Source organism: Glaciimonas sp. PCH181, from assembly GCF_003056055.1.
Lineage (GTDB): Bacteria > Pseudomonadota > Gammaproteobacteria > Burkholderiales > Burkholderiaceae_D > Glaciimonas.
The window spans coordinates 2,709,969-2,767,639 of the sequence record NZ_PYFP01000001.1 but is presented as its reverse complement, the minus strand read 5'-3'; the positions used below and the strand labels follow the sequence as shown (position 1 = coordinate 2,767,639).

General features: G+C 48.7%; 48 protein-coding genes and 1 pseudogene (1 of these 49 only partly in view). 38 read left to right on the top strand and 11 right to left on the bottom strand.

The genetic code is table 11. The features are described from left to right. Positions 1-195 precede the first annotated feature (195 nt). From accB to C7W93_RS12620, 4 genes are all read right to left on the bottom strand, one after another. Positions 196-648, bottom strand: a complete 453-nt coding sequence (gene accB / locus C7W93_RS12635; protein WP_108440324.1) for an acetyl-CoA carboxylase biotin carboxyl carrier protein — start codon at positions 646-648, stop codon at positions 196-198. Positions 649-761: 113 nt separating this feature from the next. Continuing rightward, positions 762-1,199 carry a type II 3-dehydroquinate dehydratase gene (gene aroQ, locus C7W93_RS12630; protein WP_108440323.1) on the bottom strand — a complete coding sequence of 146 codons (438 nt, stop codon included), beginning with the start codon at positions 1,197-1,199 and terminating at the stop codon, positions 762-764. A 156-nt stretch (positions 1,200-1,355) separates the two neighbouring features. Further along, positions 1,356-1,883, bottom strand: coding sequence for a TlpA disulfide reductase family protein (locus C7W93_RS12625; RefSeq protein ID WP_108440322.1), 528 nt, complete (start codon positions 1,881-1,883; stop codon positions 1,356-1,358). Positions 1,884-1,926: 43 nt separating this feature from the next. Further along, positions 1,927-2,583 carry a hypothetical protein gene (locus C7W93_RS12620; protein ID WP_108440321.1) on the bottom strand — a complete coding sequence of 219 codons (657 nt, stop codon included), beginning with the start codon at positions 2,581-2,583 and terminating at the stop codon, positions 1,927-1,929. 165 nt (positions 2,584-2,748) lie between these two features. Here C7W93_RS12620 and mpl point away from each other — a divergent pair, with 165 nt between their 5' ends. The 7 genes from mpl (at position 2,749) to mtgA (ending at position 10,386) form a co-directional block, all read left to right on the top strand. Beyond that, positions 2,749-4,200, top strand: a complete 1,452-nt coding sequence (gene mpl, locus C7W93_RS12615; RefSeq protein WP_108440320.1) for a UDP-N-acetylmuramate:L-alanyl-gamma-D-glutamyl-meso-diaminopimelate ligase — start codon at positions 2,749-2,751, stop codon at positions 4,198-4,200. An 8-nt stretch (positions 4,201-4,208) separates the two neighbouring features. Beyond that, positions 4,209-4,802, top strand: a complete 594-nt coding sequence (locus tag C7W93_RS12610) for a YqiA/YcfP family alpha/beta fold hydrolase (protein ID WP_108440319.1) — start codon at positions 4,209-4,211, stop codon at positions 4,800-4,802. Continuing rightward, the gene (locus C7W93_RS12605) at positions 4,802-5,368 is read left to right on the top strand and encodes a chorismate lyase (protein ID WP_108440318.1); all 567 of its coding nucleotides are present in this window, start codon (positions 4,802-4,804) and stop codon (positions 5,366-5,368) included. The genes C7W93_RS12610 and C7W93_RS12605 overlap by 1 nt, the downstream gene beginning before the upstream one ends. Positions 5,369-5,556: 188 nt before the next feature. After that, complete coding sequence (locus C7W93_RS12600) at positions 5,557-7,680, top strand: ribonuclease catalytic domain-containing protein (RefSeq protein ID WP_108440317.1); 2,124 nt, start codon at positions 5,557-5,559, stop codon at positions 7,678-7,680. A gap of 61 nt (positions 7,681-7,741) precedes the next feature. After that, the gene (locus C7W93_RS12595) at positions 7,742-8,641 is read left to right on the top strand and encodes an energy transducer TonB (RefSeq protein ID WP_108440651.1); all 900 of its coding nucleotides are present in this window, start codon (positions 7,742-7,744) and stop codon (positions 8,639-8,641) included. 156 nt (positions 8,642-8,797) lie between these two features. Next, positions 8,798-9,673 (top strand): shikimate dehydrogenase, encoded by an 876-nt coding sequence (aroE, locus tag C7W93_RS12590; protein ID WP_108440316.1) that lies wholly within the window; start codon positions 8,798-8,800, stop codon positions 9,671-9,673. 17 nt (positions 9,674-9,690) lie between these two features. Continuing rightward, a complete protein-coding gene (gene mtgA, locus C7W93_RS12585; RefSeq protein WP_108440315.1) occupies positions 9,691-10,386 on the top strand; it encodes a monofunctional biosynthetic peptidoglycan transglycosylase in 696 nt (231 codons plus the stop codon). A gap of 140 nt (positions 10,387-10,526) precedes the next feature. Here the strand turns inward: mtgA and hemL are convergent, their stop codons facing one another. Both hemL and C7W93_RS12575 read right to left on the bottom strand, forming a co-directional pair. Next, positions 10,527-11,813 carry a glutamate-1-semialdehyde 2,1-aminomutase gene (gene hemL, locus C7W93_RS12580; protein ID WP_108440314.1) on the bottom strand — a complete coding sequence of 429 codons (1,287 nt, stop codon included), beginning with the start codon at positions 11,811-11,813 and terminating at the stop codon, positions 10,527-10,529. A gap of 82 nt (positions 11,814-11,895) precedes the next feature. Continuing rightward, a complete protein-coding gene (locus tag C7W93_RS12575; protein WP_108440650.1) occupies positions 11,896-12,810 on the bottom strand; it encodes a hydroxymethylpyrimidine/phosphomethylpyrimidine kinase in 915 nt (304 codons plus the stop codon). A gap of 113 nt (positions 12,811-12,923) precedes the next feature. On the opposite strand from C7W93_RS12575, the gene C7W93_RS12570 reads away from it, so the two are divergent. The 6 genes and pseudogenes from C7W93_RS12570 to C7W93_RS12545 all read left to right on the top strand — a co-directional run bounded on the left by C7W93_RS12570 (position 12,924) and on the right by C7W93_RS12545 (position 23,870). Next, the gene (locus C7W93_RS12570; RefSeq protein ID WP_108440313.1) at positions 12,924-13,076 is read left to right on the top strand and encodes a rubredoxin; all 153 of its coding nucleotides are present in this window, start codon (positions 12,924-12,926) and stop codon (positions 13,074-13,076) included. Positions 13,077-13,308: 232 nt separating this feature from the next. Further along, positions 13,309-13,689 (top strand): annotated as a pseudogene (locus tag C7W93_RS12565) (PleD family two-component system response regulator); the annotation flags it as partial. A 150-nt stretch (positions 13,690-13,839) separates the two neighbouring features. Continuing rightward, positions 13,840-14,205: a PleD family two-component system response regulator gene (locus tag C7W93_RS12560; RefSeq protein ID WP_108440312.1), complete on the top strand. Its 366-nt coding sequence runs from the start codon at positions 13,840-13,842 to the stop codon at positions 14,203-14,205. A 17-nt stretch (positions 14,206-14,222) separates the two neighbouring features. Further along, a complete protein-coding gene (locus tag C7W93_RS12555) occupies positions 14,223-14,858 on the top strand; it encodes a chemotaxis protein CheW (RefSeq protein WP_201747208.1) in 636 nt (211 codons plus the stop codon). An 88-nt stretch (positions 14,859-14,946) separates the two neighbouring features. Further along, positions 14,947-17,436 carry a methyl-accepting chemotaxis protein gene (locus C7W93_RS12550; protein ID WP_225869823.1) on the top strand — a complete coding sequence of 830 codons (2,490 nt, stop codon included), beginning with the start codon at positions 14,947-14,949 and terminating at the stop codon, positions 17,434-17,436. A gap of 269 nt (positions 17,437-17,705) precedes the next feature. Then, positions 17,706-23,870, top strand: a complete 6,165-nt coding sequence (locus C7W93_RS12545) for an Hpt domain-containing protein (protein ID WP_108440311.1) — start codon at positions 17,706-17,708, stop codon at positions 23,868-23,870. An 85-nt stretch (positions 23,871-23,955) separates the two neighbouring features. Here C7W93_RS12545 and C7W93_RS12540 read toward each other — a convergent pair whose 3' ends face one another. Then, positions 23,956-25,449: a deoxyribodipyrimidine photo-lyase gene (locus C7W93_RS12540; protein WP_108440310.1), complete on the bottom strand. Its 1,494-nt coding sequence runs from the start codon at positions 25,447-25,449 to the stop codon at positions 23,956-23,958. A 272-nt stretch (positions 25,450-25,721) separates the two neighbouring features. Here C7W93_RS12540 and C7W93_RS12535 point away from each other — a divergent pair, with 272 nt between their 5' ends. The 6 genes from C7W93_RS12535 to C7W93_RS12510 all read left to right on the top strand — a co-directional run bounded on the left by C7W93_RS12535 (position 25,722) and on the right by C7W93_RS12510 (position 30,523). Further along, positions 25,722-26,420: a YqgE/AlgH family protein gene (locus tag C7W93_RS12535; protein ID WP_108440309.1), complete on the top strand. Its 699-nt coding sequence runs from the start codon at positions 25,722-25,724 to the stop codon at positions 26,418-26,420. A 39-nt stretch (positions 26,421-26,459) separates the two neighbouring features. Next, positions 26,460-26,846 (top strand): Holliday junction resolvase RuvX, encoded by a 387-nt coding sequence (gene ruvX, locus C7W93_RS12530; protein WP_108440308.1) that lies wholly within the window; start codon positions 26,460-26,462, stop codon positions 26,844-26,846. Positions 26,847-26,923: 77 nt separating this feature from the next. Further along, complete coding sequence (gene pyrR, locus C7W93_RS12525; protein ID WP_108440307.1) at positions 26,924-27,445, top strand: bifunctional pyr operon transcriptional regulator/uracil phosphoribosyltransferase PyrR; 522 nt, start codon at positions 26,924-26,926, stop codon at positions 27,443-27,445. After that, positions 27,438-28,397 carry an aspartate carbamoyltransferase catalytic subunit gene (locus C7W93_RS12520; protein WP_108440306.1) on the top strand — a complete coding sequence of 320 codons (960 nt, stop codon included), beginning with the start codon at positions 27,438-27,440 and terminating at the stop codon, positions 28,395-28,397. Before pyrR ends, C7W93_RS12520 begins: the two co-directional genes overlap by 8 nt. Positions 28,398-28,433: 36 nt before the next feature. Further along, positions 28,434-29,735, top strand: a complete 1,302-nt coding sequence (locus C7W93_RS12515; protein WP_108440305.1) for a dihydroorotase — start codon at positions 28,434-28,436, stop codon at positions 29,733-29,735. Further along, positions 29,732-30,523: a 1-acyl-sn-glycerol-3-phosphate acyltransferase gene (locus C7W93_RS12510; protein ID WP_108440304.1), complete on the top strand. Its 792-nt coding sequence runs from the start codon at positions 29,732-29,734 to the stop codon at positions 30,521-30,523. Before C7W93_RS12515 ends, C7W93_RS12510 begins: the two co-directional genes overlap by 4 nt. Positions 30,524-30,558: 35 nt before the next feature. On the opposite strand, the gene C7W93_RS12505 is transcribed toward C7W93_RS12510, so the two are convergent. Continuing rightward, a complete protein-coding gene (locus C7W93_RS12505; RefSeq protein WP_108440303.1) occupies positions 30,559-31,392 on the bottom strand; it encodes a symmetrical bis(5'-nucleosyl)-tetraphosphatase in 834 nt (277 codons plus the stop codon). A gap of 518 nt (positions 31,393-31,910) precedes the next feature. On the opposite strand from C7W93_RS12505, the gene rfbB reads away from it, so the two are divergent. The 19 genes from rfbB (at position 31,911) to C7W93_RS12410 (ending at position 52,039) form a co-directional block, all read left to right on the top strand. Beyond that, on the top strand, positions 31,911-32,993 hold the full coding sequence (rfbB, locus tag C7W93_RS12500; RefSeq protein ID WP_108440302.1) for a dTDP-glucose 4,6-dehydratase: 1,083 nt from the start codon (positions 31,911-31,913) through the stop codon (positions 32,991-32,993). Then, a complete protein-coding gene (gene rfbA, locus C7W93_RS12495) occupies positions 32,990-33,877 on the top strand; it encodes a glucose-1-phosphate thymidylyltransferase RfbA (protein ID WP_108440301.1) in 888 nt (295 codons plus the stop codon). The genes rfbB and rfbA overlap by 4 nt, the downstream gene beginning before the upstream one ends. 2 nt (positions 33,878-33,879) lie before the next feature. Beyond that, positions 33,880-34,425 carry a dTDP-4-dehydrorhamnose 3,5-epimerase gene (gene rfbC, locus C7W93_RS12490; protein WP_108440300.1) on the top strand — a complete coding sequence of 182 codons (546 nt, stop codon included), beginning with the start codon at positions 33,880-33,882 and terminating at the stop codon, positions 34,423-34,425. Next, the gene (gene rfbD / locus C7W93_RS12485; protein WP_108440299.1) at positions 34,422-35,351 is read left to right on the top strand and encodes a dTDP-4-dehydrorhamnose reductase; all 930 of its coding nucleotides are present in this window, start codon (positions 34,422-34,424) and stop codon (positions 35,349-35,351) included. Before rfbC ends, rfbD begins: the two co-directional genes overlap by 4 nt. A gap of 173 nt (positions 35,352-35,524) precedes the next feature. Next, positions 35,525-36,796, top strand: a complete 1,272-nt coding sequence (locus tag C7W93_RS12480; protein WP_108440298.1) for a flippase — start codon at positions 35,525-35,527, stop codon at positions 36,794-36,796. Between the two features lie 8 nt (positions 36,797-36,804). Continuing rightward, positions 36,805-37,683, top strand: a complete 879-nt coding sequence (locus tag C7W93_RS12475; RefSeq protein WP_108440297.1) for a glycosyltransferase family 2 protein — start codon at positions 36,805-36,807, stop codon at positions 37,681-37,683. A gap of 33 nt (positions 37,684-37,716) precedes the next feature. Further along, positions 37,717-38,940 carry an EpsG family protein gene (locus tag C7W93_RS12470; protein ID WP_108440296.1) on the top strand — a complete coding sequence of 408 codons (1,224 nt, stop codon included), beginning with the start codon at positions 37,717-37,719 and terminating at the stop codon, positions 38,938-38,940. A 37-nt stretch (positions 38,941-38,977) separates the two neighbouring features. Further along, on the top strand, positions 38,978-40,204 hold the full coding sequence (locus tag C7W93_RS12465; RefSeq protein ID WP_108440295.1) for a glycosyl transferase: 1,227 nt from the start codon (positions 38,978-38,980) through the stop codon (positions 40,202-40,204). A 28-nt stretch (positions 40,205-40,232) separates the two neighbouring features. Beyond that, entirely contained in the window at positions 40,233-41,399 is a 1,167-nt protein-coding gene (locus tag C7W93_RS12460) for an NAD(P)-dependent oxidoreductase (protein ID WP_108440294.1), read from the top strand. A 3-nt stretch (positions 41,400-41,402) separates the two neighbouring features. Next, on the top strand, positions 41,403-41,951 hold the full coding sequence (locus tag C7W93_RS12455) for a serine O-acetyltransferase (RefSeq protein ID WP_225869822.1): 549 nt from the start codon (positions 41,403-41,405) through the stop codon (positions 41,949-41,951). A gap of 11 nt (positions 41,952-41,962) precedes the next feature. Further along, positions 41,963-42,958, top strand: coding sequence for a capsular biosynthesis protein CpsH (locus C7W93_RS12450; RefSeq protein WP_108440292.1), 996 nt, complete (start codon positions 41,963-41,965; stop codon positions 42,956-42,958). Between the two features lie 2 nt (positions 42,959-42,960). Beyond that, positions 42,961-43,521, top strand: a complete 561-nt coding sequence (locus C7W93_RS12445) for a sugar transferase (RefSeq protein WP_108440291.1) — start codon at positions 42,961-42,963, stop codon at positions 43,519-43,521. Between the two features lie 11 nt (positions 43,522-43,532). Then, complete coding sequence (locus C7W93_RS12440; RefSeq protein ID WP_108440290.1) at positions 43,533-45,452, top strand: nucleoside-diphosphate sugar epimerase/dehydratase; 1,920 nt, start codon at positions 43,533-43,535, stop codon at positions 45,450-45,452. A gap of 347 nt (positions 45,453-45,799) precedes the next feature. Next, positions 45,800-46,120, top strand: a complete 321-nt coding sequence (locus C7W93_RS12435) for an H-NS family nucleoid-associated regulatory protein (RefSeq protein WP_108440289.1) — start codon at positions 45,800-45,802, stop codon at positions 46,118-46,120. Between the two features lie 404 nt (positions 46,121-46,524). Then, positions 46,525-47,931 carry a phosphomannomutase/phosphoglucomutase gene (locus C7W93_RS12430; protein ID WP_108440288.1) on the top strand — a complete coding sequence of 469 codons (1,407 nt, stop codon included), beginning with the start codon at positions 46,525-46,527 and terminating at the stop codon, positions 47,929-47,931. A 35-nt stretch (positions 47,932-47,966) separates the two neighbouring features. Further along, positions 47,967-48,953 carry a lipopolysaccharide heptosyltransferase I gene (gene waaC, locus C7W93_RS12425; protein ID WP_108440287.1) on the top strand — a complete coding sequence of 329 codons (987 nt, stop codon included), beginning with the start codon at positions 47,967-47,969 and terminating at the stop codon, positions 48,951-48,953. Between the two features lie 89 nt (positions 48,954-49,042). Beyond that, positions 49,043-49,912, top strand: a complete 870-nt coding sequence (locus C7W93_RS12420; protein WP_108440286.1) for a Kdo hydroxylase family protein — start codon at positions 49,043-49,045, stop codon at positions 49,910-49,912. Then, positions 49,912-51,204: a lipid IV(A) 3-deoxy-D-manno-octulosonic acid transferase gene (gene waaA, locus C7W93_RS12415; protein WP_108440285.1), complete on the top strand. Its 1,293-nt coding sequence runs from the start codon at positions 49,912-49,914 to the stop codon at positions 51,202-51,204. The genes C7W93_RS12420 and waaA overlap by 1 nt, the downstream gene beginning before the upstream one ends. A gap of 91 nt (positions 51,205-51,295) precedes the next feature. Continuing rightward, positions 51,296-52,039: a YdcF family protein gene (locus tag C7W93_RS12410; RefSeq protein ID WP_108440284.1), complete on the top strand. Its 744-nt coding sequence runs from the start codon at positions 51,296-51,298 to the stop codon at positions 52,037-52,039. 197 nt (positions 52,040-52,236) lie between these two features. Here C7W93_RS12410 and C7W93_RS12405 read toward each other — a convergent pair whose 3' ends face one another. The 3 genes in view from C7W93_RS12405 to C7W93_RS12395 are tightly spaced (at most 11 nt apart) and all read right to left on the bottom strand, a layout consistent with a single transcriptional unit that may run on beyond the window. After that, positions 52,237-53,694, bottom strand: a complete 1,458-nt coding sequence (locus C7W93_RS12405; protein ID WP_108440283.1) for an efflux transporter outer membrane subunit — start codon at positions 53,692-53,694, stop codon at positions 52,237-52,239. Next, positions 53,687-56,839, bottom strand: a complete 3,153-nt coding sequence (locus C7W93_RS12400; RefSeq protein WP_108440282.1) for an efflux RND transporter permease subunit — start codon at positions 56,837-56,839, stop codon at positions 53,687-53,689. The genes C7W93_RS12405 and C7W93_RS12400 overlap by 8 nt, the downstream gene beginning before the upstream one ends. A gap of 11 nt (positions 56,840-56,850) precedes the next feature. Next, positions 56,851-57,671: the 3' portion of an efflux RND transporter periplasmic adaptor subunit gene (locus C7W93_RS12395; RefSeq protein ID WP_108440647.1), read on the bottom strand. 403 nt of this gene lie beyond the right edge of the window; only the last 821 of its 1,224 coding nucleotides appear in the window; its start codon lies beyond the right edge, outside the window — the gene reads right to left on this strand; the stop codon is at positions 56,851-56,853.

Here is a 57,671-nt window from a genome sequence, read left to right as displayed (position 1 = left end):
TGGTATTTCCGTCGCTAAGAGTCAAGCAGATTCAAGCAAATTCAAGCAGATTAAGCGTTAGGCTGGCGGGGTGAGGGAGCGCTGCCATCTTGGCTACGATTGCGCGCAATGCTCTCTGCCGTCCTATTCGCCACCGGTAATTTCTACCAGCAAGCTTGTCCGGCTGGGCCGAACTAACTCGCTGTTGGTGTCAACTTAACCGATGATAAACAAAGGTTGTCCGAATTCAACTGGTTGGCCGTTTTCCACCAGGATTTTCTTTACTACGCCGGTTTTGTCGGATTCGATTTCATTGAGCAATTTCATGGCTTCGATAATGCACAAGGTTTCGCCTTCCTTGATTTCCGAGCCGACTTCGACGAATACTGCCGCGCCGGGCGCTGAAGAACGGTAGAAAGTACCGACCATTGGCGATTTGACAATATGACCTTCTGGGATTGCAGGCACTTCCACTGCAGCGGCAACTGGCGCTGCAACTTGCATTTGCGCAGCCTGATGGGCAACTTGCGGTTGCATCATGACAACTTGATTATGCGATGCCGATGATTTGACGATGCGGACTTTACTTTCACCCTCGGTGACTTCCAGCTCTTCGATATCCGATTCAGCGACCAGATCGATTAACGTTTTGAGTTTTCTCAAATCCATAATGCCATCCTTCAGAGTGTATGTTTTTAAAAAATTAAATTGGAAATAACTGCCATTCTTGTTTTTAATGGGCAGATCGACGCATTTATAGCGAATTTGTAAGTCTGTGGTGATTAAAGCTGATTGACTGCGAATCCGATAGCGATGGGATAACCTTCTACGCCCAACCCGCAAATGACCCCGACGGCAATGCCCGACAGGTAAGAATGATGCCGGAAATCCTCACGTTTATGAACGTTGGAAATGTGTACCTCGACAAAGGGAATGGCGACGCCTGCTAATGCATCTCTTAGCGCAACGCTGGTATGCGTTAGTCCGCCGGGATTGATCACGATGGCGTCTACGCCTTCAGTTCTGGCGGCATGGATGCGATCAATCAACGCACCTTCATGGTTACTTTGAAAATGCGCTAGTCGCACGCCCGCCGTCGCCGCTTGCGTTTGCGCTGCCAGCACGATGTCTGCCAGTGTGGTCGATCCGTAAACTTCTGGCTCACGTGTGCCCAGTAAATTCAGGTTAGGGCCATTGAGAAGAAGTATATTTTTTGCCATGTAGATGGTGCTTCGTTTGACGACGATGGGCGCATTTTGCCGTCAAATGACTTTAACTGGCAAGAGGAATTTGTTTTTGCTACCGTTTTTCCAAGATTTCAGAAGCGTGATGCAGGTTATGTGAATGTCGCTTTAATTGCAACTACGACAATCACATCAAGCCCCTAGTAATGCTAAATCTTTCCGTAACTCATCAAATTTAATGCTGCCAAGATACATTTTTTTTACTTGTCCGTCTGCACCGATGAGAACGGTAAACGGTAAGCCGCCTGCATCATTGCCAAATTGACGGAGCAGCGCCGTGCCATTCACGCCAGCGACGTATAAAGGATAGGTAATCTTGTATTTTTCAGCGAATTTCGCAATATTGTCTTGTGAATCGATGCCGATGCCGATTACATGAATGTTTTTGCTCACTAATTCTGCACGTAAAGCATTCAATTCGGGCATTTCTTCTACGCAAGGACCGCACCAAGTTGCCCAAAAGTTAACGATTAGTGGCTTGCCTTTCCATTCAGAGAGAGGTTCCGGTTTTCCTGTCGCTTCGACCATGGATTGCGCAAAAAGATTAGCAACCGCAGGTGCGGCCGGGGCGGATGGTGTTAAACGTTGATGATTAAAATAGAAGCCAATCGCGCCAAATAGGATCGCAATCGGGATATAGAGGAGTAATTTTTGTTTCATTCGGCTTCGTTGTTCCTGTGCGTAAAATCAATTTTTAGAAATATTACGGTTGATTTTGGTCTGTAATGAGCAAGCGCGCTGCGGCAAGATCGACACGATCTCTATATTCGCCCGAGTCCGCAGCCGTTCCGCCCGGCCTGATACTACCGCGTAAGGCGTCCGTTTCATAGAGTGCTAAATGCACCCCTTCACGCTTATAGATGAAACTCAGGATTTCCAGTGGTTCGCTGCCGCCGTTGCGCGCATGTTTTGCCGGGCGGTTGCTATTCTCGCTCTCTGAAACCTCGAATTGCACGTTTTTATTCAATAAGTAAATCTCTACATCTTTGGCACTATCCACAAATAACTGTAAATGGATATCTGCATGGTCGCCAGCAGTGCCATTACATACCGCGCCGGTCAAATAGGGATTAAAGCCGCCCATTTCGCTCATTATCTCGACCGCGAGTCGGCGCAAATGGGCCAATCTGGCTGGCTGCGTATCGGCAAAGAACAACGCGTTATATAAACGCACTTCTTCCACTATCTGGCTGTTATTTGGCAGGAAATCGCCATGAAGCCGACGATTGCCCAGGATTTGTTGCGCCGCTTTGCGCTTAGCAGTGCGGTAATCTGCGCCATCCTCAGCGATCATGCGCGCAGCAACAGCGGCAATTTCCTGGCGAAGCGGGGCGAGTTCGGTTGGGGATTTTGTAACCATGATTGGACCAAAATGATATATGAAGCGAGTTGCCGGTGTGAAAGTAGAGGGAAATATACTATAACGCAGTCGCCGCTAAAATAAATACGCATCGGACTTTGGCGTCGTGGCTGGCTGGTCAGGTAAAATCCCCTATTCTTCTTTTACGAATGTTGACACTTTAGAATGCACATCCATATTCTTGGTATTTGCGGCACCTTTATGGGCGGTTTAGCCGTTTTGGCAAAACAGGCCGGTCATGAAGTCACTGGCTGCGATGCCAACGTCTATCCACCGATGAGCACGCAGCTAGAGGCGCAAGGAATAGCGCTGGTTCAGGGCTTCGGTGCTGAACAAATTGCGCTGGCGCCAGATTTGTTTGTGGTCGGAAACGTAGTGTCTCGTGGCAATCCGCTGATGGAAGAAATTCTCAATCGTGGCTTGCCTTATACCTCCGGCCCGCAATGGATCGGAGAACATATATTGGCCGATAAATGGGTGTTGGCGGTTGCCGGGACGCATGGCAAAACGACTACTTCAGCGATGCTGGCGTGGATTTTGGAGGATGCTGGCTACGATCCGGGCTTTCTGATTGGCGGCGTACCGATGAATTTCGGTATCTCGGCGCGTCTGTCAGGCAAGGGCGCGGACGCATCGGCCTCATCGTTCTTTGTCATTGAAGCGGATGAGTACGACACGGCGTTTTTTGATAAACGCAGCAAATTTGTCCATTACCATGCTAAAACAGCGATTCTGAACAATCTTGAATACGATCACGCCGATATTTTTCCCGATTTAGCCGCAATTGAAACCCAATTCCATCATTTGGTCCGCACCGTGCCCGGCATCGGTCGCTTGGTCGTGAATGCCCGTGAAGCCTCGTTGCAGCGGGTTTTGGCGCGTGGATGCTGGAGCGATAAAGAGTTATTCGGCATAGAAAATCAATCTGATCAGCGCGAAAGCGTCGATCAACAAGGTTGGTCTTTGACAACCCATGCTGACGGAAACTTCGATGTCAGTTTTAATGGCGTTAGCCTAGGGACCGTAGAGTGGGCGCTAACCGGTGAACATAACCGGATGAATGCTGTTGCTGCCATCGCTGCTGCGCGTCACGTCGGTGTCCCGGCTGAACAAGCCATCAAGGCGTTAGCAACGTTTGAGAACGTCAAGCGACGCATGGAGCTGCGGGGAACGGTTAATCAGATTGCCGTCTATGACGATTTTGCCCACCATCCTACCGCAATCGCCACCACCGTCGCTGGCTTGCGTAAAAAGGTTGGAGAGATCCGGATTCTGGCAGTGTTGGAGCCGCGCTCTAATACGATGAAGTTGGGCGCGATGAAGGATGCTTTGCCGGATAGCCTGATCGATGCGGATCTGGTTTTCGGCTATGGCGCACAAGGGCAGGGCAAAGAAGCGCTGGGATGGGATCTGGGCGAGGCTTTGGCACCGCTGGGCGAGAAAGCGCGGGCTTACGATGTGCTTGATCAGTTGGTGGCGGCGGTTGCGCAGGCGGCACGGCCCGGCGATCAGATATTGGTCATGAGCAATGGTGGTTTCGGCGGTGTTCATCAAAAACTGCTGGACGCGTTGGCGGCGCCCACTAATCGCGCATCCCACCTTCCTGCATCAACCTAAGTCCGATCATGATTCTTTATCTGCACGGTTTCCGTTCATCGCCATTGTCATTTAAAGCGCGTTTTCTGGCTGAGCGCTTGGAAGGCTTAGGCCAGCAGAGCGTCTACATTTGCCCTCAATTGCCGGCTTCACCACGCGCCGCCATTGCTCTGGCGCAAAACTGTATTGCGCAGATTAATCCCGCTGAGCTGACCGTTGTTGGCTCTTCCCTAGGCGGTTTTTACGCGACTTGGCTGGCAGAGCAGACCGGTTGCCGTGCAGTCCTGCTGAATCCCGCCGTGAAACCGCCACGCGACTTGGAAAAGTATATTGGCGTGCATACGCAATATCATTCCGACGCGCCGTTTGAATTCAAGCGTGCGTATATTGCTGAGTTGGAAGCGCTAACGATTGCCAGGATTACCCAGCCGCAACGCTATTTGCTGATTGCCGCCACCGGCGATGAAGTGCTCGACTGGCATGAAATGGTGGACCATTATCCACAGGCGCAGCAGGTAGTGATAGAGGGCAGCGATCATGGGATCAGCGAATTCGCGGACTACGCTGACACCGTGTTGACGTTTTGCGGCGTGGACGTTCATCCGGCTTTAAAGGATTGCTGATGGGGCGCTCGCTGACTTCTGCTAATTGGTATGCGCACGCGAATGGCGTTCATCCTTCGCCATACATGCGTGATTGGCTGACCGATCGCTCGTCGCTGACGACTAAGTTAATTGCGCATAGCGATCAGTTTCGGGTACAACGTTTGCATCAGCGGCACGCACTGTGTCTGGCGGACGAATATGCGGCGATAGGCTTGCCACGGCGGCTGCAAGTGCAAGAGCGCGATGTATTGCTGCGCTGTGACGGACGCCCGACGGTATTGGGTCATACTGTCCTGTCATTGACGGCGACGACGTCGGAGTGGCCATTTTTTGGCACGTTAGGCGAGCGCTCATTGGGCACGACGTTATTTGGCGATCCGCTGGTGGCGCGTGGACAATTACACTTTGCGCGCTTATATCAGGGGCATCCGTTGGTGCAGCGCATGTGTGAGGCGGTGGGTGTCAGCCAATTTCCCACGCCATTGTTTGCCCGACGCTCCACTTTTCGACGTAAAAGCGGTGTGATGCTAGTGACTGAAGTGTTTTTTCCCGAGATTGACGCGTTGCGAACAACGGCGCGTTAATGCTCAAAATTTAAGCGAATTGTAGCGATGCGCAAAATTTCCTCTATGCGCTACCGATATAATTGCAGTTACTTTTTTGTTAATATTTTTCTTGTTTGGCGCTATCAATACGGATTATTAAATACAAACGGTTTCAATCAGCAAAGTACCCTTCACGCCCTACTCAGCATCCATAAGTAAAGTAATCAATGAATCTATTTTTTGAAGAATCCGGCGATTTTAAAGCAGGGTCTGTTATGTCGCAGCAAGGCGAAGCGTATCAAGTCGAATTGCCTACTGGAAAACGCAGCAAGATCAAGGCGAAAGATGTGTTGTTGCAATATGCCGCACCCTCGCCACAGCAATTATTAGAAGACGCACATAAAGTTTCGCAAGACGTTGATGTCGATTTTTTGTGGGAAGTTGCCGGTCAGGAAGAATTTGGATTTGCCGAGTTGGGGGCTGAATATTTTGGACATGCGCCCATCGCTGCTGAAGCGGCCGGGTTGTTAATGTGTTTGCATTCCGCCCCGATTTATTTCTATAAAAAGGGTCGCGGTCGTTATAAAGCTGCCCCGGAAGCATCGCTGAAGGCGGCATTGGCCGGGATTGAAAAAAAACGCCAGCAAGCAGTCATACAGGCGCAATACGTTGAGCAGCTAAAAGCCAATCAGTTGCCGGAGGTGATGAAGCCGTTGGCGCTGCAATTACTCTTCAAGCCGGATAAAAATAGTATTGAATATAAAGCGTTCGACGCGGCATGCAGTGCGTTGCAAATTACACCGGCACGCCTGATGCTGGCTGTTGGCGGGTTGGCGTCACCGAAAGAGTTACATTTCTCCAAATTTTTGTTTGAGTTTTTCCCGAAAGGGGTCGGCTTTCCTGCGATTAATATCCCCGTGGTCCCAACGCTGGCAGCATTGCCGGTGGCTGATGTGCAGGCGTTTTCAATCGATGATGTGACGACGACTGAAATCGATGACGCGTTATCGGTCACGATGCTGGCGGACGGCAATGTGCGGATCGGTATTCATATCGCCGCGCCGGGTTTGGCGATCAAGCGCGACGACGCCATTGATGTCATGGCCCGTCAACGGATGTCGACCGTGTATATGCCGGGCGATAAAATCACGATGCTGCCGGATGCATTGGTTGAGGCGTTCTCGCTGGATCAGGGAAAAAATTGCCCGGCATTATCTTTATATGCCACGCTGGATCCGCAAGACTGGCGTTTGATCAGCACGGAAACTAAAGCAGAACTGGTTCCCATTTCTGCCAATCTGCGTCACAACACGCTCGATATGTTGGTGACTGAAGAAAATCTGGCTAACGGAGAGGGCGAATATCCGCATAAAGCCGATATCGCTGTTTTGTGGCAATGGATTTCGGTATTGGAGCAAGGCCGTATGGCTAAGCGTGAAAGTTTTGGATTGCGGCCAGAGCAAAATAACCGCGTCGATTTCAATTTTTACGTTGAGGACGACGTTGTTACCATCGCGCGCCGCAAGCGCGGCGCACCGCTCGACAAGATCGTCGCAGAGCTGATGATTTTCGCTAATAGCACTTGGGGAAAACTCATGGCCGACCACGGCGTGCCGGGGATTTATCGGGCGCAAGGCGGCGGCAGCGGTGGCTGGGCGACGAAAATGCAAGTCCGGATGGTGACGCACGCTGCGCCCCATCAGGGTTTGGGCGTTGATCAATATGCGTGGAGCACCTCGCCGTTGCGTCGTTATACCGATCTGGTGAATCAGTGGCAGATTCTGGCATGCGTGGAAGGCGGTGTTGCCGCGCCGCTGGTCGCGCCGTTTAAACCGCGTGACGCAGATTTATTCGCGATTGTGTCTTCTTTTGATTCTGTTTATGCCGGGTATGGCGATTTTCAGTCGACGATGGAACGCTATTGGTGCTTGCGCTGGCTGGCGCAGGAACAGGCAAAACATGTCGAGGCAGTGGTGTTAAAAGATGAGATTCTGCGTCTGGTCGATATTCCGCTGGTCATCAAATTACCGGGCATGCAGCCAGTTGCGCGGGGCGCATCGGTCAAACTTGATTTGCTGCGTTGGGACGAAATCGATTTAAGTCTGGAAGTACGGTTGCTGGAGGTATTGACGCCGTCCGGTTCTGTGACCGAAGATGATCAGATGGATGCGTTGGAAGATGACGAAACCACGCAAGAACTGGATGCCGCAATGGACTTGCCGCATGACCCGCCGGAACTGCCAGAGGCAGGTTCTGACCCTGCTCATCCTGATGTGTCGGATGCGGATGAAGACCTGGATAGTGCGCCGCGCCGCGATGCAGATGGCGCTTCCGCTGCTGTGAATTTATAAACCGACGTATAGGCGCTGACATAAACTGAACTCCCTACTCGAACGACTTCCCTTGCTGCGCGTGAAATCCATTTCTAAGAACCGGCTTTTATATAGCGCCCTCGCCATTTCGTTGGTGGTGCATGGCGCATTGCTTGCCGTTCGGTTTACGACGCCAGCCGCGGTCAAATTAAAACCGACCGATCCCGGACTGGAAGTCATTCTGGTGAATGCCAAACACCAGAATGCACCGTTAAAAGCCGAAGCACTGGCGCAAGTCAATCTGGACGGTGGCGGGAATGCCGACGCTGGACGGGCCAAATCGCCTTTGCCTGACATGCATCGGTCTGAGGACGGCGATAACGTGAGCACTGCCCAGCAGCGGATTGAGGAATTAGAAAAAAAACAGCAGCAAATGCTGGCGCAGATGCAAAAAGCTGCGGCATTTTCAGTGCCAGAGCCGACGCCGCAGGATAAGGTGATCGATGCGGTGCAGCGGCAAGACGGCACCGATGCGATGCCGGACGCCAAGGCGTTGCGCCGTCAGGAAGCCGAAATTGCGAAAAGTATCGAGGATTACAACAAGCGCCCCAAGAAAACCCAGATTACGCCTAGTACGCAGGGTGTGGAATATGCGATGTATTACAAGACCTTCGCGGATCGGGTTGAACGTGTTGGTACGCTGAATTTCCCCAAAAAAAATGGCGCAAAGTTATATGGAAAATTAGTCGTTTCGGTGCCGATTTTTCAGGATGGCACTATTTATAGGAAAGACGGCGGTCTACAGATTGAGCGCAGTTCGCAGATTCCCGGTCTCGATGCAGCTGCGTTGAGAATCATCGAAAGCGCCGCACCTTTTAGTCGATTTCCCCATAATATGCGGCACGGTGCGCCGGATGAAGTATGGGAAGTTATCGTGACGCTAGACTTCTCTCGCGAGGGGCAAGTTGCAGCGGAATTGCGAAGTGGTAATTATAATTAATAGTGGTAGATACGTAATATTAGATACGCGCATATTCAATAAGTAATAATATCGGGTTTGCCGATTTTTGCTGCGGGCAATCAGGGAGATAGTCTTCAGCGACGGTAAAACACGGATGGTCGACGTTTCAAAAAAATAACATCAAAAAACTCATTTATGTCTGTTCTTATATCTACTCCGATGGCCGACTCTGTATTGGAAACTGATTGCTACGTCGTTATTGGCAATCCAATCGGGCACAGCAAGTCCCCTGACATTCATGCGCGTTTCGCTGCCGATACCGCCCAAAATATCGACTATCGACATTTGCTGGCGCCGTTAAATGGCTTCGCCGAGGCCGTGCAGGAATTTATTCAGCAAGGCGGAAAAGGTGCCAATGTCACGGTGCCATTCAAATTGGAGGCCTATGCTTTGGCAACGACGCTAACGCCGCGCGCGGAGGCGGCGGGTGCGGTTAACACACTCAGTTTTGCGAATGGACAAATCCACGGCGACAACACCGATGGCATTGGTTTAGTGACGGATATTGTGCGAAATGCAGGTTTTGAGATCGCCGGAAAGCGTGTTTTGCTGTTGGGCGCAGGCGGTGCGGCGCGCGGTGTTTTATTGCCGTTGATGCAGGCCAACCCAGCACAACTTGTTTTAGCGAATCGGACAGTTACGAACGCGCAAGCCTTGGTGCAGCAATTTTCCCAAAAATTCCCTAACGAAGGCGAGATTGTTGTTAGCAGCTTTACCGATGTTGCCAGCATTAATGACCAATTTGACCTCATCATTAACGCGACGTCGGCCAGTCTGCAAGCCGATGTCCCCACCGTTGCCGCCAGTATTTTTGGCCCACAGACCCTGGCTTACGACATGATGTATGGCAAACAGCCGACTGTTTTCATGCAATTTGCCAGTGCGCAAGGGGCGATGGTACGTGATGGATTAGGGATGTTGGTCGAACAGGCAGCGGAGGCCTTTTTTGTCTGGCGCGGTGTACGCCCGCAAACCGACGCTACGTTTTCTGCGTTGCGCGCCCAGCTTTAAGTTGCCTGGAAATGCATATGAAGTCTTTCGGTAAATTGATCTGGCGCGTGCTTCTGATTGTTGTCGTAGCAATCGTTGCTCTCCAACTGTATTTTTTCGTCCAGATTTGGTGGTGGGTTGATCACAATCCCAGTTCCACCAGTTTTATGCGGCATCAACTATCGATTTTGCGGGAAACCGATCCAAATATTCAATTGCAATATATCTGGGTGCCGTATAACCGCATTTCGGGCAATTTGAAGCGCGCCATTATCGCTTCTGAAGATGCTAATTTTTCGGAGCATGAAGGTGTTGATTGGGATGCGTTGGAAAAAGCCTACGAACGCAATGCAAAAAAGGGCAAGGTGATGGTTGGCGGCTCGACAATTACGCAGCAACTGGCGAAGAATTTGTTTTTATCCGGTGAGCGTAGTTATATCCGCAAAGGTCAGGAACTGGTCATCACTTATATGTTGGAATACTTGATGGATAAAGAGCGGATTTACGAAATTTATCTGAACGTGGTGGAGTGGGGCAGCGGTGTCTATGGGGCCGAAGCGGCATCGCGGCACTATTACAAGATTTCAGCCGCGAATCTCGGCGCTAGTCAGGCTGCACGTCTGGCGGTGATGCTGCCGCGCCCACGCTTTTATGACAAAAATCGGGGATCAGCTTATTTGTCGAAACGTACCGGATTGATTTTGCGACGTATGGGATCGGCGGAATTGCCATAGATTTGGCTTGAAAAACGTAAAAACGGCGGTAAAGCACTGAGCTTTACCGCCGTTTTTCATTTTTGAATCAACGTATTTATATCGACGCATTCTTGTGATGGCCGCAGCCATCTCAACGAAATGCGCCGCATCGTCCTGGTTTAGCGGGACAACTGCGCAAACGCGCCACGCGCCGCCGTGATAGTCGCCTCAATTACCGCATCATCATGCTGCGCAGAAACAAAGCCTGCTTCAAATGCCGATGGCGCTAAATACACGCCTGCGTCTAGCATCGCGTGGAAAAACCGGTTGAATTGGGCTTTGTCGATGGACATCATCTCGGCAAAAGTAGTTGGCACTTCTTTTGAGAAATACAGACCAAACATACCGCCGATGGCATCGGCGCAGAAAACTACACCAGCATCTGCCGCAGCTTGGGTCAGGCCTTGCGTCAACTTGAGCGTCTGGGCGCTGAGATGTTGATAGAAGCCCGGCTCCTGGATTAACTTCAATGTTGTCAGGCCAGCCGCAACCGCTACCGGATTTCCCGACAGCGTACCTGCCTGATAGACGCCACCAAGCGGGGCCATATGTTGCATCAAATCCGCCCGACCGCCGAATGCTGCAACCGGCAAACCGCCGCCAATAACCTTGCCCAGCGCGGTAATATCCGGCTGAATCTGATACAGGTCTTGCGCACCGCCCAAAGCAACGCGAAAGCCGCACATGACCTCATCAAAAATCAGGATAGCGCCGTGTTTGGTACATAAATTGCGCATCGCCTGCAAGAATTCTGGCGTAGCGCGAATCAAATTCATGTTGCCAGCCACCGGTTCGACGATCACGCAGGCAATTTGGTCGCCCATGTCTTGAAAGGCTTCTTCTAGTTGCGCGACGTTGTTGTAGTCAAGGACTAGCGTGTGTTTGACGAAATCCGCAGGGACGCCGGAAGACGTCGGATTACCAAAGGTCAGCAAGCCGCTGCCCGCTTTGACCAACAACGAATCGGCGTGGCCGTGATAGCAGCCTTCAAATTTGACAATTTTGTCGCGACCAGTTGCGCCACGTGCCAGACGCAATGCGCTCATGGTGGCTTCGGTGCCGCTAGAGACCAGACGGACTTGCTCAATCGAGGGCACCAGCTTGCAAATCTCTTCAGCGATCAGAATTTCGCCTTCGGTCGGCGCACCGAAGCTCAGACCGCGTGCGGCAGCATCTTGTACGGCTTTGACAACGGTCGGATGAGCGTGACCAACGATGGCGGGACCCCATGAGCCGATGTAGTCGATATAGCGGCGCTCGTCGGCATCCCAGAAATAAGGGCCTTCAGCGCGGGTAATAAAGCGTGGCGTGCCGCCGACTGAGCGGAAAGCCCGCACTGGCGAATTGACGCCACCTGGCGTGGTTAATTGCGCTCGTGCGAACAGGGTATCGTTATTGGAAGTCATGTTGGTATGCATCAATTAAATTAAGGGGGCGACCGGCGTGTCAGCGGAAAAGCCGACGCCTACGCGATAAAAGCAGGAAATTTCATGGCGGCGATGCTGGCTTTTCATCACCTTTGAGGTCTGCACCGTCTGCTTTGTCAGTATCGTCTTTGTCGGCAGCGTCTGTGTCAGAAAGCCCGTCCAGAACATCCTCACGCGCCCAGAAAAAACGGTCCGGGACCAATTTCCCCATACCCAATCGTTGTCCGGCCATCAATGATGCGAGAGTGAACTCCTGCGCTTCCGAGACGGCCTCGGGCACATCCAGCCCATTCGCCAGCATCGCGGCGATAGCGGCAGAAAGGGTGGTCCCGGCGCCGCTAAACGAACCGGAGACGCGTGGCCAGCTATCCTGGCGCAAAATACCCGTGTCATTGAACAGGGTATTGCTGACTTCCGCCGCAGTGCCGGGCGTGCCGGTGATGAACAGATATTCGCAACCCAGTTCGATCAGATGCATGGCATCGACGGTGGACAGGTCTTCTGAGGACGGTTCGCGCCAGGTCTCAGCCATTCGGGATAGCTCGACCGCTGACAGCACGACGACGGTACTTTGTGGGATTAACAACTCACGCATCGCGGTCAGTAAATCTTCGCTATCTTGCCCCTGATCGGGCATGGCAGAAAGGAAAGGGTCGAGAATTAAGGGGATATCAGGATAGTCCGAGACGATTTCTGCTATCACCGAGACGCTTTCGATACTGCCGACAGCGCCCACTTTGAAAGCAGCCACAGGCATATCTTCCAGCAATACGCGGGCTTGGTCAGCAACCCAATCCGCGTCAATTTGCTGGGTATCTTCGATACGCGCAGTGTCTCCTATCAAAATGGAGGTAATGACTGATAAGCCATGGCAACCCATGGATGAGAATGTGGCAAGATCTGCCTGAATTCCGGCTGCGCCAACAGGATCAGCAACACCGAATGTCAATATAAGAGGAGAAGTTTGGTTTTGCACGGCGGTTAGATTAAGATATCCGACTTTGCATTTTACTTGATTGAAGGGTCGTCGCCGTGAGCAATACCACCGAAACATCGAACGAAACATCAAAACCAGCATATAAAACCTGGATGTGCCTGATCTGCGGCTGGATTTACGACGAAGAGCAAGGTTTACCGGAAGAAGGAATTGCCGCAGGGACCCTTTGGGATGATGTGCCGATGAACTGGACTTGTCCGGAATGTGGCGCGCGGAAGGAAGATTTCGAAATGGTGGCAATTTAACGCGCTGAAATCGGTGTGCCTTTGCATATCTAGTGAATTACTTAAACTTGCCAAATAACGGTGGTTTTTGCTGAGAGCTAGCCCCCTGCGTATTGTCAATATGATTAGTTTTGTGCGGCGTCTGAAGCTTAAAAACCGCAGCCAGTTTAGCGCTGCAAAGAAATGTTGTTCTAAAGTATCTTGAACTTTGTTACAGTGATTCTGTAAATTAAATTCGGCTTGGACAAAACTCATGACACTAGCACTCGGCGCCACCAGCCTGAAGGTTATGGTGATTGACGACAGCAGCACTATCCGCAGGTCGGCAGAAATTTTTTTGAGTCAGGCTGGCTATCAGGTCATTCTTGCCGAAGATGGCTTTGATGCGTTGGCTAAAATTAACGACCATCATCCAGCAGTGATTTTTTGCGATATTTTGATGCCAAGGCTGGATGGTTACCAGACTTGTGCGCTCATTAAGAAGAGCGCCAGATTTCATTCCACACCGGTCATCATGCTGTCATCTAAAGATGGTTTATTTGATCGCGCCAGAGGCGCAATGGTAGGGTCCGACGAATATCTGACCAAGCCGTTCACCAAAGATAGTCTGCTAAAGACTGTACACCAGCATACTCAACCCAATCCGAACGCCAGCGTGGCAATGACCGCAACGGTTGCAGTAATTCCAGCGACCGGGGTTGCCGCGCCATCAGGAATATCTGTAGATATCGTCGATATCCCGGTATTGGTATCTACTCACACGTAATTGAAGTAAAGGTTGAACATGGCCATACAAAAGGTTCTCGTTGTAGACGACTCTCCCACTGAGCGTTATTTTTTGACAGATATTTTGGTAAAGAGCGGTTATAGCGTTTCCACTTCTGAGAGCGGCGATGGCGTTATTAGCAAGATTAAAGCCGATAAGCCAGACTTGATCCTGATGGATATTGTGATGCCCGGCCAGAACGGTTTTCAGGTGACACGCTCGATTTCGCGTGATCCGGAATTGCAAGACATCCCTATTATTATTTGCAGCAGCAAAGGCTTGGAAACAGACCGCATCTGGGGTTTGCGTCAAGGCGCGCGTGATTATCTGGTTAAACCGATTAATCCGCAGGAGCTGCTGGCAAAAATCGCTGCACTCGGCTAACTCCAAATTGTATCCACATGAGTCAATCAAACTCTGACCTTCAACTAAAGCGGTCGGCATTTTTACCGACCCGCGGCGCAGATGGTGAAACAAGCGCCGAGGCACGCCGTAATCGTTTGCGCGAATTCCAATCGCATTTACTGGAACGGATGCAAGCCGCGCGCAGCGGTGCAGACACGCACAATAATCAATTAGGTTTATTGGTCGGAGAAGAGCGTTTGCTGCTTAGCCTGCAAGAGGCGGGCGAAATTGTCGCAGTCGACAGCATTACGCAAGTCCCGCTGACGCAGGATTGGTATCTCGGACTGACAAATATTCGCGGCACACTTATCAGCGTCGTTGATTTTGCGTGTTTCCAAGGTCACCCAATGACAGTGATTGATAAGGACGCGCGGATCATTTCATTTTCTACCACCTTGGCATTCAACAGCGCGTTGCTCGTCAGGCGCGTACTTGGTCTGCGTAATGTCGATGAGATGACATTGCAGTCAGTGCCGCGAATGATTGGGCGTGACATTCTGAATGATCACGAAGCGGCCGCGTTAGCCGAAACAAGTCCCGCAAGGTATATGGATAGCGAGTCCCAGTTGTGGACCGAACTCAAGCTGACTCAGCTTATACGCGACCCTCGATTTTTACATGTGGGCATATGAATTCAATGATCAGAAGGCCATTTGATTGACGTCAGAAATCGGGTGTTGATATGTGGTCGCATCGAATTGGCAATCAGGAGATTTTGTAATGGCTTTTAAACTACCGTTCCTGTTCAAGACGGCGAAAGAAGAGAAAATCGAAGGTGGCGCGTTTTTTGGTGAAGACGCAATAGCAACCGGAACAACGGGGCCAGCCGCATCAGTCTTGGTAAATGCATTGGGTCAGCACGACTTCATTGCAAACGACGCGCAAGATACGATGCTGATAGAACGTATGCCTGCCGAAGCAACTTTGCAATCAGCCGACGTATCAACGCCGTTTGCAGCATTAGCAGCGAGTGCGGTAAGACCTGCCGCAGCGACTGCATCCACATCAATATTTGGCACAACACCGGCTGCCGCAGCGACGGCTGGCGCAGCAACGGCTGCCGCAGCGATCTCCGACCAATTTAGTACACCAACAGAATCAGGCGCTTCGTATCAGGACAAGCCTCTGCCGCTAATTGGAAAATTACCGCCCCAACAGCAAGTCCGCACCTTGTTGATCGTGTTGGGCGCAGGGCTGGTAATGACAATCGTCTTTTTATACCTCAGTACCAAAAATGCCACGTTGAGTGCGACTCAGACCCAAATTGCAGGGGATGCGTTGATGCATTCTCAGCGGATAGGGAAGGCGACACCGAATGCTATCCAGGGTAATCCTATAGCATTTAAACAATTGGCCGACAGCCGAAAAGAATTCAATCAGGATCTTCTTTTGTTAGCCAGAGGGGGAAATTACAAAGGTAATGATATCCCCGCGCCTAACTCGGGAATGATCTCTGCAGTGGCAGATGTGCAGAAGGTCTGGTCGAATACCGATAAGGCTGCAGATACTATTTTAAAGTTGCAAAAAGCATTGTCCGGTTTCGGACAGACTTTGCAAAAGCTGAACAGCATTTCCCCTGTATTACTCGATTTATCCGAACAGATCGCCACACTGAAATCCGAAAGTGGCGCTACTCCGCGTGAAATTTCTGCCTCTTCACAATTGGTGATGCTGACCCAGCGTCTGGGCCGCAGTGCAAATGAATTCCTGACTTCTGAAGGGGTAAATCCAGAAACCGCATTCTTGCTTGGCAAGGACACCAATACCTTCCGCGACATCGTTAGTGGATTTTTGGATGGCAGCGACATATTGCGGCTACCTGCGGCAAAAAATGAAGAAGAGCGGCAAAAGTTAACCGAGTTGCAAAAGAGTTTTGGCGAATATCAAATAGCCGTCGCAGGGATTCTGGGCAACATGCAAAATTTCGTATCAGCCAAGCAATCCGAGCAATTAATCTTTACCGAGAACGAAACCTTAAAGCAACGCCTGAGTACCTTGCAGGAAAGCTATCGTGCAGCGCAGGACGAGCAAAGCATTTCCTTCTGGTTGATGCTGGCATCTGCATTGACGGCGCTGTTGGCTGCTACCGGAATTGCCTGGGTGCAGTTGCAGGATGGTCGGCGTAGAACGCAGGAAGCCGATTTGCGTCGGGTGGAAGCCGAGGGCCAGCGTTTGCAGGCGATCAAGCAAGAAGTGGATGCCAGTAACGTCAACGATCAGAATCAGGCAGCGATTTTGCGTTTGATGAATGAGTTGCAAGAGGTCGCTGATGGCGACTTGACAGTGCAGGCGACGGTGTCAGAAGACATTACCGGCGCGATTGCCGATTCGGTGAATTACACGGTAGAAGAGTTGCGCGGATTGGTGGGACGCGTTACCGCGACTGCGCAGCAAGTGACGGCAGCATCCGATCAGGCCCAAAGTGTGTCGATTGAATTGCTTCAAGCGTCGCAAAAGCAATCTCGTGAGATCAAGGAAACCACGCAAGCCGTATTGGAAATGGCAACGCAGATCACCGACGTTTCCAAGTCGGCCAGTGCCTCGGCGGATGTAGCGCGTCAATCGGTTAGCGCCGCGGAAGAGGGCGCTAAGGCGGTGGAAAATGCGATCGTTGGTATGAACGAAATCCGTGAGCAAATACAGGAAACCTCCAAGCGCATCAAGCGGTTGGGTGAATCCTCGCAAGAAATTGGCGAAATCACCGAATTGATTTCCGATATTACCGAACAGACTAACGTGCTGGCGTTGAATGCTGCGATTCAGGCGGCGTCGGCTGGTGAAGCGGGGCGCGGATTTTCGGTGGTGGCAGAGGAAGTTCAGCGTCTGGCGGAACGTTCTGGTGCGGCGACCAAGCAGATTGGTGCGTTGGTACGAACGATTCAGACCGATACGCACGATGCTGTCGTGGCGATGGAAAAATCTACGCAGGGTGTGGTTGAGGGAGCAAAGCTGTCAGATGCTGCTGGCGCTGCATTGTCGGATATTCGTCGCGTGTCGAACCGTTTGGCTGAGTTGATTCAAAATATTTCGTTGGCGACCGAACAGCAGGCAAATTCGGCGAACGGTGTGGCGACGAATATTCAGAACATTCTTTCGGTGACGGAAAAAACACGAGAAGGAACAAGCCAGACTGCTGTGTCGATTCGTGAGTTATCCAAACTCGCGGAAGATCTGAAAAGTTCTGTATCGCGTTTTCGGGTCACTAATTAGTAGACCTCCGCTATAGGGCCGCTGACTGGGTTATCAAACGGCTAAACGTCGTTTATTGCCATAGTTTGTTATTGAACGTATTTCGCCAGACTTGATTTAAATGAGTGGATGAGTATCAGCTAGTAGCGGTTGAGAAAATGCGATTCATTTTATGTATGTTGAAGAAGATCCGGCCGTGTTAATCGGGCCGTATCGCCAGGGCCTGTCAAATGGGCTAAACCTGAGCGGACAGTGCCCGATTGATGACCCGTTGAACCGATGAGGCAGTCATGACCACCGATTTTCCAAGCCAGTCCGCAGTTGTCGCGGCGCAGCTCGATACCGGCCCATTATCTTGGGTAATGAACGAAATTCGCGAAGCGCTCGGGCAGTCCATCAGCGCTTTGCAGTACCTCACAAAGCCAGATGCAACGCCAGATACTAAGCCAAAGTTGCTTACTTCTCATTCTGGGAATTCGGCTGCCTTTCCATACGATCGCACTACCGCTTTGCATTACGCGAAAACGTATCTGCACCAAGCCCACGGCGCATTGCAGATGGTGGACATTAATGGCGTCACGATCATTACCGAAACCGTGGAAGATTTGCTTGAGCGTGCGCTTGCGGAGCAAGCTTTGGGTCGTACGGCGGTAACGACTGCGCACGTCCAAAGCATTCAAAATGCTTATCAGGCGCTCATCGAATATCTGGAAGACCTTTTATCAGGCGGCGCGCATCAGCCAGTCAAATTATTTCCTTATTACAAAGCCCTGCTAGAAATTCGCGGTGCCGACAGAGTGCATCCAGCGGATCTGTTTTTTCCCGATCTCACGATACGTCCGCAATTTGCAGAAGCCGCCACGTCTGGCAGCGCGGGGTTTGATCATGTGATTGATTATCTGTCGCTGCGTAAGCGTTTCGAGATGGCGTTGTTGCCATTTTTAAAAAGCGCCGATACCGCAGTGGAGTTAGCCAATGCCACCAGCATGTGTGCCGTAATTGCCGAGGTCGTGCAGTTACAGCATAACCAGCAAGCGCGGGCATTTTGGTGGGTTATGCAAGGCTTCGCCGATGGTGTGGCGCACGCGCAAGTGCCAAATGAATTGTATGTAAAACAGCTGTTTGCGCGTATCAATTTACAGTTACGTCGTTTGAGTCAGGGATCGTCGAGTACCTCCGAGCGGCTACTACGCGATGCCTTATTTTTCGTTGCCGGAATACAAAAGCCGTCGGCCCTCAACGCGCAGATTCGTAGCATTTATCGTCTGGATGGTGTGGTGCCCGCAGACTTTCAGACACGCCTGTATGAGCAGGTCAATTTTGATGCCCTGCGTGATGCGAAAGAACATGTTGCCCGCGCTAAAAATAGTTGGGATCGGCTAGCCGCAGGCGATGCCAGCGCGGCGGACGAGTTTGAGCAGGAAATGCTCAGCTTAAGCAGTGCCGGTTGCCAATTAAATGCTCCATCCTTATCCAAGCTACTGCGAGAGCTCAGCGGCATAGCGCGGCATGCCGCCCATTCCAGACCGGGCGAGCCGATAGGTCTGGAGATTGCTACCAGTTTGTTATTTGTCGAAAATACACTGACACAAATCAACCGTCTGCCAGCGAATTTTTCTGAGCACGCGGATGCAATAACTGTGCATTTGCTGTCGGTGATGTCGGGTGAAACTCCGTCAGCGCCTGCACGTTGGTTAGACGATATTTACCGCGCTGCGCAACAGAAAAAAGTTGTCAGAGCGTTGGCTGGGGAAATATTAACCAGTCTGCGTCACGTAGAAAATTTGTTAGACGTGTATTTCGGTGCGCCAGAAAAGCGCGATGTGCTGCCGCAGATCGATCACGTCCTGCATCAGATTCAAGGCGCGCTGGCGATACAAGAAGAGCCTGAGGCTTTAGCTGTCGTCACGCATACCCGCGCCACGCTACAACAGTTTTTGGATGCGCCGGATGCACCGACGCCGGGGCAACAGGAATTTGAACGGATTGCGCAAAACATTGGGGCATTGAGTTTCTATGTAGAGACCATGCATCATCAACCCGATGGATCGAATGCACCCAGTATTCACTTGAATTTCGACGCACAGCGCGGTGTTTATCGTGTCGATCTGCTAGACCGGCGGCATAAGGCAGCGACGCTGCCTTATGCGCCGATTGTCATGTCCGCCATACCTGAGTTGTCGCATCCCGATCTGTCGATTTCTGTGACGCCCGCGACGATGGCACTTGCGCCGTCCGCGCAGGACAATATCCTCAACGAAAATTCTGGTGATAACCTCGCCGCAGCTTCAAATATTGCGTCATTACCATTATTGTCGTTACCCGATTTGCCGACAGTAGAAGAGGAATTGTTACAGCGTCAGCAGCGCGCAATTGAGTTGATTCTGTTGCTGATGGAAGAGCCACAGAATCCAATCTTGCTGACTCAGCTCCAGCAATCGTTGACGCAGATGCGGGTCGATGCGGCCTTGAGCGATGATCACGCCGCGACCGAGCGCGCGCAAGCTGCGTTAAATATGCTGAATGATGCGAACACTGCTCTTTCGCAACAATCTTTGAGCGACCTTCTTGCAACCCTTCAGCCACGTCATCTTGTTGAAAATGCGTCGAATAATAGTTTGTCGATACCAGCGCAAGTAACCGAAGAAGAGGCTGATGCAGAGCTGTTGGAAATTTTCTTATCCGAGGCGGAAGAAGTCTTAACCAGCGTTCGTCTTACTATCCCTAAAGCCCGTCTCGCGCCCCTTCATCAGGAACATTTGGTGGTATTGCGGCGTGCCTTTCATACGTTGAAGGGTAGCAGCCGGATGATCGGCATGAATGCATTTGGCGATGCCGCCTGGAGCATTGAGCAGGTGTTGAACAGTTGGCTGACGGAGAATAAAGAAGGTACGCCAGCTTTGTACGCGCTGCTGGACCAAGCCTTTGTATTTCTGGACGACTGGATAAAGGAAATCTACCTTAAGGGAGATTCACCACGCACCGCGCAGATACTGTCTGAGTGCGCACAAAAAATGCGCGATGGCGAGCTGGTTCCAGCGGTTGAGTCGGCTACCGATTTTATTGAAGCGACTGATGTAGCTGAGCAAATCGCTGACTTGCCGCCATTACCAACTCAGGCAGAAGAAATTGCAGTATCAGATGTTGAGATGGTGCTTTTTTCAGCGTTGCCAGATGTACCAACGTTGACGGATATTGATGATTTTTCTCAGCATGAATATGAATATCGGGATGCGCAGGACGAGGATATTGAGATTGCCGTCACGGTGCCAAAGTTGACGGGAATCGATCCTTCCGCAGCCATTATCAGTTTTCCCGGCTTGCCCGAATTGCGGCAGGACGACAGTATTAAAAAAATTGGCGACTTGTCCATTAGTCTGCCGTTGTACAACATTTATTTATCTGAAACCGACCAGTTAGTTCGTTTGTTATCGCAAGATTTTTCCGAGTGGCGGCATGAGCCAGAGCGGCCGGTAGCCGTCCACGCGATGCACGCGGCGCATTCGCTGGCTGGAAGTTCTGCGACGGTTGGCTTTAAGCCATTACGCGATGTCGCACACGCGCTAGAAATGGTTTTGCAGCGGATGGCGATGCAGCTAACGCCAGTGCGAGCGCAAGAGTTCGACATAATCGATGAGGCGGTCTCTCGTGCCAAGTGGATGTTGCAGCAGTTTGCACAAAGCGATATGCCTTATTACGAACCGGCATTGGTCAGCACGTTGGATAGTTTACGACACGGGCAGGAAGTGCGCTTTGCTGCTTTCGATCCCGATTCCGATAAAAATTTGGCCCTCGAAGATTTATCGCACATACCGCCGAATCCGTCTGACGTTAGCCTGCTCAACGGATCTGTTGGCGATGCAGCCATTGGATTGACGGTTGATTCGCAGCAATCAGAAGAACAGGCAGAAGATACTGTTCACGTCACGTCGGTTGTTACGTCTATAGCGCCGATTTTATCGGAGGATGCACCGCAAAGCGCGATGGTTATCGGGCTCCCGACTATAGCGGTGACATCGCAAGCGTATGAAGCTGCGCCGATAGAATTCGATCCGGCGCTGGCGTTGCGCGATGAGATTGATGTTGATTTATTGCCGATATTTTTGGAGGAGGGGCGCGACATTCTGCCTCAAATCGAAAGTGGGCTACGTAGTTGGAAACAGTCGGCAAGTATCATCAATGTTAATAGCGTTAATGATCAATCGGTTGCGCCAATTCCGGTAGAAACCGCACAAGCCATTTTGCGACATTTGCATACTATCAAAGGCAGTGCGCGCATGGCCGGAGCAATGGTACTCGGCCAGCATATGCATGAAATGGAAAGCCATATCGCGGCCACGTTATATAGTGCGACGCCATCGCCGCATATGATCGATGAGTTATTGGCGCATTACGATTACGGCGTGCAGATGTTCGAGAATCTAGAGCACCCGCAACCGCATTCCGCAGCGTCAGTCAATCAGTCAATCGCAATGACGTCATCTTCAGTCGTCGTTCCTATAAGTGCAACGGGAACTGCACCAGTGTTGGCCGCCACATCCAATGTTGCCGCTGTGGCGCAAGTGCGGGTTAACGCAGAAGTGCTGGATCGGCTGGTAAATCAAGCCGGTGAAGTGGCGATTGTCCGCTCGCGACTGGAATCTGGCGTCGGTACATTGCAGCAATCATTGCTGGAGTTAACCGAAAACGTTGACCGTTTGCGCGGGCAGTTGCGCGAGATCGAAATACAGGCAGAAACGCAGATGTCATCCCGTATGACACTGGCTGGCGAGCGAGAATTTGATCCGCTTGAGTTTGATCGCTTCACGCGTTTACAAGAACTAACGCGGATGATGGCAGAGAGCGTTAATGATGTTTCTACGCTACAAAAAACGCTGACCAAAACGGTCGATGATGCTAATACCGACCTCGTCACACAAGGACGGTTGACGCGCGATTTGCAACGGGATTTGATGCACGTGCGAATGGTCCCGTTTGCGAGTGTTGCCGAGCGCTTATATCGTCTGACGCGCCAGGTATCGAAGGAGATGGATAAACGGGTCAATCTGGATATTCGCGGAAGTACGGTTGAGATTGATCGAAGCGTTCTGGAAAAGATGGTCGGACCATTCGAACATTTATTGCGTAATGCGATCGTGCACGGGATTGAAAGTCGTGAGGGGCGGCGTGCCGCTGGCAAAAGCGATATTGGTGAATTGAAGATCGAAATTCGTCAGAACGGTAATGAAGTATTGATCCAGTTATCTGACGATGGGCAAGGTTTGAATCTGCCCGAAATTCGCGGTAAAGCTAAATCGATCGGCCTATTACATCCCCATCAGGAACTCTCTGATGTAGAGACCACCGATTTGATTTTTAGACCGGGCTTTACCACCGTGACAGAAATTACCAAACTTGCCGGTCGGGGCGTGGGCATGGATGTCGTGCGCTCGGAAGCCGCAGCGCTTGGCGGCCGAGTTGCCGTCACCAGTGAGGCTGGTAAAGGCACGCATTTCACCATTCACCTGCCGCTGACGCTTGCTGTGACCCAAGTCGTCATTTTCTCTACTGGCGGGAATACTTACGCCGTGCCGTCGGCGCTGGTTGAGCAAGTGCTGCAGTTGAAAGCGACCTTATTGGCAAGCGCCTACAACGACGGATCGGTGTTATGGCAAGAGCAAAGAGTGCCGTTGCATTATTTGTCGACATTATTAGGCAAGCATCATGTCGCCCCGGTAACGCAGCAATACACGCCGATCATCATTTTGCGCAGTGGCAATGATCGTGTAGCGATTCACGTCGATGAAATTATTGGGAACCGCGAAGTGGTTGTTAAAAATATCGGCCCACAGTTATCCCGTTTGATCGGCATCGTGGGCGCAACGGTATTGGGTTCGGGTGAGGTTGTATTGATTTTGAACCCGGTTCCGTTGGCGCAACGGTATATGCAGGAGATGCGCTTACCGCAGACTGCACCGATCATGCAGAATGCAAATGCAGTTGAAATTGAGCATGTGCTGCCAGTTGGTGCGGTTGCCGATAATCCTGGAGCTGAAAAGACATTTGAACCGGTGCCGGGATTACGCACCCAAAAAATTGTCATGGTGGTCGATGATTCATTGACCGTGCGACGTGTCACTCAGCGTTTGTTATCGCGTGAAGGTTATCAGGTCGTGCTGGCGAAAGATGGTATCGATGCGCTGCAACAGCTGCAGGCTATTACGCCCGACTTGATGCTGGTGGATATCGAAATGCCGAGGATGGATGGCTTCGATTTGACACGCAATATTCGCAACGATGAGCGTACCCGTGACATCCCCATCATTATGATTACGTCGCGGACGGCAGCCAAACATCGGACGTATGCAATGGAATTGGGCGTGAACGACTATCTTGGCAAGCCTTATCAGGAAGACGTGCTGTTAGGAATGATAGGGACGTTTATACGCAAAGAAGTGGCGCTATCTGTACCTTGATAAAGGGATAGGTCTTCGGGCGGGGCTTTTAGGTTAGGCCTTTTTACAGGCCTAACTGTTATTTATAGTTAGGCCATTGACTAAATTATTGCTCAATCGTTACTTTTTTCACTACAGCGTAGCGCGCCAGTGTTAACTTGCGCGCTTCATCGTGTTGCACCAACGGCCTTGGATAGTCGACATCTAACTTGATGCCTGCGCTCTGTAATTCGATCGGCGTAGCCAGCCACGGCGCGTGGATCGCTTTGTTGCTCAGGCCACTTAATTGCGGCAGATAGCGCCGGATAAATTTTCCTTCGCTATCGAATTTTTCTGATTGGGTAATCGGATTAAAGATGCGGAAGTAGGGTTGGGCATCGCAACCTGATGAAGCCGCCCATTGCCAGCCGCCATTGTTGGCGGATAAATCAAAGTCGTTAAGCTGCGCCGCAAAATAAGCCTCGCCCCAGCGCCAGTCGATACCAAGGTCTTTGATTAAAAACGATGCAACGACCATCCGCAGGCGGTTATGCATATAACCGGTTTGGTTGATTTGGAGCATAGCAGCGTCTACCAACGGATAACCGGTGCGGCCGTCGCACCAGGCCTGAAAAACCTGTTCCGCGTGTGCGCCGCTTTCCCAGGCAATCGCGTCGTAATCCGGTTTGAATGCGCGTTGCGCCACGTGAGGATGGTGATGCAAAATCATGAAATAAAAATCGCGCCATATCAGTTCAGATAACCATACTGCTGCGCCAGTTCCTTCTGTGCCCTGACGCATCGTTTGATAAGCTTGACGTGCCATCGTCCGGATTGAAATTGTGCCGAAACGTAAATGCACTGAAAGATAAGACGGCCCTTTCACGGCAGGAAAGTTGCGCGTCTCTTCGTAATCACCGATTCTGGGCATGAAATCTTCCAGCAATTGTTCCGCTCCGGAAATACCTGTAGGGATTTTTAGTGCGCTCAGATTGGTCGGTTCAAAGCCCAGCGTTGACAATGTCGGTATCGCGGTTACATGCGGCGGCGGGAGGGTTGCTAACCGCTCTGCGTAAGGCGTGATGGGATACGGTTTTAAGAAAAACTCACCGTCTGCCGCAGCCAGCCGTCTCATCCAGGCATTTTTATAGGGCGTAAACACCGAAAAAGGCTTCGCAGATAGCGATAAGACCTCATCTATTTCAAAAATAACCTGATCTTTATAGCTATGCCAGCCACAGCCATGCCCCGCCAAAGCGTTTGTCACAGCGAGATCGCGGGCGACAGCTTGCGGTTCGTAGTCGCGATTGGCGAACACGGCATCGACGCCTAATTGCGCCGCCAAGGCGGGAATTTCTGTCATTGCCGCGCCGTGCCGCACGATCAGGCCGCCGCCCAGCTTTTGCAGCTCTGCGTCTAATTCCAGAATGCTGGCGTGAATAAATTCAATGCGGCGGTCCGCTTTTAATCCTGCGTTCTGCAACGGTTCCAAAATATCGGTGTCAAACACGAACACGCAAAATACGGCACGGCTAGCCTTCAGCGCATGATGCAATGCGGCATGATCGAATACGCGCAGGTCGCGACGAAACCAGACGAGAGACTTGTCAAATTGAGGCATATTAGCGTAGACCTAAAAAATGAAGAGACTGGTAAGTAAGTCGGCATAACTGTTTATGCATCGCTGGCCCTTCTTGCCATACAGTCGCGCTGTCTGCGTCGGGGTGTTTGGTTTAAACAGTTATGTGGCTTTACTTGAGGGTGTAGGATAAAGCCGAAAAAACTGAAATGCAGTAGATTGCAGTCTGGCAAGTTGGATTGATCCCAAATCCAGTACTTTACGCTAGGACGGGCGCTATTCAAAGCAGGATAGCGGCATTTAAAACTGATAAAATGTCGGTCATGGCTAAGCAACACAAAAATCCCGCAGTATCCGCGCCGCTTGACACCTTGACGGCGACTTCTACCTTGTCCGATCCCTCTCTGCTGGATCTGACGAATCATTTTCTGATCGCCATGCCGACTATGCAAGACCCGGTGTTTGGCGGAACTGTCGTCTATTTGTGCGAACATAACGTGAATGGCGCGCTGGGCGTTGTCATTAATAAGCCAACCGATATGACGATGGACGTGCTATTTGAACGCATTGATCTGACGCTGGAAATTGCTCCGCAGCATACGCATGCCGCCGCTTACTCCGACAGCCACGCTAAATTTGGCGACAGCATGTCGGCACGACCGGTGATGTTTGGCGGTCCGGTGCAGGTGGAGCGCGGATTTGTGCTGCATTCGCCGCTCAAAATCTACTCATCGACGCTTAAAGTCACGGATCACATTGCAATGACTACTTCAAAAGATGTGTTGGAAGAGGTTGCTCATGGCACCGGTCCGACGCAATTGATGGTCAGTTTGGGCTGTTCCGGCTGGGATGCCGGTCAGCTCGAGGATGAAATTGCCCGCAATGGCTGGCTGACCGTGGTCGCTGATCCGTCTATCATTTTCGATTTGCCGGTGGAAGAGCGCTTTGTTGCGGCGCTTAAATTGCTCGGCATTGATCCCTACATGCTGACAGGAGAATCCGGTCGTGCATGAGTTGATGGCAGGCGCTGAACCTGCAGCGGTGACGCGTTAATGGAGACTATTCTCGGCTTTGATTTCGGCCTCAAACGCGTGGGCGTTGCCGTCGGTAATACTTTGCTGAAGCAAGCGCAACCTTTGACCATCATCAGCGCCATCAGCAACGATGCCAAATTTATCGAAATCGCCACTTTGCTCAAAGAGTGGCAACCTACACGTTGTATCGTCGGCTTACCCTTACATCCAGATGGCGCACCGCATGAAATGAGCGTGCGTTGTCGTCGTTTTGCCAACCAATTGCATGGGCGCTATGGCGTCGCCGTGGTGCTCGTTGATGAGCGTTATTCGTCGGCAGTCATCCAACATCAACGCGGTGAGTTAATTGACGACCGTGCTGCGGCGATCATTTTGCAGCAATATTTCGATGATTTAGGGGGCTGAGCTGCGCCAACTTTACGGCAGGCTCATGCGGACTTTATGATTAACCAGATTGCATACTGACAAAAAGATGAATTTTCATGACAACATCTCACGCAACATATGATGCCGAAGCGCTTTATCAGGTCCTGGAAAAGCAAGTCATTGCCGGTTTAGCCAATGCTGAAAATGTCGCCGTAGTCGGCATTTATTCCGGTGGCGCCTGGCTAGCCGAGCGCTTGATGGCAGCCCTGAAACTCACTGATAACGATCGTTTAGGCTTTATCGACGTTTCGTTTTATCGTGATGACTTTGCGGAAAAAGGCCTGCGCGCTGACGTCAAACCAGCCCAAATTACATTCGATGTGAATGGCGCCACCATTTTGTTGGTGGACGACGTGCTGTATACCGGACGCACCACACGCGCTGCGATTAATGAATTATTCGACTACGGTCGACCGGCAAAAATCATGCTGGCAGCATTAATCGACCGAGGTGGACGTGAGCTGCCGATACGCGCTGATTTTGTCGCCGATACCGTGTCGCTGGTCGCCGGCGAATCGCTAGAACTTCAACGCGCCGACAATGGCGAACTCTCTCTGACGGTACATCGTAATGCTTAATCCTCAACTCAATAAAAACGGCGAACTCCAACATCTGTTGACCATCGAAGGGTTACCGACTTCGGTGGTGACGCACATTTTGGACACGGCGTCTTCTTTCGTCGGTATCAGTGACCGCGAAGTCAAAAAAGTACCGTTGATGCGCGGAAAAAGCGTCTTCAACCTGTTTTTTGAGAACTCCACCCGTACGCGGACGACGTTTGAGATCGCATCAAAGCGGCTCTCAGCCGATGTCATCAATCTGAACATCTCTGCCTCCAGCGCCAGCAAAGGCGAATCGTTGCTGGATACGATCGACAACCTTGCCGCCATGCATGCGGATATGTTTGTGGTGCGCCATTCTCAGTCAGGTGCCCCGTATCTGATTGCCAAGCATCTGATCGATACCAAACAGTCGCACGTGCACGTGGTGAATGCGGGTGATGGTCGTCATGCACATCCGACGCAGGGTCTGCTCGACATGTACACGATTCGTCACTACAAAAAAGATTTCACCAATCTGACGGTGGCGATTGTCGGCGATATTCTGCATAGTCGCGTTGCTCGCTCAGATATTCATGGGCTGACGACATTGGGCGTGCCGGAAGTGCGGGCAATTGGTCCACGCACGCTGTTGCCGAGTGGATTGGAGCAAATGGGTGTGCGGGTATTTACCGACATGAACGAAGGTCTGAAGGGCGTTGATGTGATCATTATGTTGCGTCTGCAGAATGAACGTATGACCGGTGCATTGCTGCCGTCAGCGCAGGAATTTTTCAAGAGTTACGGTTTGACGCCAGAGCGACTGGCGCTGGCAAAACCTGACGCAATCGTCATGCATCCGGGGCCAATGAATCGCGGCGTCGAAATTGATTCCGCCGTTGCAGACGGTGCGCAAGCGGTGATTCTGCCGCAAGTCACGTTTGGGATCGCGGTGCGGATGGCGGTGATGAGTATTCTGGCTGGGAATTGAGTTTTCTGAAAATACCTGAACAAGAAAAAATAACACATGAAACTGCATATTAAAAACGGCCATTTGATCGATCCTGCAAATGGTATCGACGCCAGCCAAGATATCTATATTGCTAACGGCAAGATTGTGGGTATCGGTCAGCCTCCTGCCGATTTCAGCCCGAATAAAACGATCGATGCGAGTGGCCTGATCGTTGCTCCTGGTCTGGTTGATTTAAGTGCGCGTTTGCGTGAGCCCGGCTATGAATACAAAGCCACGCTGGAATCCGAAATGCAAGCGGCAATGCAGGGCGGCGTGACAAGTCTGGTGTGTCCGCCAGACACCGATCCGGTGCTAGACGAACCCGGTCTGGTCGAAATGTTGAAGCATCGCGCAAAATCGTTGAATCAGGCGCATGTCTATCCACTCGGCGCGTTGACGGTGGGGCTGAAAGGGCGTGAGCTGACGGAAATGGCTGAGTTAACCGACGCTGGTTGCATCGGTTTTGCGCAAGCGGATGCGCCGATTCTCGATACCACGGTGCTATTGCGTGCGTTGCAATATGCGCAGACGTTTAATTTCACCGTCTGGCTGCGTCCACAAGATCCATATCTTGGTCACGACGGTATTGCGAATAGTGGTGCCGTCGCCTCGCGCTTGGGTTTATCTGGTGTGCCGGTCATGTCAGAAACCATCCGTTTGTACACGATTTTTGAGTTGGTGCGGGCCACCGGTGCACGCGTACATTTATGCCGGATTTCATCTGGTGCGGGCGTTGCGTTGGTACGTCAGGCTAAAAAGGAAGGTCTGCCGATTACTTGCGACGTCGGCGCGCATCACGTCCATATGACTGAGATCGATATTGGTTTCTTTGATTCAAATGCCAGAATGACGCCGCCGTTCCGTTCGCAACGCGACCGTGATGCGATTCGCCAAGGATTGCTTGATGGCACGATAGATGCGATTTGCTCGGATCATACACCGGTCGATGATGATGAAAAATTGCTGCCGTTCGGTGAGGCTACGCCTGGCGCAACTGGTCTTGAGTTGCTATTATCGTTAGCTCTCAAATGGGCGGAAGAAAACGTTGCCGCTTCAGAACAACCACTCAGCCGCGCATTAGCTAAAATCACTACCGATGCCGCACGCGTTGCAGGGTTGCCTGCAGGTCAATTGGGGGTCGGTAGCATAGCTGATATCTGCCTTTTTGATCCAGCAGTACGCTGGACGGTGGAAGCCAAAACTCTGGCTAGTCAGGGCAAGCACACGCCGTTTTTGGGTTACGAGCTGACAGGACAGGTAAAGGCGACCATTGTTGCCGGTCACATTGCTTACGAACGGGCGGCTGAACAGGCATGATCGCCTATCGTTTGTTACGAATAATCGCGCACTTGTTCGCCGGACTGGCGACGTGCGCTTTTGTGTTTCCGTTTACCGATGCTGCCGGCCGTCATGAGCGGATTCGCGACTGGTCGATGAAGGTATTAGCCATTTGTCGGGTAACTGTCGAGATTCAAAATCCCCATCATCTTGATGCACCATCCAGGGCATTGATTATTGCTAATCACGTGTCGTGGCTGGATATTTTTGTGATTAATTCGATCGAGCCTTGCCGTTTTGTCGCTAAGTCAGATATCCGCGACTGGCCGTTGATTGGGTGGCTGTGCGCGCAGGCCGATACGATTTTTATCGCTCGGGGTAAACAGCGCGATGTCCGTCGCATTTTTCAGGGCTTGGTCAGCAGCATTCATGCGGGCGAGCGCGTCGCCTTCTTTCCCGAGGGCACGACTGCGGCTCAAGGCGCAATATTGCCTTTTCATGCAAATTTGTTCGAGGCGGCGGTGGATGCTCAGGTGCCAATCCAGCCATATGCATTGCGCTACGTCGACGCAGCAGGAAACTTGCATTCGGCGGCCGATTTTATCGGTGATATGACCTTTGCGCAGAGCATGATTGCCATCATGAAAGCACCGCCGATGAAGGCGGAGTTGATTCAATTGGCATCAATTGCGACCCTGGAAATGCATAGACGCAATCTGGCAATAATCGCGCATGCGGCGATAGCGGAGGCATTGGGGCAGGGGCAATCGGAGGAGCAGGCTGATATCGTACAGTCATTGCTAGATAAATCGATCCATTCGGCCTAGTCAGAACTCAGGCAAGCAACAATCTAACCGCAGCGTTATCCCGGCTTTTGTGCTTGCGGACAGCTCACTTGCAACAATGCGCGATCTCGCAGTCGCACGGCTGTCAATTTTCCACCCCAGACGCAACCTGTATCCAAACCAATCAAATTTGGTCGCAATGTCAGTCCCAACGTCGACCAATGACCAAATACGACGGTAACATCGGCAGTTTTTCTACTCGGAGCGTCGAACCAAGGCAAATAACCGGGCAGAGAAGCGCCGGTACTTTCTTTTGCAGCAAACTCCATCGTCCCATCCTCGGTACAAAAGCGTAGCCGGGTCAATGCATTGACGATGCAGCGTAAGCGAGCATTACCTTGAAGTGCATCATCCCAGCGTGTCGGCTCATTGCCATACATTTCACGCAAAAAGCCGACCCAATTAGGGCCTTGCAAAATAGCCTCGACTTCGCGCGCCAAGCTTAAAGTTTGATTTGCGGACCATTGCGGCAAAACTCCCGCGTGCAATAGCAAATGATCGTTCTCAAATAATGCCAGCGGCCGATGTCGTAACCACTCCAGCAATTCCTCACGATCTGGCGCATCAAGCACTTGCGCCAGTGTGTCTTGACGGTGCAATTTGCGAATTCCATGCGCGGCCGCAAATAAATGCAGGTCGTGATTGCCTAATACCGACTGCGCACGGTCACCCAATGAACGGATCAGCCTTAATGTCGCCAGTGAATCCGGCCCCCTATTCACCAAATCACCAACAAAAATCAATCTGGCATTTGGCGTAGCATCGTCAATGCGCGCTAATAACCCGACCAAGCTTTGATAGCAGCCTTGCAGGTCACCGATCGCGTATACGTCGGAATGAGGAGTGGTCATGTATTTTTGCTGGATGCGTAGATTCGAATACGCTATTGTAGAGGGCATGCGTACTTGTATGTATTACTACCTCGGCAATAGCCCGATTTTCTATTATCGATTTGAATGTCTGCATAATTGCAATTAAGCTTAACCTGAGCGGCAGTCTGCGATGTAATTACTCGCACTAAATATTCGCAACGCAATCAGAACTGAAAGTGCTGCGGTTAGCGCAGTAAAACCGGTTATTCTTAATAGCGAAACGTGTTCCGATACCTGCATACGTATCGTCTATAAAAATAGACACTCTCATTTGCGGTTCGACCATCGCAACAATTGACCGATACTTTGCAACAAAATGTTACATTAACTGCCCTTTCTACAGTAGGGGGATTGTCTAATGTTTTTTTGATAATTTAATCATAGCGATAATAGTAGATAATTCGGGGCTAATCCCAAATTTCGGTACGTTTGCATTTTGATCTCTTCTTTTTGAGTCAATATCTAGCCATTTTGTTAAACGCATTCAGGGCAATTCTATGATTCTAATTACTGGCGGAGCCGGATTTATCGGTTCCAATTTTGTACTTGACTGGCTCGCAAAAAATGATGAGCCGGTAATTAACCTCGATAAATTGACTTACGCTGGCAATATTAATAACCTTGCCAGCGTGATTAACGACCCTCGCCATATTTTTGTGCAGGGCGATATCGGTGATACCGCGCATGTCGCTGCATTGCTGGCACAACACAAGCCGCGGGCTGTCGTCCACTTCGCTGCAGAAAGCCACGTTGATCGTTCGATCCATGGTCCTGCCGCGTTTATCGAAACAAATGTCAATGGCACTTTTGGTTTGCTCGAAGCAGTCCGTGCGCACTGGGGCACATTGCCTTCAGATGACAAAGCCGCCTTCCGTTTTCTGCATGTCTCGACCGATGAGGTATACGGCACGCTTGGCCCGGATGACGCGCCATTCACAGAAACGACTCAATATGCACCAAATAGCCCCTATTCTGCATCCAAAGCTGCATCGGATCACCTCGTGCGGTCTTACCATCACACTTACGGTTTGCCGACGCTGACGAGCAATTGTTCCAACAATTACGGCCCTTATCATTTTCCCGAAAAACTCATTCCATTGATTATCACCAACGCCCGCGCGGGCAAACCATTGCCCATTTATGGTGATGGCCAACAAGTGCGCGACTGGTTGTATGTCAGCGATCATTGCGCTGCAATTCGCCGTGTGCTGGAAGCTGGAACGCCGGGCGAGGTTTATAACATCGGTGGCTGGAATGAAAAAGCTAATCTGGATGTGGTTCACGTGTTGTGTGACATTCTCGATCAACTTGATCCTAAGAGCGCCGGCAGCTATCGTGATCAAATCACGTATGTTACCGACCGTCCCGGGCATGACCGTCGCTACGCCATTGATGCACGCAAAATACAACGCGAATTAGGCTGGAAGCCAGCGGAAACCTTTGAAACAGGTATTCGCAAGACGGTACAGTGGTATTTGGATCATCAGGAGTGGGTCAGCAATGTTCAATCAGGCGACTATTTGAAATGGGTGGAGCAGAACTACAGCGAGCGTAACGCTGGTGAGGAGGTCCCGGTATGACGACAGCGCGCAAAGGTATTATTCTCGCAGGTGGTTCCGGCACGCGTTTATATCCGGTGACGATGGCAGTGTCCAAACAGTTGCTGCCGGTATACGACAAACCGATGATTTATTACCCGCTTACGACATTAATGTTGGCAGGTATCCGTGAAATCCTGATTATATCGACACCCCAGGACACACCGCGCTTCAGAGAGTTACTCGGCGATGGGAGCCAATGGGGTCTCGTGTTAACCTATGCAGTCCAGCCCACCCCAGACGGATTGGCCCAGGCATTTGTCATCGGGCGTGAGTTTGTCGGAGATTCGCCTTCCGCTCTTATTCTTGGCGATAACATTTATTACGGCCACGACTTCGAGAAACAGCTAAGCGAGGCTTCGGCGCGCACGAGCGGATCCACCGTGTTTGCTTATCATGTCCATGACCCCGAACGTTATGGCGTAGTCGAATTCGATAGTGAGCGTCAGGCGATCAGCATTGAAGAAAAGCCGTTAAAACCAAAATCAAATTATGCTGTGACGGGTCTTTATTTCTACGACCAACAGGTGTGCGAGATTGCCGCACATATTAAACCGTCGGCTAGAGGCGAACTTGAGATCACCGATGTCAATCGTGTCTATCTTGAAAGTCAGCAACTTAATGTTGAATTAATGGGCCGGGGAATGGCTTGGCTCGATACCGGTACGCACGAATCATTACTGGAGGCGGGCCAATTCATTGCCACCATAGAAAATCGTCAGGGGCTCAAAGTAGCCTGCCCTGAAGAAATCGCCTATCGCAAGGGTTATATCACGGCAGAACAACTCGAAATATTGGCGCAGCCGTTGAAGAAAAATGGCTATGGGCAGTATTTACTGCGCTTACTGACAGATAAGGTGTTTTAAAGATGCAATTACATACAACAGACATTCCTGATGTTTTGATTATTGAACCTCAATCATTCGGAGATGATCGGGGTTTCTTTTACGAAAGCTTTAATGAACGCCGCTTTAAAGAGTTAACCGGTGTTACGACCAATTTTGTTCAAGATAATCATTCCAAATCGGCCAAAAATGTTTTACGGGGTTTGCACTATCAGATTCAACAACCGCAGGGAAAGTTAGTCCGCGTAGTCGCAGGTGAGGTGTTTGATGTTGCTGTGGATATACGAAAAAACTCATCTACTTTTGGGCATTGGGTGGGCGTGATTTTATCTGCCGACAATAAGCGACAATTATGGGTGCCGCCAGGCTTTGCCCATGGTTTTGTGGTGACGAGTGATTCCGCAGAATTTTTATATAAAACAACGGATTATTGGGCGCCGGAATTTGAACGCTCGATTCTCTGGAATGATCCAGCGATTGGCATACAGTGGCCGATAGATGGTGCGCCATTATTGTCAGGGAAAGATCAAGCCGGAAAATTACTTATTGATGCTGAGGTTTTTATATGAAGATTTTACTTACCGGTAAAACTGGTCAGGTCGGCTATGAGCTTGAACGCAGTCTGCAAGGTCTGGGTGAAATCATTGCTGTAGATCGCAGTCAAATGGACTTATCGAATTTGGATCAGGTGCGCGATGTTATTCGTGCGGTGAAACCCAATTTGATTGTTAATCCAGCCGCATATACTGCAGTAGATAAGGCCGAGAGCGAGCCGGAACTGGCTATGCGGATTAATGGCGAAGCGCCGGGTGTGATGGCAGAGGAAGCCAAGAAGCTGGGGGCTACGATGATTCACTACAGTACCGATTATGTCTTTGACGGTATCAAGCGCGATTCGCACGGAGAATATCAAAGCTACACAGAAAGTGATCTGCCGAATCCGATTAACATTTATGGGAAAACGAAATTGGCTGGCGAACAAGCCATCAAGAACAGCGGTTGCACGCATTTAATTTTACGCACTAGTTGGGTTTATTCCGCACACGGTAAGAATTTTCTGTTAACTATGCTGCGGTTAGGAAATGAGCGTACTGAATTAAAGGTTGTGGATGATCAATGGGGCTCGCCTACCTGGGCTGGGTGGATAGCCGATACGACGGCACAATTAATTCAGGGACCTTCGGATGCGCCCCTAGACGCGGATGAAGTGAATTCTCGGTTGCTGGAAATCGGCGGTATATATAATTTTGTCAACTCCGGATATACCACTTGGTGCAGATTTGCCCGTCAAATTTTTGCGGATGCTGCTTTGGAGGGACGGTTTTTAAGAACGTCCGAGCCTAAAGTATTACCTATATCGACCTTGGAGTATCCGGTTCCTGCCGCGAGGCCAAGTAATTCACGACTTAGCACAACCAAATTGCAGGCCTTACTTAGTTCCCCGATTCCTAATTGGAATCAGAGCCTCAAGGTTTGCATTGGTCAAATTTCATAATGCAGTTCGATGAAATTTAAATATTATTTTTATAATTAATAAATTATATGATTATTGATAAATTTATATCTTTTATTAGATTAATTTTTCTGCACTCATTGATAGTTTCGATATTTTTTAATTCATGTCGAAATCAATAAAACTCAAGTATTAAAGTAAGGGTACACCTATTAATGTCTTTAAAGCGTAACACTGTCTGGAATTTGGCCGGAACTGGATTACCATTTTTGCTTGGTGCAGTAACTATTCCTTATTTAGTTAAACATATTGGTGTCGAAGCCTTTGGAATTCTTACACTTGTTTGGGCATTAATTGGTTACTTTAGCCTTTTTGATTTTGGATTAGGCCGAGCATTGACGCAGCAAGTAGCATCATGTTTGACATCTAATGATCAAAGTCGAGTGCCGCATTTAGTTAAGTCTGGATTAATTTTTACAGCTGTTGCCGGAATCTTTGGTGGTTTTATTTTGGCAATCTTATCAGGCGAACTTGGTCATAATTGGTTGAAAGTTAGCTTATCGCTGCAAGAGGATACAGCACGGTGTTTACTAATCGCAGCTTTAGGTATTCCTCTTACTACGGTTACGACTGGTTTGCGTGGAGTATTGGAGGCTTATGAAGATTTTAAGGGGGTTAATCTTTTACGGATAGGCTTAGGAGCTGCAAACTTTGGCCTCCCTGCCTTAAGTGTCATGTTCTTCGGGCCATCATTGACATTGATTGTGATTACTTTAATAGTTACGCGCCTTATAGTACTTGGTGCCCATGTGCTAATGATGAATCGCAAAGTGCCGAAGGGATGGATTAAAAGTAAATCTAGTACAAAAGATGTCAAAGGACTGCTTTCGTTTGGAATATGGATGACCGTTTCAAATATTATCAGCCCTTTGATGGTAACCGCAGACCGTTTCGTAATATCTGCAATTTTAGGAGCGAGTGCAGTCGCTTATTATACTGTCCCTTTTGAAGTGTTGATTCGCGTTTTAGTTGTTCCTGCGGCATTAACTAGCGCCTTATTTCCAAGACTGGCATCAAAAATCAGAGACGATATCGCCGAGGCAAATATTTTATATCGAAATTCTATAAAAATAGTCGCAGCGGTACTGTTACCAACTTGCTTAATAATTGCTATTGGCTCCTACTGGGGAATATCGCTTTGGCTTGGAAAGGATTTTGCAGAAAAATCTTGGATAATTGTAAGTGTAATGAGTCTGGGACTTCTATTAAATGGAATAGCGTTTGTACCATTTGCAGCTGTTCAGGCCGCTGGTGATGCAAAAATTACTGCTCGTTTACATATATTTGAGTTATTGATCTACGTACCGTTATTATTTTTATTTTTACATTTATTTGGACTAATTGGTGCCGCTATTGTTTGGGTAATTAGAGTTGGACTGGATTTGGTATTATTGTTGATTTTTGCGAAAAAATCATTAACAAGGTAATTCTTTATATGACACATATTTGTGCAATTATTGTAACTTATGAACCAGATATAAATATTCTGAATAAGCTACTATCTACAATAAGTCATCAAGTTAATCTGTTGGTAATCGTCAATAATGGCGGTAAGCTACCACATGTAAATGAAATTATTTGTACTGAGATAATCTGCAATCAAACTAATCTAGGTCTGGCAGTAGCGCAAAATCAGGGAATCGAGTGGGCAAAGAATAATAAGGCAAGCCACATATTAATCCTTGATCAGGATAGTGAGCCTGAGCCTAATATGGTTTGTAAACTTTATGAAGCAGAAAAGAAATTATTAAATTTAGGCAAAAATGTTGCTGCTGTCGGCCCTGTTTGTATCGATAGAGCATCATTAACTATTAATCCATTTTATAAATTAAACCAATTTCGATTTAAGAAATTATATGCTCCTGATTTTGATCAGTATACCGAAGCTACATTTCTGATTTCATCCGGTCAGCTATTGCGAATGGATATACTTATGATTATCGGGAATATGAAAGATGAATTGTTTATTGATTATATAGACATAGAATGGGGCCTGCGAGCCTTGAGTCTTGGTTATAAGTCTTATGGCGTTTTTGATGCAAAGATGTTTCATAGTGTTGGGGATGGAGCCTTAGAAGCCAGAGGAAAACGCTACCCCATGCATTCGCCAACAAGAGCATACTATATGGCACGTAATGCTATTTTGTTATATAAATCTTTAAAATATCCAATCAACTGGGTATTGGCTGATAGCCTTGTCACAATTCGACGAATTATTTTAATAGTATTATTTTGTAAGCCACGCATAAAATATATTAGTAGTGTTTTATCTGGAATTACACATGGAATTATTGGAAAAAGCGGAGGAAGATAGATTTACTAATAAATTTAATAATTATGAGAATATATGAATTTGGCGATAGTTTATTACGGAATTACTGCTGTACTTCTGATTTTTTGTGAATTTTTATATTTATTCAAAAAAACGCAAGTTGTATTAGTTTTTATCATTTTATTTTTTATACTCGGAGGTAGTCATTTTAATGGTGCCGATTGGATAAATTATACTAATGTATTTGATAAATTAAACGAATTGCCATGGATCGACGTTTTTCAAAATCCGCCATTTGAAATTTTGTATTCGCTTGCGTTAAAATTTTTTTCAGTGAATTATTTTAACTATCAGTCATTTGTGGTTGTTATAGCTTTCTTTAATTTGTTCTTTTTAATGTTTATTGCCAATAGAGTTAAGGTGAGTAATATTCCCTTTCTCTTCTTGATAATATTTTTTATCGAAGGCTGGAGTTTATTTCAAGAGCAAATTAGGCAGTCTATTGCAGTGATCTTGTGTTTGTATGCTGCATATGAATTTTTTTTAAATAACAAAAAACGAAGTTATTTATTGATATTTATAGCAATTGGATTTCATAATAGTGCAATATTTGGAGTTTTATATCTTTATGTTGCAAAAAGGATTATTGATAATAATAGGAAGCCATTAAAAAATAATGAATTATTAAAGGTATTTTATTTCGTCGTTTTTTGCTTTATTTCAATAATTGTGATTTCAAAAGTTAATTTTTTACAATATTATATTCCGTTAATATTACAAGAAAAGATTAATTATTATATAAATGATGAAATTTCATCTTCCTCGTTATTGAATGTTGGCTTGCTTATTTATCCAATCGGGTTTGTTATATTGTTGGCAAGGCGAAAATATGTAATTGTTAAAGATAATTATTGGTTATCGTTTGCATGGTCAATGGGGATGATTTGGTGCATGGTCGGTCCAATTTTAAGATTGATTGCCATTTTTACCAGATTTGAACATTATTTTCTTCTTTTGCTTCCATTCGCATTGGTTTCGTATGGGAGTGTTAGTGGTACTCGTGATTTTTTAAAGATTGAGTTAAATAAATTAATTACTCTGTTGTTTGGACTAACTTTCTTGATAAGACTAATTATGCAACCAGCTCAAAGTGTTTGGGTTGAAGACTATCAAAATAGTTTCATGTCATATATCTTTAATACAGATACGGAAAGTTCGGAATTTCGTAAAGATAAAGTGTGCAATGTGTTATTGGATAATGGCAACGATTTTTGTGGCATGGAACAAAATGGAAAATAAGATAATTAATATTTATATAAGCTTAGGTGTTAAATAGATGAAAAATCAAGCGGCAGTCACAATTTGCTCTATTAATTACATCGCTAAAGCCCTTGTTTTATTCGATTCATATAGAAAGCACAATCCCGACGATAGTTTTTACCTCGTACTCGTGGATCGAAAAGTAAGTGATCTTAAGGTTAATCGTTTTGGGCTTAATATTATTTGGGTTGAAGATTTACTTATTGCCAATTTTGAACAGCATGCATTTGCTTTTGATGTAATTGAATTTAATACGAATGTAAAACCGACAGCACTCAAATTTGCGTTAACAAAACATGATGCTGTGTTATATCTGGATCCAGATATGAAAGTGTATGCTCCTTTAACTTCGGTATTTCAAGCATTGGAAACTGCTTCATTAGTAGTAACGCCTCACAGTAATACTCCTATTCTTGATGGTAATAAACCTGATGATTTGGATTTTTTGAAATTTGGAGCTTTTAATCTTGGTTTTGTGGGAGTATCGCGTTGCAAAGAAGGATCGGCATTTCTTGATTGGTGGTCGGAGCGGTGTTTGCGCTATGGTTTTTATGAGCCCCAACTTGGATTGGGAGTTGATCAAAAATGGATGAATCTAGCCCCAAATTTCTTCCCGAATATGCAAGTGCTTCACGATGAAGGCTTGAACGTTGCATTCTGGAATCTACATGAACGTTATTTAAGTAAAAAAAATGAGTTATTTTGGATTAATGAAGAGATACCTCTCGTGTTTATCCATTTCAGCTCGTTTAATCCTAATATGCCGGATGCAATTGCTGAAAAGCAAACTCGCTTTCCTCCTGGTAGTCGACCGGATTTTGGGGTGTTAGCACATGATTATGCGAGAGAGTTAATAGAAAATTCTTCTGATACATATTCTCAGCGAGAATATAGCTTTGATTATTTCGAAGATGGCACATACATTACACCTGCACTTCGACGTTTTTACGCAGGACTTAGATCAGATATATTTAAAAATGAACCGAACCCATTTTCTGCTGACGGTCCTGTTAAGCATTTTGCTCGTAACAATGGCCTCTTAATAAAAGGTAATAAGCGTTCCAAGCGCCTTATATTCCGTGACACCGGTTCTTATAGCCTTTCTATAAAAATATTATTGAAATTTATGCGCATTGCGTTATTCATTTTAGGTCCTGAACGTTATTTCAATTTGATGCGTTATTTGGCGCATGTATCGTCTTTGAGAAACCAAGTGGGTATGTTTAACAAAGTTGAAAAATAATAAAATCTGTGGCGTAATTGGAAACTATATGAGTAATCAAAAAACACAAAATCAATCAAGCGTTCTTATCACTGGGGGTGCTGGTTTTATTGGGCAGAGTATCGCGAAAGTATTGCTAGCACAGGGTGCTAATGTACGCATTCTTGATAATTTTAGTCCCCAAATTCATTCGTTGAATTGTTTACCTATTTCACTTGCAAAAGTTGATCTAATTAAAGCAGATGTGCGCGACCGTGATGCAATGCGGCAGGCCTTATCTGGGATCGACACTATTGTTCACCTCGCGGCCGAGACAGGAACAGGACAATCGATGTATGAAATAGATCGCTATTTCAGCGTTAATGTGCAGGGTACGGCGACTTTACTTGATCTGATCCAGAATGATGCTTGCGGAGAAAAACTACAGTCATTGGTTGTAGCCTCTAGCCGTGCCATTTATGGTGAGGGTGCCTATTACTGTGATGCCCATGATATTGTTTATCCTGAACAACGTGCGCGCGCGCGATTATCTGCGGGAGAATTTGATCCCGTTTGTCCTATTTGTAATAATGCGCTGGTTCTGCGGGCTACGACGGAAGAAGCTCCTTTCAAACCAATGTCTATGTACGGCTTAACTAAGCAGATGCAAGAGCAAGCGGTCTTAATGTTGGCGCGGACCCGAGGCATTAATGGCTTCGGATTACGCTACCAGAACGTGTATGGTCCCGGTCAATCATTAAAAAATCCTTATACAGGCATCCTCGCGGTGTTTTCAAATTTAGCGAGGCAAGATCAAGCCATCGAAATATATGAAGACGGATTGGAATCTCGAGACTTTGTATATATTGATGATGTTGTTGAGGCCACGCTTCGATGCATTAACTATAAGGGCAATTTTGTTGGCGCTTTAAATATTGGCTCGGGAGAAGCGACTAGTGTTTTAGCCGTTGCGGAACAAATTAAGTCTTTTTTTGCCAGCAATAGCGAGATTAGCGTTTCGGGTGCTTTTCGGGTAGGCGATATACGCCACAATATAGCTAATATAGAGATAATGCAGAAAATTCTTGGATTTACACCTATAGTTTCTTTTAAAGATGGATTAAAGAATTTTTTAGAGTGGGCTGCAAAGCAACCGGTCGAGGATAAGGCAGCTTATACTCAATCTGTAAATGAACTATTAAGCCAGGGCTTAATGGGGTCAAGTAAAAAAGTATAAGTTATGAAAATAGTCGAACTCATTGCTTTAATAAAAATGGATATTATTCGGCTTTCCAGTTCTGCGTTAGATCAGGAAGGTCTGCGACATCCACAATGGTCAAAATTTTTTAGTCCTAGATTTACGCCAGTTTTATTAGTCCGTCTTGCCCGATATTTTTATCTTCATCGATGGTTGCGAATATTTAGTCCAGTATTGACATGGCTTAATGTCGTGATATTCGGTATTGAAGTGACCACACGCTGCCACATTGGTGGTGGATTAATGCTGCCCCATACTGTAGGAACAGTAATTGGATCTACTAAAATTGGTAACAATGTCACTATTTTTCAGGGTGTCACTCTTGGCGCTAAGTATGCTGACTTAACGTTTGATGTATCGCAAAGGCCAACGGTCGGCGATGATGTGATGATTGGCGCTGGCGCTAAAGTGCTAGGCGGAATTCATCTTGGTGATAGTTCTACAGTCGCGGCGAATTCGCTTGTCCTTGACTCCCTTCCCGACGGCAGTTTGGCCATCGGAGTACCCGCAAAAATAAAGCTCAAAATTTAATTAATTTGCAAATGTCTAAAAAGAGAATTCTCTTCATCGGCCCAAAGTTTTTTGGTTATCAAGACGTTATCAAGTTGGAATTGGAGCGTCTTGGCTATATTGTTGATTGGTTCGATGAAAGACCTTCCAGTACGCCATTAATTAAAGCGCTAATTCGTTTTTTTCCGAAATTAGTGGCTCCCATTAGCGATGCATATTTTGATAAGATTCTTTTGCAAACAAAGAATCATAAATATGACATTGTTTTTGTTATAAAAGGAGAAGCGATTTCTGTCGAAAGGCTTCGTAGATTTAAGGAAGTAAATATAAATGCTAATTTCGTTTATTACACTTGGGATTCGTTAAAGAATTTCAAAAATGGAATAGAAAAACTAGGCTTTTTCGATAAAGTTTATAGTTTTGATAGATCTGATGCAGAATCTATTGAGTCTGTTCGGCATTTGCCTTTATTTTTTATTCCCGCTTATGAGCAACTTGCTGATAAGGGAACATCAAATTTTGATATTGATTTGCTTTTCTTGGGTTCAATTCACTCTGATAGATATCCTGTTATGATGAGAATTACTCATGCTGCGAGAAGTGCGATTCCCTTAATTAAAATACATACGCATTTTTTCTACCAAAGTCGTTGGGTTTTTTTTGTAAAGAAAATAATAGATGTTAATTTTCGTAAAATACCATGGAGTGATATTGAATGGTTATCGTTGAACGAAAAACGCACGTTAACATTGATTTCTCGTAGTAAAGTTATTGTTGACATCCATCATCCCGGTCAAACTGGATTGACGATGAGAACTATAGAATGCGTTGGTGCAAAAAAGAAATTGATTACAACTAATGCCGAAGTTGCTAATTATGATTTTTATAATCAAAAAAATATTCTAATAATTGATAGAAAAAATCCTATTATTTATCAAGAATTTTTTAAAGAAGATTATGTGGCGTTAGGTAGTTTGATATACAAAAAATATAGCTTAAATGCTTGGTTATGTGAGGTTTTAAGTTGAGTATGAAACGATTATTTGATTTAATTGTTGGATTAATTGCTGTCGTTTTTCTATTGTTTCCTTTAGTTCTTGTTGGAATACTGGTTCGATTAACATCACCGGGTCCCGTTATTTATTGGTCAGATCGAGTGGGCAAAAGAAATAAACTATTTAAAATGCCAAAATTCCGAACAATGTTGATAGGTACACCAGCGGTCGCCACGCATTTGTTAGCTAATCCGGAACAATATCTTACTCCGATGGGGTCGTTCTTGCGCAAATCAAGTCTGGATGAACTGCCGCAGCTATGGAGTATTTTGATTGGAGACATGAGTTTTGTGGGGCCTCGCCCTGCATTGTTCAACCAAGAGGACTTAATTGAACTTCGTAAGCAGTACAGTGTAGATAAACTGACTCCCGGTTTAACGGGATGGGCGCAAATTAATGGACGAGATGAGTTGCCGATTTCTGATAAAGTGAAGTTAGATGTTGACTATTTAAATAATAAATCACTATTTTTAGATATTAAAATAATATTTCTGACCTTTTTGAAAGTCATTCGAAGAGATGGAATTGCACATTGATTGAGTTTAGTATGAATTCATTCCTTAACTTGTCACGAGTGTATAAGCAGCTTATCGCTGCTACGCTAGATTTTATATTTTTACCGCTCACTTTTTTTTGGGCTATATCGCTTCGCTATGACGGCGTAAGCAATTTTTTACTTCACCAATACGCTATATTAATATTAGCGGTACCATTGGTATCGATTCCAATTTTTATAAAGTTGGGTTTATATCGAGCCGTAATACGATTTATTGATCATAAAATTGTATATGTTGTAGTGTTGGGCGTTAGTCTCTCGGTAATAACATTGGCAGCGTTGGGTACTTTTACGCAGACATCAGGTTACTCTCGCGCCGTGTTTGGTATTTATTGGGTCAGCTCGATTTTATATGTTGCAGCAAGTCGTTTTTTAGCACGAAGCTTTTTATTACGAGTAAGTGGAGTAGAAGGTGCTGTACGTGTGGCGATCTATGGTGCTGGGCAGGCTGGCTCTCAATTGGCGAGCGCGCTCCGTGCCAGTCATGAATATACCCCGGTGGTTTTCATTGATGACAAGGTGGAGTTACATCGAGCAACGATTGCGGGTATTAAGGTATTTGGCCCGGATGAAATTACTTCTATTATCGCGCGTTACGATATCAAGGAAATATTGTTGGCAATGCCGTCCCAAACAAAAGTCCAACAAAAACACATCCTGGATCGTCTAGAACCATTAAAAGTCAAAATCAAAGTAACGCCACCTATCAAAAGTTTGATTAACGGCGAATTGCGTTTGCAAGACGTTCGTGAAATTGAAATTGAAGATTTACTTGGTCGGGATCAGGTTGATCCTCATCCGACCTTGATTTCTGCCTGTATCGTCGATAAATCTGTAATGGTGACGGGAGCTGGCGGGTCTATTGGTTCGGAACTCTGTCGCCAGATTATTCGGCAGCGGCCATCACGTTTAATTTTGCTCGAAATGTCAGAGTATGGGTTGTACACCATTGAGCAGGAATTGAGCGAGTTAAAACAAAGCTTGGGCTTAAATATTGAGTTGATGCCTTTTCTTGGCTCAGTTTTGCAAACAGAGAAATGCATTCGGATAATGCGCACCTTTTCTGTTGAGACCGTATATCACGCCGCTGCCTACAAGCACGTTCCGTTGGTCGAGCACAATCCTATTGAGGGGATTCAAAATAATGTATTTGGTACGCTCAGCGTTGCCAAAGCCGCAATGGCCGCGGGGGTTAAGTCATTCGTATTAATTTCTACCGATAAAGCTGTACGGCCAACGAATGTAATGGGTTCTACTAAGCGATTGGCTGAGTTAATATTGCAGGCATTTTCTCGTTTACAGGCAAAGTCTTCATCGCGGACGCGGTTTTGCATGGTGCGCTTTGGAAATGTATTGGGATCGTCGGGATCGGTAGTGCCGTTGTTTCGCAAGCAGATTATGGCTGGTGGTCCCATTACGCTAACGCATCCAGAAATTACGCGTTATTTCATGACGATTCCTGAGGCCGCGCAATTGGTATTACAGGCAGGGGCGATGGGTGAGGGGGGCGATGTTTTTGTTCTGGATATGGGCGACCCGGTAAAGATTGTTGATCTGGCTAAACGCATGGTTCATTTGAGCGGGCTTGAGGTGTTATCCGACGGCACGCCTGACGGTACTATTGAAATTAATCATGTTGGTCTGCGCCCCGGTGAAAAGTTATATGAAGAGTTGTTGATTGGAGAGAATGTTGAAGGGACTGAGCATCCTTTGATCATGCGTGCGCAAGAACTCGAAATTCCTTGGGTGGTGTTACAGGATTTATTGGTCAAGCTGGAAATCGCTTGCGATAAGTTTGATTACGAGGAAGTACGTTCAATGTTGCTGCGGATAGTGGCAGAATATGCGCCGCAGTGTGGAATTGAGGATTTTATTTGGCGTGCCCAAGCCGCGAGTGATCGCGCTGCTTAGGTTGATGAAAAGAATGAGTAAATTACTCGCCTTCTTTCTAATTAATATCTCCATAAATTGGATATTGGCGTAAGTGTTCTTATTCATTGTGTATTAGAGCTTGAATTGTGGATTATTTAATACAAATTGTTTATTGGTGAGCAATTGTGTGGGTGAATATCAACATTTGTAGTTGATCTGTTTAGTGTGCTGAGCGTGTTATCGCGATACGCTGTATGCTCCGTCCGGTCTTGGTGCGCTTTCTTAGTGGTGTACGAGAGTGCGCTAAGTTGATGTCGTGGTATGTAAAGATGGGTTGTTGGCTGCAAGGGCAGTTTTCAATGGAATTTCACTTTAGTGGAGGAAGTATGGATTTATCAGGCCTATCAGTCGCCGAATTACGCGCGCTGCAGGAGCAGGTTAAGCAATCTTTGAAGGATCGTGAACACCAAGAAATGACGAAAGCACGCGAGCAAATTCTTGCAATCGCACAAAGCGCCGGTATTTCGCTTAAAGATTTACTAGGTAGTTCAACACGTATCAAGAGCAATGTCACCAAAGCCAAAGTTGCGGTGCGTTATCGCAATCCTACTGATGCTTCATTACAGTGGACCGGTCGTGGTCGTCAGCCTAAATGGATACGTGAGTGGGTTGAGGCAGGCAAATCGTTAGATGCTTTGCACGTATAAAATACTGCATTGATCACGTTATTATTCTGTCATTACTTTGAATACATAACGAGGCAGCGTCAGGCGCTAGCTTTGTGTTTGTTAGAAACGACCATTCTCCTCAGATTGGTTTGCGGATTTTCATCTCCGGTCCGGAGTGAGTTATCCGCAAGGGTGCCGATCGTTATCTATTAGTTTTTATCTGAATTGAACAAATTTTTGTCAGGATGCGTAATACTCCTGGCAGCGATCTAGTGCGTTTATTGTGCATGGACATTAAGTGAATTACCTACCCAAGCAAGATGTGCTGCGATAGCGCCATTTTGTGATCGCTTACTCCGGTTATGCCGAACTAAGATGATCAATGGACGATTCGCCTTACGCAAACCTCTCCCCATTTCTTTTTAACCCTTCGTATCAACTCTATGTTGCCACTTCAAAACTCAATCTTCAAAGCCTACGATATTCGCGGCGTTATTGGTAAAACCCTCGACGCTACTATTGCGCGCCAAATTGGGCAGGCTTTTGGTATGGCTGCTCGCGCCAGAGGCGAAAAGACGGTTGTCATCGGTCGGGACGGTCGCTTGTCCGGGGCGGAAATGACCGCTGCGTTAGCCGCAGGATTGCAAGATGTGGGCGTGGATGTGATTGATGTGGGTATTGTTGTTACGCCGATGGTGTATTTCGCGACCCATATTCTGGGGACCCAATCGGGTGTGATGGTGACGGGTAGTCATAATCCGCCCGACTATAATGGTTTCAAAATGGTGCTGGTGGGCGAGGCGATTTATGGCGACACTATTCAAGCGTTGTATCAGGCAATCGTCACTGGCGCGGTAAAAGATGCTGTAGCTGCGCAAATCACAGCTGCTGGCGGTAGTGGTAGTTACAGCACGCACGATATCAAAGATGCTTATTTACAGCGTATTCTGAGCGATGTCACTTTGGCGAAACCGCTTAAGATCGTGGTCGATTGTGGTAATGGCGTCGCTGGTGCGTTTGCCGGTGAGCTTTATCGTGCTTTGGGCTGCGAAGTGCAGGAATTGTTTTGCGAGGTCGACGGCACTTTTCCGAATCACCATCCCGATCCCGCACATCCTGAAAATTTGCAAGATGTCATCCATGCTCTGCAAACCACCGATGCTGAGCTGGGGCTGGCCTTTGATGGCGATGGCGATCGCCTCGGTGTCGTCACCAAAGACGGTCAGATTATTTATCCGGATCGTCAATTAATGCTGTTTGCCGCCGACGTGTTAACACGTCATCCCGGGCGGGAAATTTTGTATGACGTGAAATGCACGCGGCATTTAGCGCCATGGATTATCAAACATGGCGGCAAGCCGTTGATGTGGAAAACTGGGCACTCCTTGGTGAAAGCCAAGATGCGTGAAACTGCCGCGCCACTGGGCGGCGAAATGAGCGGCCACGTATTTTTCAAAGATCGTTGGTATGGTTTTGATGACGGTTTATACGCAGGTGTCCGGCTGCTGGAATTATTGAGCCGCGAAGACGACCCATCGGCGGTGCTGAATGCGTTACCGCAGTCCACTAGCACACCAGAGTTGCAACTAACTTTGGCTGAGGGTGAGAATTTTTCCCTGATTGCGACGTTGCAGCAGCAGGCGCAATTTCCCGGTGCAGACGACATTATCAAGATTGACGGCCTGCGTGTTGAATATCCAGACGGCTTTGGCTTGGTGCGCGCATCGAATACAACGCCGGTGGCGGTGATGCGTTTTGAGGCTGAGTCAGAAGCGGCGCTGGCGCGCATTCAGGCAGAATTCAAACGCGTGATTTTGGCGGTTAAGCCAGATGCAAATCTACCTTTTTAATCCTTCTTTAAACTGAACTTCGCGCGAGTATCCGCTTGAATATTCTCATTGTCCGCGTTTCATCCCTTGGGGATGTGGTGCATAACATGCCGATGGTGTCCGATATTCGACGTCATTATCCCGACGCTAATATCGATTGGGTGGTGGAGGAGGGCTACGTCAGTCTGGTCGGACTTAATCCAGAAATACGTCGCATTATTCCTATCGCGTTGCGTCGTTGGCGCAAAAGTTTGTTTTCGGTTGTTACCCGGCGTGAAATATCAGCTTTTCGCAGGCAGCTTAAAGAGGATGCCTACGATATTGTTTTTGATACGCAGGGATTATTGAAAACTAGCATTGTCATGCGGATGGCGCGTCTTACGCCTGACGGCAAACGGGTTGGCTTGGCAAATGCGACTGACGGTTCGGGCTATGAGCCGATATCGCGCATTTTTCATACGCTGAGTATTCCGGTCGGTTTGCGTACGCATGCGGTTTTACGGGCGCGTCAGGTTGCAGCACACGCTTTGAACTACAGCGCAGACGGTCGGGCAAATTTCAATATGCAAATGCCAACATTGGCAGCCGAGAATTGGCCTTCTTGGTTACCGCGCCAACCTTATGCGGTTTTTTTTCATGGCACCGCCCGGGCAGACAAGCAATGGGCATTTGCCAATTGGGTTGATATTGCGCGACGGTTGGCTTTAGTTGGTATTCCTGTATTGTTGCCGTGGGGCAGCGAAGTCGAAAAACAGACGGCGGAAAAGTTGGCGGCGCAAATGTCGAATGTGCAGATATTACCTAAATTACCGTTGATGGAGGCCGTTTTACTGGCGCAGCGGGCGTCGCTGGTGGTTGGCGTCGATACCGGACTGACCCATGTGGCGGCGGCTTTTAATCGCCCGACCATTGAGTTGTATTGCGATTCTCCACGTTGGAAAACGGAGGGGAATTGGTCGGAGAATATTATCAATTTAGGCGATGAAGGAACCGCGCCGACGGTCGAACAGGTATTGGATGCGGTAGATGTGCTGCTGAATTGAGCGGGGAATGGGGTTAGCTTTGCAAGTAGCCCCTTCGATAAACGCTGCGGAGTGTTCACGCCGTCAACACAACACGGCATAATACGGCGATGGACCAACAAATTCTGCAAATCGATAGTGCCGACTGGCACGTCAGCCACCCCAATCAAACTTGGATTTCTGCATTAGAGGCAGGAAAGTTATTGTATTTCCCCAAACTTACTTTTAAGCTGACGCCAGAAGAGCGTCGCTTTTTAACGCCTGCCGTGCTCGATCCTAAAAGTCGCAATATCAGCCTCAACGCCGATGGTGAGTTAAAGGGCGCACTCGGGGATGCCGCGGAACAGGTCGCATTGGCTGAAATGGTGGGACGTTTTCGGATGCAGGCGCAGGATTTGATCGCTTCGCTATTGCCTGCTTACAGTGAGATCGTGCGCCTGGCCCCAACCAGTTTTCGGCCAATGCAGGTCGAGACCCGTGCGCAATCCTGGCGTGCAGACGACAAACGTATGCATGTGGATGCTTTTCCATCGCGGCCCAATTACGGTGAACGTATTTTGCGGGTGTTTGCCAATCTGAACCCTGATGGCGAGGCGCGCGTATGGCGGGTGGGTGAGCCGTTTGAGGATGTGGCGAAGCGATTCTTACCGAAGGCAAAGGCTTACTCTCGCTGGCAAGCACAAGTGCTGAAAGCGCTACACATCACAAAATCTTTACGGAGTGAATACGATCATCTGATGTTGCAATTGCACGATGGCATGAAGTCGGATCTGGCCTATCAAAGCAATGGCCCGCAGGTGACGATGCCTTTTGCTGCTGGATCGGTCTGGGTCTGTTTTTCTGATCAGACGCCGCATGCCGTCATGTCGGGGCAATACATGATGGAGCAGACCTTGCACCTGCCGCCCACCAAGCAATATGATCCGAGCGCCAGCCCGTTAGCTATTTTGACGCGGCTGACAGGCCGCAACCTAATTTGATGCGGGCGCGGTTGTATCGCCTGCTTTATTCTTGTGTTTGGTGGCTGATCATTCCGCTGGCACTTTGCCGTCTGTGGTGGCGAGGCCGCAAGGAGCCCGGATATCGACAACACATCCCCGAGCGTCTGGGATTTTATCCGCCGATTGATCGCGCCCGAGCGGATTTGCCACCCGCCTATCTATGGGTGCACGCGGTCTCGGTTGGTGAAACCCGGGCTGCCGAACCATTGATCAACATGCTGCTTGCCGGCTATCCGCAACATACCATCTTGTTAACCCATATGACCGCGACTGGTCGTGCCACCGGGCAGGCTTTGTTTGGAACTTCGTCGCGCGTAATACAGAGTTTTTTGCCCTACGATACTGGCTGGATGGTTGGTCGTTTCCTACGCCATTTTTCGCCGCGTTTATGCATTTTGATGGAAACGGAAGTCTGGCCTAATTTAATCGCGCAATGTGGCCGTTATCAGGTGCCGGTAGCGTTGGTGAACGCACGTTTATCTGCGCGCTCTTTACGCCGCGGGAAAAAATTTACGACCTTAATGACAGAAGCGGCAAGCGGCATCAGTTGCGTTGGTGCTCAAACAAGTGATGACGCCGAGCGTATGCGTGAATTAGGTGCACGCAACGTGACAATTACGGGAAATCTTAAGTTTGATGTCGCACCATCAGAGGAGTTAGTCGGCATCGGCAAAGCTATGCGCCAGCAGATTGGAGCCCGACCAGTTTTGTTATGCGCCAGTACGCGGGAGGGCGAAGAAGCGCTGATTCTGGCAGCTCTGTCGAGCTTGCCGCCGATAGACGATCTGTTATTAATCATCGTACCTCGTCACCCCCAACGCTTCGAGGAAGTAGCAAATCTGATTGCTTCCTATCACTTGCCAATGCTGCGGCGTTCGGTCTTGGGATCTGAACAATTGGGGGCAGAAATTAAGGTCATGTTGGGCGATTCAATGGGTGAAATGTTTGCCTATTTCGGCGTGTCGGATGTGGCATTTATAGGCGGAAGCCTGATGCCGCTAGGCGGCCAAAATCTGATTGAAGCCTGCGCCGTAGGGACGCCAGTCCTGATCGGCCCCCATACCTTTAATTTTGCAGCTGTGACGGAGCAAGCGATCGCCGCAGGGGCCGCGTTACGCGTGTCGGATGCGGTCATGATGCTGGGAATGGCTAAGCGATTGTTAGTGACCAAGACTGAACGTCAGGCTATGGGGCAGAATGCCAGCAACTTTGCGCAATTGCATCGTGGTGCGACGGCAAGGACGGTGGCGTTATTGGCAGGGTTGCTATAGCCGCTTCCGGACTAAACGGTGTGATCTAAGGTCAACTTTTTCACGTAATTCAACAAAAAATGTCGTCGATAGAAGGCACCTTGCGCTCATTATGAATACTCTTATCGGTACATTATTCCTACCACCTACTAGTTTGATTTTGCTGTGTTGTATTGGTTTTTTCTTGTATCGACGCTGGCCGCGTTTCGGTATGTCTGTAAGCGCCATTGCGCTGCTCGTATTACTGATTATCAGCACATCCGCTGGTGCCTTATTATTTGTCGCGCCGCTGGAAAATCAAACTCCTGTGCTCAATGCAACCTCGATAAGGGGCGCGCAAGCTATCGTGGTTCTTGGCGGTGGTCGGTTACAGAATGCACCAGAATATGGCGGTGTCGATAGCCCCAGTTATTGGACGCTGGCGCGCTTGCGGTATGCCGCCAGATTACATCGGGAAACGGGATTGCCGGTGCTGGTCGCCGGCGGCAAGCCGGACGGTGGCAACGAATCTGAAGCTGTGGTGATGGCGCGATCTTTGAGAGAGGATTTCGCTACGCCAGTCAAATGGTTGGAGGAAACATCGAATAACTCAGCGCAAAATGCCGCGTTCTCGCAGGGCATTCTGGCACGTGAAAATGTGGGAAAAATTCTTTTAGTGACCGACGCTATTCATATGCCACGCGCAAAAATGATTTTTCAACAGAGTGGGCTGGAAGTCGTCGCCGCCCCGACGATTTTTTTTAGTCATGACAAGTTTTCGATATCCGATTTTGTACCGAGCGGCGAGGGACTGCGGCGCAGTTACTACGCCTTGCATGAGTGGATTGGGATTGCCTGGTACAAATTACGTTATTGATAGTGCTGCACGGATCCTTAAGCAATTGTGAGTTTGCGGTGTGCGGGCAGGCTGGCGCAAGATATCGTCGATGTATTACGTTCGTATTTACCACTCCTCTCACAGTCTATTTCCTTTTGTCTGCCACATAAAAAAGCCCGCAACGCTTATACCGTTGCGGGCCCATCTTTCAACGAAGTTCTATCTCAGTTCGTCGTTTAGTTCACTTTCGGCTGAGCTGCCAGGGCGACTGGCGGCTGCGTAGTCTCATTCAAACCGCCACCCAACGACCGATACAGATCAATCGCATTGTTCAGACGTAATTGGCGCGTCTGAATTAAGGATTGCTGTGCCGAGAACAAATCGCGCTCTGCATCCAGCAGTTCATTCGAACTGGCGATGCCGTTCTTAAAGCGCAGGTCAGTGAGCTTGACTCGCTCTTGTTGCGCCACTAGAAACGCCTGTTGCGCCTCTAATTGCTCATCAAGCGCACCGCGTGCTACCAGCGCATCAGCAACTTCACTAAAGGCGGTCTGAATGGTCTTTTCGTAGTTGGCGATAGCGATGTTCTTACGCACTTCCGACAATGTCAGATTTGCGCGATTACGTCCGCCTTCAAAAATCGGCAACGTCAGTTGCGGAACGAACGACCATGTGCGACTACCTGCAGCAAACAAACTTCCCAGCGAAGAACTGGCATTGCCGATACCCGCAGTCAGTGAAATCTGCGGGAAGAACGCAGCACGGGCTGCGCCGATATTGGCATTCGCTGCACGCAATTGTTGTTCAGCAGAGCGGATATCCGGACGTCGAATCAGCAGGTCGGATGGTAGGCCAGCTGGAATGTCGGTCACAATTTGCTGCGTATCCAGCGCTTGCGCTGCTGGCAGGTCGGTCATCGGCTTGCCTACTAGCAGGGTCAGAGCATTGGTAGCCTGACCACGTTGGCGCACCAAAGTCGCAAAGGCGACACGGGCTGATTGCACCAGTGTTTCCGATACACGCAAGTCCAGCCCCGATGATGCGCCAACTTCAAAGCGCATCTTTGCGAGTTTGTAATCCTGAAGTCGGCTATTCAACGTTTGTTGCGCCAGTTCTTGCTGCTCGGTATATGAGCGCTCAGCCAGATAAGCCTGAGCAACTTGCGAGACTAATGATATTTGTGCCGACAGACGGGCTTCTTCAGTCGAAAGATACGACGCTAGCGCAGCATCTTTCAGGCTACGTACGCGACCAAAGAAATCTAGCTCAAACGCGGTCATGTTAAGACCGACTGCATAACCAGTACCGACCACGGAAGTATTATTAGTGGTCTGGCTGGCGGCAGTACGGCCGCTGGTGCGAGAAAAACTGCCGTCGAAATTTGGCAACGCATCGGCGGCGGTGATGTTGTACTGCGCACGCGCCGCTTCGATATTTAACACTGCGGTACGTAGATCGCGATTGTTTTCAAGCGCCGCTGCGATCAGCGTTTGCAGGCGCTGATCGGGGAAAAACTGACGCCAGCCGAGAGTCACCGCATCCGTTTGAGATTGCGTCGTGGCGAACTCTTCGGCCGGGTAGTTACCCGCGACCGGGGCTGCCGGTCGCACATAGGTTGGGGCCATGCTGCAACCCGACAGAACGCCTGCCAGCAATAGGACGCTGGTCAGGTGTTTCGGTAAAGAATTAAACATGCTCTGCCTCCACATCAATTTTTTTGTTCGCGGCATACATCTTGTTCTGGCGGTCGCTGCCCTTGAAAATCTTACGGACAACTACGAAGAAGACCGGGACCAGGAAGACCGCAAGAACGGTCGCTGTAATCATCCCGCCCATCACGCCAGTACCGATAGCACGTTGACTGCCTGAGCCTGCACCAGTCTTGATCGCCAATGGCAATACGCCAAGAATAAACGCCATCGATGTCATCAGAATCGGACGGAACCGCAGATGTACTGCTTCCAGCGTTGCCTCAATCAGGCCTTTTCCTTGTGCTTGTAGGTCTTTCGCAAATTCGATAATCAGAATCGCATTTTTCGCTGACAAGCCAATAACGGTAATCATCCCGACCTTAAAGTACACATCGTTCGGCATGCCGCGTAACGTTACCCCGAGCAATGCACCGAGAATCCCCAGCGGCACAACTAGCATTACGGCAAACGGAATCGAGGTGCTTTCATACAGCGCAGCCAATACCAGGAATACCGCAATCAGCGACAACAAATACAGCATCGGTGCTTGCGAGCCAGAGGTTTTTTCTTCCAGCGACTGACCGGTCCACTCAAAGCCAAAACCTGGCGGCAACTTAGCTGTCAGTGCTTCCATTTCATCCATCGCTTCGCCAGTGCTATGACCTGGTGATGCGCCGCCCGAAATTTTTACTGCCGGGTAACCGTTGTAGCGCGTCAATTGCACCGGACCGCTAATCCAGTGTGAAGTCATGAATGCCGATAACGGCACCATGGTTCCCGCCGTATTTTTCACGTACAGCTTGGCCAGATCTTCCGGTTGCAAACGTTGTGGTGCATCAGCTTGTACGATTACCCGTTGCTGACGTCCTTGATTCGGGAAGTCATTGACATAGGCAGAACCCAGCGCGGTCGACAATGTGCTGTTGATGCCCGCAAATGACACACCGAGCGCATTCGCTTTATCGCGATCGATGTCGAGTTGCAGCTGTGGCGCATCTTCCAGACCCTCAGGACGTACACCGGCCAATAACTTGCTTTGCGCAGCCATTCCGAGCAATTGGTTACGTGCAGCAGTGAGTTTTTCATGCCCTAAACCAGCGCGGTCTTGCAGTCGGAAAGTGAAACCGGTGGCGTTACCCAGTTCAGGAATCGGCGGCGGATTCAACGGATAAACGATCGCATCTTTGATTGCTGAAAACGCACCAAATGCAGCCCCTGCAATCGCGTCAGCTGATTCAGACGGTCCGCGCTCGCTCCAGTCCTTCAGCGGTGTAAATACCAGACCCGCATTTTGACCGTTACCGGAGAAACTAAAACCGGTAATGGCGACAACGTGGGCAACCGCTGGTAACTTGGCGTAATACGCTTCAATCGTCTTGATCACTTCTAACGTACGATTTTGACTTGCGCCCGGAGGCAACTGCACGTTAGTGATGATATAACCCTGATCTTCGCTAGGTAGGAATGATGCTGGCAGGCGCGCATATAGCAGGCCGACGCAGACCACGATAGCGCCGTACACCAGCATGTAGCGGCCGGTTTTGGTCAGCATCTTCGCGATGAAGCCCTGATAGCTGGTAGTCGTGGCGTTAAAGCGACGATTAAACCAGCCAAAAAAGCCTTTTTTCTCGTGGTGATGTCCCGCTTCTACCGGTTTCAGAATCGTGGCGCACAATGCTGGCGTCAACGTAAATGCCATCAGTACCGAGAAGAACATTGATGCAACCATCGACAAAGAGAACTGGCGATAAATCGCGCCAACTGCACCGCTAAAGAATGCCATCGGGATAAATACGGCGATCAACACTAACGTGATACCGATCAAAGCGCCGGTAATTTGGCCCATTGCTTTACGCGTAGCATCACGTGGCGACAGACCTTCTTCGCTCATGATCCGTTCGACGTTTTCGACCACCACAATGGCGTCATCCACCAGAATACCGATAGCCAGCACCATCCCGAACATCGTCAGAACGTTGATCGAGAAACCGAACAACAGCAGTGTCGCAAAAGTGCCCATCAGCGCCACCGGCACGACAATGGTCGGAATCAGCGTGTAGCGAATGTTCTGCAAAAACAGATACATCACCAGGAACACCAGAATGATCGCCTCGATCAGCGTTTTTACCACTTCTTCGATAGAAATCTTGACGAAGGTTGAAGTGTCGTACGGCACAGTGTATTTCACGCCAGCCGGGAAGTATTTAGACAACTCTTCCATTTTTGCGTGAACTGCTTTCGCAGTGCCGAGAGCATTTGCCGTTGGCGACAACTGGACGCCGACGAATGAGGTCGGTTTGCCATCGAGACGACCTGAAGTAGCGTAAGACTGCCCGCCGATTTCGATACGCGCAACGTCACGTAGACGCACGACCGAGCCGTCTTTGTTGGCGCGCAATTGAATGTTGCCAAATTGCTCAACAGTGGTGAGCTGACCGGTAACGACGACCGTTGCCGAGATTTGTTGCGTACCCGGACTAGGTAAATCGCCGATAGTACCGCCAGCAACCAATGCATTTTGGGCTTGAATAGCATCGGTAACATCACCCGGTGTCAGGTTCAGGCCAACTAGTTTGGCTGGATCAATCCAAATCCGCATTGCACGTTCAGTACCGAATAGCTGAGCCTGACCGACGCCAGCAACCCGCTTGATTTCATTGAGCACGTTACGTGACAAATAGTCACCTAGCGCGATTGGATCAAGTTTGCCGTCTGTCGACGATAAGCCGATAAACATCAAAAAGTTGCTGCGCGATTTGGTAACTTGCACACCTTGTTGGGTGACGGCAGCGGGCAAGCGCGCCTCAACCCGCTTCAAGCGGTTTTGTACGTCCACCGCTGCCAGATCGGCATTGGTGTCAGGCGAGAAGGTGACGGTGATTTGGACTGCACCGTTGGCCTGACTCTGTGACTCGATGTACTGCAAACCATCGGCGCCGTTCATTTCCTGTTCGATCAGGCTGGTGACGCTATCATCCAGCGTTTGTGCTGTAGCGCCGGGATAATTGGCGCTGATGACGATGGTGGGCGGCGCAATCGACGGATATTGCGACACCGGTAATTGCGTGATCGCTAATGCACCCCCGAGCAGGATGAAGATAGCGAGCACCCACGCAAAAACTGGGCGATCAATGAAAAACTTTCCCATCTGGGTGCTCCTTATTTAGCTTTAGATGTTGTGTCTGCGTGCGGAGCGTCAGATGCTGCGGAGGCGGTTACCGGCGTCGCTGCAGCTGGTGTATTCGTCCATGGAATAGTTTTCACTACTGCACCGGGCTTCACTTTCTGCAAGCCTTCTACAATCACTTTGTCACCCGTTTTCAAACCGTCAGTAACGACCCATTTGTCGCCCTGTGCGTTGTCCGCTTTGATAGTCCGTGCTGCCACTTTATTGTCCTTATCGACAACAAAAACGGTCGCGCCGGTCATGTCACGGGTAACTGCCTGTTGCGGCACCGTGATGGCCTGGTCGTTGACTGCCTGTTCCAGTTTTGCGCGGACATACATGCCTGGCAATAAACTGTGGTCGGGATTAGGGAATTCAGCACGAATACTGACAGAGCCGGTAGTGGAATCAACGGTTAAATCCGAAAATAACAACTTGCCGCTTTGCGGATAGGCTTGCCCATCTTCAGTCACTAGCGTGACTTTTGCCTGACCTTGACCAACGCTTTGCAATTGACCATTTTTCATCGCTTGCTGGAGTTTCAGGATGTCGGTACTCGATTGAGTCAGGTTGACGTAGATCGGATCGACTTGCTGGACTGTTGCCAACTGGGTCGCTTCACCTTGGCCTACTAATGCGCCTTCTGTCACCAACGCACGACCGATGCGGCCGGAAATAGGGGAGGTCACGGTCGCGTAGCCAAGATTCAGGCTGGCAGTCTGGCGTGAAGCTTTGGCAGAAGCAACATCGGCAGCCGCTTGTTTTTGCAAGGCGACAGCGTCGTCATAATCCTGCTTGCTGACCGCATTTGCTT

Bases quoted from the DNA above. Each gene is read 5' to 3' on its own strand.
- C7W93_RS12515 (WP_108440305.1), top strand. From the start codon at position 28,434: ATGAAACTGCATATTAAAAACGGCCATTTGATCGATCCTGCAAATGGT.
- C7W93_RS12605 (WP_108440318.1), top strand. From the start codon at position 4,802: ATGGGGCGCTCGCTGACTTCTGCTAATTGGTATGCGCACGCGAATGGC.
- C7W93_RS12545 (WP_108440311.1), top strand. From the start codon at position 17,706: ATGACCACCGATTTTCCAAGCCAGTCCGCAGTTGTCGCGGCGCAGCTC.
- C7W93_RS12540 (WP_108440310.1), bottom strand. From the start codon at position 25,449: ATGCCTCAATTTGACAAGTCTCTCGTCTGGTTTCGTCGCGACCTGCGC.
- rfbB (WP_108440302.1), top strand. From the start codon at position 31,911: ATGATTCTAATTACTGGCGGAGCCGGATTTATCGGTTCCAATTTTGTA.
- C7W93_RS12435 (WP_108440289.1), top strand. From the start codon at position 45,800: ATGGATTTATCAGGCCTATCAGTCGCCGAATTACGCGCGCTGCAGGAG.
- C7W93_RS12535 (WP_108440309.1), top strand. From the start codon at position 25,722: ATGTCGGTCATGGCTAAGCAACACAAAAATCCCGCAGTATCCGCGCCG.
- C7W93_RS12440 (WP_108440290.1), top strand. From the start codon at position 43,533: ATGAATTCATTCCTTAACTTGTCACGAGTGTATAAGCAGCTTATCGCT.
- C7W93_RS12410 (WP_108440284.1), top strand. From the start codon at position 51,296: ATGAATACTCTTATCGGTACATTATTCCTACCACCTACTAGTTTGATT.
- C7W93_RS12520 (WP_108440306.1), top strand. From the start codon at position 27,438: ATGCTTAATCCTCAACTCAATAAAAACGGCGAACTCCAACATCTGTTG.
- C7W93_RS12445 (WP_108440291.1), top strand. From the start codon at position 42,961: ATGAAACGATTATTTGATTTAATTGTTGGATTAATTGCTGTCGTTTTT.
- waaA (WP_108440285.1), top strand. From the start codon at position 49,912: ATGCGGGCGCGGTTGTATCGCCTGCTTTATTCTTGTGTTTGGTGGCTG.
- C7W93_RS12405 (WP_108440283.1), bottom strand. From the start codon at position 53,694: ATGTTTAATTCTTTACCGAAACACCTGACCAGCGTCCTATTGCTGGCA.
- mtgA (WP_108440315.1), top strand. From the start codon at position 9,691: ATGAAGTCTTTCGGTAAATTGATCTGGCGCGTGCTTCTGATTGTTGTC.
- C7W93_RS12430 (WP_108440288.1), top strand. From the start codon at position 46,525: ATGTTGCCACTTCAAAACTCAATCTTCAAAGCCTACGATATTCGCGGC.
- C7W93_RS12555 (WP_201747208.1), top strand. From the start codon at position 14,223: ATGAGTCAATCAAACTCTGACCTTCAACTAAAGCGGTCGGCATTTTTA.
- ruvX (WP_108440308.1), top strand. From the start codon at position 26,460: ATGGAGACTATTCTCGGCTTTGATTTCGGCCTCAAACGCGTGGGCGTT.
- rfbA (WP_108440301.1), top strand. From the start codon at position 32,990: ATGACGACAGCGCGCAAAGGTATTATTCTCGCAGGTGGTTCCGGCACG.
- C7W93_RS12450 (WP_108440292.1), top strand. From the start codon at position 41,963: ATGTCTAAAAAGAGAATTCTCTTCATCGGCCCAAAGTTTTTTGGTTAT.
- C7W93_RS12560 (WP_108440312.1), top strand. From the start codon at position 13,840: ATGGCCATACAAAAGGTTCTCGTTGTAGACGACTCTCCCACTGAGCGT.
- C7W93_RS12550 (WP_225869823.1), top strand. From the start codon at position 14,947: ATGGCTTTTAAACTACCGTTCCTGTTCAAGACGGCGAAAGAAGAGAAA.
- C7W93_RS12620 (WP_108440321.1), bottom strand. From the start codon at position 2,583: ATGGTTACAAAATCCCCAACCGAACTCGCCCCGCTTCGCCAGGAAATT.
- C7W93_RS12480 (WP_108440298.1), top strand. From the start codon at position 35,525: ATGTCTTTAAAGCGTAACACTGTCTGGAATTTGGCCGGAACTGGATTA.
- C7W93_RS12510 (WP_108440304.1), top strand. From the start codon at position 29,732: ATGATCGCCTATCGTTTGTTACGAATAATCGCGCACTTGTTCGCCGGA.
- C7W93_RS12400 (WP_108440282.1), bottom strand. From the start codon at position 56,839: ATGGGAAAGTTTTTCATTGATCGCCCAGTTTTTGCGTGGGTGCTCGCT.
- accB (WP_108440324.1), bottom strand. From the start codon at position 648: ATGGATTTGAGAAAACTCAAAACGTTAATCGATCTGGTCGCTGAATCG.
- C7W93_RS12600 (WP_108440317.1), top strand. From the start codon at position 5,557: ATGAATCTATTTTTTGAAGAATCCGGCGATTTTAAAGCAGGGTCTGTT.
- C7W93_RS12455 (WP_225869822.1), top strand. From the start codon at position 41,403: ATGAAAATAGTCGAACTCATTGCTTTAATAAAAATGGATATTATTCGG.
- C7W93_RS12460 (WP_108440294.1), top strand. From the start codon at position 40,233: ATGAGTAATCAAAAAACACAAAATCAATCAAGCGTTCTTATCACTGGG.
- mpl (WP_108440320.1), top strand. From the start codon at position 2,749: ATGCACATCCATATTCTTGGTATTTGCGGCACCTTTATGGGCGGTTTA.
- C7W93_RS12420 (WP_108440286.1), top strand. From the start codon at position 49,043: ATGGACCAACAAATTCTGCAAATCGATAGTGCCGACTGGCACGTCAGC.
- C7W93_RS12505 (WP_108440303.1), bottom strand. From the start codon at position 31,392: ATGACCACTCCTCATTCCGACGTATACGCGATCGGTGACCTGCAAGGC.
- C7W93_RS12625 (WP_108440322.1), bottom strand. From the start codon at position 1,883: ATGAAACAAAAATTACTCCTCTATATCCCGATTGCGATCCTATTTGGC.
- rfbC (WP_108440300.1), top strand. From the start codon at position 33,880: ATGCAATTACATACAACAGACATTCCTGATGTTTTGATTATTGAACCT.
- pyrR (WP_108440307.1), top strand. From the start codon at position 26,924: ATGACAACATCTCACGCAACATATGATGCCGAAGCGCTTTATCAGGTC.
- C7W93_RS12610 (WP_108440319.1), top strand. From the start codon at position 4,209: ATGATTCTTTATCTGCACGGTTTCCGTTCATCGCCATTGTCATTTAAA.
- C7W93_RS12465 (WP_108440295.1), top strand. From the start codon at position 38,978: ATGAAAAATCAAGCGGCAGTCACAATTTGCTCTATTAATTACATCGCT.
- C7W93_RS12475 (WP_108440297.1), top strand. From the start codon at position 36,805: ATGACACATATTTGTGCAATTATTGTAACTTATGAACCAGATATAAAT.
- C7W93_RS12470 (WP_108440296.1), top strand. From the start codon at position 37,717: ATGAATTTGGCGATAGTTTATTACGGAATTACTGCTGTACTTCTGATT.
- aroE (WP_108440316.1), top strand. From the start codon at position 8,798: ATGTCTGTTCTTATATCTACTCCGATGGCCGACTCTGTATTGGAAACT.
- hemL (WP_108440314.1), bottom strand. From the start codon at position 11,813: ATGACTTCCAATAACGATACCCTGTTCGCACGAGCGCAATTAACCACG.
- rfbD (WP_108440299.1), top strand. From the start codon at position 34,422: ATGAAGATTTTACTTACCGGTAAAACTGGTCAGGTCGGCTATGAGCTT.
- C7W93_RS12570 (WP_108440313.1), top strand. From the start codon at position 12,924: ATGTGCCTGATCTGCGGCTGGATTTACGACGAAGAGCAAGGTTTACCG.
- aroQ (WP_108440323.1), bottom strand. From the start codon at position 1,199: ATGGCAAAAAATATACTTCTTCTCAATGGCCCTAACCTGAATTTACTG.